We start from the raw sequence: 57,671 nt of genomic DNA, 5'->3' as shown, positions 1-57,671 counted from the left end.
GCGGTCCCGCACCCACTGTGCCAAATCGCCCAGGGTGAGCGTGCCGACGTCGTTCCCGTCTTCCTCCTGGACGTCCAAGTGGATGTCCTCTGCGATGCGCACGCCGTGGCCCAGGCGCAGGGCACGGCCATGAACAAGTGCGTCCTGGATGCTCTCAAGCCCGGCAGCCTCGCCGGCGTGAACGGTGACGGGGAAGTTATTTTCGGCAAGGTAGGTGAAGGCCTCGCTGAAGCGGGAGGGCAGAAAACCATCTTCGGCGCCGGCAATATCAAACCCGACAACACCGTTGTCCCGGTGGCGCACAGCAAGTTGGGCGATCTCGGAGCCGCGATCAGCATGACGCATGGCCGTGATGATCTGGCCAACTTCAATGTATCCGCCAGCTTCATCAACGGTGTCCATGCCCTCCTCAAGGCCCTCTTGGACCGCTTCAACGGCCTCATCAAGACTCAGCCCGGCTGTGAGGTGCTGCTCAGGCGCCCAGCGAACTTCGCCGTAAACCACCCCGTCCTCGGCCAGGTCTTCGACGAACTCACGGGCCACCCGGACAAGCGCATCGTGCGTTTGCATGACGGCAACAGTGTGTTCAAACGTTTCAAGATAGCGTTCAAGCGAACCTGAATCCGCCGACTGCACAAACCATTCACGCAGCTTTTCCGGATCGGTGGAGGGCAGTAAATGACCTGTTGCACCCGCCAACTCAATGATGGTTTCAGGACGTAAACCGCCGTCCAAGTGGTCGTGCAGGGATACCTTTGGCAACGATTTCAGGTCCACAACGGGGGCGGACGTGGCAGCGTGCTCTGAAGTTGGGTTAGTCACAATCCCCACTCTAGGGTTGTGTTCGTCGCTGCGCTAGTTGGGCACGCTACAGGGCCTGGCCGGTGGACTCCCCCGAGTGCGCAGTGATGGGAACCCGGCGCTGCCCGGCAAGGTGCTTGGGCGGCTCCGTTGCCGGGTTTGCAGGGGAGGCATTTGCAGGGGAGTCAAAGAAACGTTCGACGCCGGCGCCTCCCCCACCCGCGTTTGTTCCGTTCGCCACGGGCGCAGTTTTTGCCCCATTCCGGGCGGCAGCGTCCGGGCGGATGGCTCCGGTCACGCTGTCGCTGCCGTCGCTGCCCGTGGTTGCGTCTTGGGTTGCGTCTTGGGTTGCGTCCTGGGTTGGGTCTTGAGTCGTGTCAACGACGGCTGGGGCGTTTCCGGCTTCCAACTGCGCTCTTGCTATGCGCTCCGCCGCCTCAGCGTGGACACGGGCTGCGTGCTGGGCTGCCATGAGCCCGGGCTCGGGGCGTGGCGCCACCCTGCCACGCTTCTCCAGAATATGATGCAGGTATTTGATGGCGTGATCCACTATGAAGCCAATGGCAATGGCAAAGACAATAGCAATTCCCACACCCAACAGCGGGTTGTCATGGACCCAGCGGCCGGCAAAAGTTCCCACGGCCACTGAATAGCAGGCCCACGTCACCACAGCGATGCCATCGAGCACAACAAAACGACGCCAAGGAAAATAGGTGGCCCCTGCTGTGAAGTTCACAGCAATTCTGCCCACAGGAATATACCGGGCCGTGAAAATCAGGATGGCCCCGCGTTTTTCCAGTTCTCTGCCGGCCCAGGCGAAGGCTTTCGCTCCCCGAGGTTTCCGCATCCACTTAAACCGTGTGGTGCCCAGGGTTCTGCCCAAGAGGTAGGCAATGTTATCCCCGATCATGGCCCCCATGGAGGCGCCGATGATCAGCAGCCAAATATTCGGCTGGCCGGTGCGTGCGGAGATGGAGGCCAAAGCAACAATGGCTGTCTCGCTGGGTAAGAACAAGAAGAAGCCATCAATCAGGCAAAAAAGGCTGACGATGGGGATCACCCACCATTGTGAGGCGGAATGCTCGATCAGAACATTAATCTGATCGACTATGTGCAAAAAGTCCACCTGGGACGGTTCCTCTCCAATGGGATTATCAGCTCTAAGCTTCCCACCACATTGTCCGGCTTGGTATCCATCCGAAGGAGGAGATTCCACCGTTTTTCTCAGCCTATGGGATTACTTAGGATGAATAACCCCTAGCTGCAGCAATTCTCGCTATTTCACTGAACGTTCACCCACCTGCGTCGAGGTTGGAGATGATGACACCCCGGATGGGGTGTCATCATCTCCAACCTCGACGCAGGGCCGGTTAAGCGATACGGCCGATGATAAGTTTCGACGCTGGGCGAGAGCCCTCAGGTGCAATAGTCACGGCACCTTCGAGTGCTTCTTTGGCCCGGTCAAATTTCTCCGGAGTATCCGTCAGTAGCGTCATGAGTGGTTCGCCGGCGCGAACCATGGCGCCGGGTTTGGCATGCATCCGCACCCCGGCTCCTGCCTGGACAATATCTTCTCGCCGGGCCCGTCCGGCGCCCAGGCGCCATGCAGCGACTCCCACCGCCATGGCATCAAGGCCAACCAATACGCCGTCGGCCGGGGCATAGACAACCTCAGATTCACGAGCCACTGGCAGTGCCGCGTCAGGGTCTCCACCTTGGGCAGAAATCATGCGCCGCCACACATCCATGGCACGTCCGTCCTTCAGCGCAGCAGCGGGATCAGCGTCGCGGATGCCGGCAGCTTCCAGCATTTCCTGCGCCAACCTCACGGTGAGTTCAACGACGTCCTCCGGTCCGCCACCGGCCAGCACCTCCACGGATTCCTGGACCTCAATGGCGTTTCCTGCCGTAAGTCCCAGCGGAGTGGACATGTCGGTCAGCAGCGCCACGGTGTTCACCCCTGCGTCCTTGCCCAAGGCAACCATTGTTTGCGCCAGCTCCCGTGCCATGTCCACGCTCTTCATGAACGCCCCGGACCCAACCTTCACATCAAGCACAAGCGCACCCGTACCTTCGGCAATCTTCTTGCTCATGATGGAGGAGGCGATCAGTGGAATCGCTTCAACCGTCCCGGTGACATCCCGGAGGGCATACAACTTCTTATCGGCAGGCGCCAGACCGGCCCCAGCGGCGCAAATGACCGCGCCCACATCGGCTAGCTGACGCATCATCTGATCATTGGTGAGATCCGCTCGCCAGCCCGGGATCGCCTCCAGCTTGTCCAATGTGCCCCCGGTGTGGCCCAGTCCCCGACCCGAAAGCTGTGGCACAGCTGCGCCAAATACTGCGACAAGGGGAGCAAGTGGCAACGTGATCTTATCGCCCACCCCACCCGTGGAGTGCTTGTCAGCCGTTGGCATCACCGCACCCTTTGCATTGCGCAGCGAAGAGAAATCAAGCGTATCTCCGGAGGCAATCATGGCGGCCGTCCACTGGGATATTTCCTGCCGGTTCATCCCGTTGAGCAAAATAGCCATGTTCAGTGCGGCCATTTGTTCCTCGGCGATGGTGCCTCGAGTGTAAGCATCAATGGTCCACTTGATTTGATCAGCGCTCAATATGCCCTTGTCACGCTTGGTCCGGATGATGTCAACAGCGTCAAACGCGGGGCCTGCATAAGATTCAGGGTTCATAGTGTGTCCATCCAATTCTCAGTATTGAGTGTCTCTGCTGCGCTGACTGTCTGCGATGACTGTCTCTTAGTTAAGCCTTGGCAGGGCGCTAATCTGCCGACGCACCCGCTGCTCGTTCCAAGTCCCTCGGGCCAAAGGCGTCGGGCAGGATTTGGGCCATGGTTTTTACCCCGGAGGAGGTCATCAGCCGCGTCTGCGCCGTGCTGAACTCGAACAGGATCTGCCGGCAGCGCCCGCACGGCATCAGAATTGCCCCGTCTCCGTCTACACAGTAGAACTCCGTGATGAGCCCTCCGCCGTTCATCTGTGCAGCGCCAATCATGGTGCACTCTGCACATAAAGTCAGTCCGTAGCTGGCATTCTCTACGTTGCATCCGGAGACAATGCTGCCATCAGCTAGTCTGGCCGCGGCCCCTACAGGGAACTTCGAATAAGGCACATAGGCGCGCCTCAGTGCTGCCGTCGCGGCCAGGCGGAGGGGTTCCCACTGCGCCTCGGACATGGTTGTGTTCACCGCTTACTCCTTAATATATGGTTCGCCGTCGGCGGCTGGAGCCAGTGCTTTGCCAACAAAGCCGGACACAGCCAAAATTGTCAGGGCATAGGGCAACATGGCCAGGAACTGCCCGTCAATGGGAGTACCAGCGAGGGAAAGAATGCTTTGTAAATTCCCTGCCACGCCAAACAACAAGGCGGCAAGGGCAGCACCAATCGGGTTCCACCGGCCAAAAATCAATGCGGCCAGAGCAATAAACCCAAGGCCACCGGTCATGTCCTTGCTGAAGCTGCTGACAGCCACAAGTGTGAAGTAGGCACCGCCTACCCCAGCCACTGCCCCACCGGCCAGCACGTTTAGCACACGGGTGCGGTTGACGTTGATGCCCACAGTATCTGCTGCTTTGGGGTGCTCCCCCACTGCACGCACACGCAGTCCCCAGCGGGTGCGGAAAAGCCCAAACCAGAGTGCCACTACAAGCACCAGCATGAAGTAACCAATGATCGACTGCCGGAACAGCGTGGGGCCGATGATCGGAATCTCAGACAGCAGCGGAATGGGGATGTTAGGCAGGTGTGCGGGCTGGTTGAAGATGGTCTCGCCGTTAACCTTTGTCTTCATGATCTTTTCAAACAGGAAACCCGTCAGACCCGAAACAAGCACGTTGAGCACCACACCAACAATGATCTGGTTGACCACGTACTTAATGCTGAAAACTGCCAAGAGAACAGAGACAAGCACCCCTGCCACAGCAGCCGCAAAGAGACCCGCGAACGCGTTATGCGTAATCGAGGCCACCAACGCGGCTGTGAACGCGCCCGCCAGCAACTGCCCCTCGATGGCGATGTTAACAACACCGGCGCGTTCCGAAAGTACTCCTGACAAGGAACCAAACACCAAAGGCGTGGTTATGAGCATGGCTCCGGTGAACAGTCCAACGAGCGTGATGTTCTGGGTGGTGGTGCCACCGATCATCCACACCATCAGACCAATAACAAAGACCACGGCAAAGGTCATAACAACCCATTTAGCGATTTTTCCGGTCACCTTGGTCTGGCTGTATGCCAGATAGGCTAGACCAACACAGAGCACCGAGACAATGATGCCCATAATCTTCGCTGGTAGGACCAAGTTGGGAACCTGCCAGGCATCGTTCTCTTGGGAGATGCGGAAGGTGGCTGTGCCGTCAGGGCCCAACACAATGAAGACGGCGACGGCGAACAGCGCCAATACGCCCAGGAGGATCGGAATTTTCCAGCTGCGAATGGCGACAGCGTCAACCACTTGACTTGTTTTGCTCTTGGCGGTGATGCTCATGCTGCAACTCCTTCATGGCGCACTGCCTTGATCCGGAACATGGAACGCACCAAGGGTGGCGCGGCAATGAACAGCACAATCAGGGACTGCACCACGGCAACAATGTCAATGGAAACGTCGGCGTTGATGGCCATTGAGGTGCCACCTGCCTTGAACGCGCCAAAGAGGATCGCGGCAAAGAACGTCCCCCAGGGTTTGGATCGGCCCAAAAGTGCCACTGTAATAGCATCAAATCCGATACTGCCGGCAATGTCAGAATCGAGAATTTTCTCTGTTCCGGCCAGCTGGGTGACGCCCGCAAGTCCGGCCAGGGCGCCGGAGATCAACATGACGGTGATGTAGCCGCGGGAGACCAGCATGCCAGCGGTCCGTGCTGCCCGCGGATTAGCACCTATTGCGCGGTATTCGAACCCCAGCGTGGAGCGGTTTAGCAGCCAAGAGACAACAAAGACTGCCAGCACGGCCACGATCAGCCCTGCATGCACACGGTAATTGGGGCCCAGCAGCAGCGGGAACATGGCACTCTCGTGCATGCGGGGGCTGATGGGGTTGCTGCTATTGGGATCGCGCAGTTGGTTTTTGAGCAGGTACAGCACCAGCGAGACGGCGATGTAGTTGAGCATAATGGTCACGATCACTTCGTGAGCACCCGTGCGAGCCTTTAAGAACCCAGCAATGCCGCCCCACAGCGCACCACCAATGGCACCAGCGAGCACCACGGCTACCAAGTGGATGCCCGGAGGCAGCTCAATCATGAAACCAACGACGCCGGCAAAAGTGGCGCCGATGATCAGCTGACCCTTGGCACCAATGTTGAACAGCCCCACCCGAAACGCCAGTGTCACGGCGAGTCCTGAAAGGATCAACGGTGTTGCGAAGGTCAGAGTTTCGAAAATACCCAATCTTCCCTGCCAGGTACGGGAACCTGGGTCATAGGTTGCACCGCGCCACAGGGCACCATAGGCTTCCGAAATGGCAGCCCAGATGGCTTTGAACGTGGCACTTGGATCACCAAAGAAGTAGCCCAGTGCACTGGTTACCCGCGTATCGGTGAAAGCAATGAGTATCCCACCAATGACAAGTGCCACCAGCACCGCCAGAACGGAGATCATCGCGTTGCCGCTGACGATTTCACGCATCAATTGGCTGCTGTTGCTTTCTTTCTGCGCTACAACTGGCGTCTTTGGGGACTCCGGTGCAGGCTTATTCACATCCACCCCACTCATTGCTGTTCACCTTCGTTGGTGGTGCTTTCTGTATTTTGTGTACTCATTTGTTCCTGTGCTTCTTCTGCGCTGAGGCCTGCCATCATCAAACCCAGCAATGCTCGGCTTGATTTTCCGGGGACAATACCCATGAGCCGGCCGGCAAAAAGTACTGCAATCCTGTCGGCAAGTTCCAGTACTTCATCTAGTTCCGTCGAGACGATGACTACGGGGGTACCGGCGTCCCGTTCGGCGACGATCCGTTTGTGTAAGAATTCGATCGAGCCAACATCCACCCCTCGGGTGGGTTGAGATGCCATAAAAAGTTTCAACGGCCTGGAAAGCTCTCGGGCCAGCACCACTTTCTGCTGGTTTCCCCCGGATAGCGTGTCTGCCTCATCCTGTGCAGACTGTGCCCGAACATCGAATTCGGCCACCTTTTCCACGCCGTTCTGGGCAATAACGGACCGATTCAAGGTACCCCGACGGGAAAAGGGTGCGTTCTTGTACAGATCCAAGATCAGGTTTTCGGCAATGGACATCTCGCCCACCAGCCCATCGTCTTGTCTGTCCTCGGGGACAAAGCCAACTCCGGCATCAAGAATCTGGCGGACACTGCTTCCCAACAGCTCTTTGCCCTCCAAGGTGATGGAACCACTGACATGCTTGCGCAAACCCAGGACAGCCTCAGTAAGTTCCGTCTGCCCATTGCCCTGCACCCCAGCAATAGCCAGAATTTCTCCTTGGGCAACATCCAGGCTGACGTTATCTAAAAGTCTGAGTCCGGCGTCGTTGAAGACTGTCAGCTTGGAGATTTTCAAGGTGACCTCGCCGGGTTGCGCATCAGCCTTATCCAGGTTCAGGTTCACGGCGCGTCCCACCATCATGGCGGCCAATTCGGTGGTGGATGCTGATGGGAGTGCCGAGCCCACCACCTTGCCGCGGCGGATCACCGTGATGGTGTCCGCGACGGCTTTGATCTCGCGCAACTTGTGAGTGATGAACACGATCGAGGTGCCACCCTCTCTCAGCTGACCCATGATCTCCATAAGCTCATCGGTTTCCTGAGGTGTGAGCACGGCGGTGGGCTCATCAAGGATCAGGATTTTAGAGTTCCTCACCAGCGCTTTGATGATTTCCACTCGCTGCTGCACACCCACGGGCAGATCTTCTACCAACGCGTCCGGATCAACATCGAACCCGAATTTATCCGATATCTCGCGGATCTTCTTTCGCGTTTCTTCAAGGTTCAACACGCCGCCGAAGCTGGTGGCTTCAGCACCGAGTGCCACATTTTCCGCGACAGTAAAAACGGGAACCAGCATAAAGTGCTGGTGTACCATCCCTATTCCTGCAGCCATGGCATCTGAGGGCCCCGCAAACTTCACCGGTTTGTTATCGACAAGAATTTCGCCGGAGGTGGGCTCATAGAGGCCGTAAAGGACATTCATGAGAGTGGATTTTCCGGCGCCATTTTCACCGAGCAGGCCGTGAATCTCACCGGATTCCACCACCAGATCAATGTGGTCGTTCGCCACCAAGGCACCAAAGCTCTTAGTGATGCCCCGAAGTTCTAATTTCAACGTTTTAACCCGTCTGCGGATAATTTTCTTCTAATAGGTGCGTGTTGCTCGGCGACTCTTGGGTGCCATCGCCACCGCTGCCACATCACCAAGCTGATGCTGGTGATGTGGCAGCGGCGGCATTTCCGGCTTGCTCAGGGCAAGCCCGGATGGCGTCTACTTCGGGCTGGACTTCGACGCTACCTTGATGGATCCGTCGATGATGCCCTTCTTGATCTCATCCAGCTGAGTCTTGGTATCGGCATCAACAGCAGATTCCAGATCGTGGAACGGGGCAAGGGACACACCGTCGTTCTCAAGGGTGCCAATGTAGGGAGCAGGATCAAACTTTCCACCCAGATCGTCCTTGACAATGGTTTCCACTGCCTCGCCCATGGTCTTGACAACCGAGGTCAACAGAATGGACTTGTAAGTAGGCGCCGTCAAGTAGCCGTCGGAGTCAACCCAAACAAGCTTGGCATCCTTGCCGCCCTTGTTTGCTGCCAAAATGGCGTCACCTGCACCCTTACCCAACGGGCCGGCAACGGGCATGATCACGTCTGCGCCTTCAGAGAGCAGGTTGTTCGTGATCTTTGTACCTTCCTGAATGATTTCGAAGGTGTTGGCAAAGGAGCCCTGCTGGGTTTCAGAATCCCAGCCCAAGAGCTGCACGGTTTTACCCTGCTTCTCGTTGAAGTACTTCACGCCTTCGGCAAAGCCATCCATGAAGATTGTCACCGTAGGGATGTTGATTCCACCGAACGTACCGACTTTGCCGGTTTTAGATACTGCTGCTGCGGCATAGCCGGCCATGAATGCGGCCTGAGCGGTGTCATACACAACAGGCTTGACGTTATCTGCCTTGATGCTGTTGTCATCGATGATGGCGTAATGCAGATCCGGGTTGTCCTTGGCTGCTGTCGCTGTGGCTTCTGCAAGCAGGAAGCCAACGGTGACGGTCAGGTTACATCCGGCGCTGGCCATTGTGGCCAGGTTCGGGGCAAAGTCAGCAGTACTTGAGGACTGCGCTTCCTTCATTTTGATGCCGAGGTCCTTCTCAGCCTTCTTCATACCCTCATATGAGGACTGGTTGAAGGACTGGTCATCGAATCCACCGGAGTCCGAGACAATGCAGCCCAAGTAGTCGGCTGCGCCGGCATTTGCTGAGCCGCTCGCGTCTCCGCCGGGAGCAGGCGGTGCTTCTCCACAGCCCGTGAGCAACAGCGCCACGGCGCTAACAGCTACGGTTCCAACAATGGCTCCACGTTTGACTTTATTGATGAGCAGGTTTTTCAAGGTTCCTCCATAAGGTGTGTGTACGCAGTGGAGGAGTGAGCCTCAAATGTGGTGACGGGTCAGCCTGATACAAAAGGAACAACATTGTCCCGTTGTGAGAAGCAAACTCGACTACTTTGATGCACCCCCGCAATGCGGCGCTAACCAACACCATAGTGTCACTTTGCCGTGCGCAGGTAGGGAGTCAGGGGATGTGAGGTTCATCGTTGGGGAACCGTTACACAACGGTTGCAAGTAGCAGATAAAGTTTGCAAAAAAGTGCGCGCGTTAAGCGCTTCAAGCCACTGTTTGCGCTACACTCCAGCTCTTGCCACCTGCCGCTGAGAAGCTACTCCCAAGTGCTAGTACGCAGGGTGCGCAATGCGGCCGCGCAAAGCACTCTGATACCCACGGCCAACGCGCGTTCATCCACAATGTAATCACCACGGTGCAAATCATATTCTTCCCCGCCAGGAACATGGGTTCCCAGGCGCATCAACGACCCGGGGATGCCTTGTAAAAACCAGGCGAAATCCTCAGCCCCCATGGACTGAGGCGCCAACACCACGGACTCTTCACCCAATTCAGCTCTGGCGGCGGCTTCAATGACAGCAGTTTCATGTTCTGAGTTCACCACTGGGGGCACGCCTCGGGTGTGTTCCAGATGCACATCCACACCGAAAGGTGCCGCAACTTGCTGCACAACCGCGTCAAGGAGCTCTCCTGCCGCATGCCATGCTTCGCGATCAAGGCAACGCATGGTGCCACCCATGACACCGTGCCCAGGAATTGCATTCGGCGCAGAGCCGGCATGAATTTGCCCCCACACCACTGACACGCCGCTGCGGACGTCCACTCTGCGGGAGAGAACCGCAGGAACACTGATGGCAATCTCCGCCAAAGCGAAAACCAAATCCTCGGTCAGGTGAGGCCGGGAAGTGTGCCCTCCACGGCCCGAGAGCTCAATTTTAATGGTGTCCGAGGCGCTGGTGATGGGACCGATCCGAGTCCCAATTTTGCCGACGTCAATGCGTGGATCACAGTGCAAGGCCATGATGCGTGGCACACCGTCAAGTGCGCCCTGGTCAATGCATGACAGGGCGCCACCTGGCATGGTTTCCTCTGCGGGCTGGAAAATGATTCTGATGGTCCCACCCAGCGTGGTGTGCTGATGCATCTTTGCCAGCACTAAGGCAATGCCAAGCATGCACGCCGTATGAAAGTCGTGGCCGCAGCCGTGGGTGACCCCGTGGTTGCGGGAGGCAAAGGCCAGCCCAGTCTCTTCCACGATGGGCAAGGCGTCAATGTCCCCACGCAACGCCGTCGTAATAGGACCTTCGCCTACATCAACTATGACCCCTGTACCGTCCAGTCGGCGAGGCGAAAGACCGGCTTCAAGCAGGCGATCATAGATCTTTGCCGTGGTCCTGAACTCTTGGAACGACAACTCCGGGTGGGCGTGAAGGTCACGGCGGAAGTCAAGGACCTCTCCCAGCAAGGGTTCAAGCCAGGGGCCTACGAGCTCAGTCGGTTCTGTTTCCAGGGAGTAATTGCGCACACAAGAAACTCTAGCCTCGTCCGTGCGTCGTGGCTGTATTCGCTTCTCTGCGTTACTTTGCCGCAGCCAACCATTTGCACTCGGACAGTTTCCGGGGCTAAGGGCTCCTTAGGCAAAGAGCTACAGGACGTCTATGTCGCCGTTGGCCTTGAGCCCATCAACAGCTCTCTTTACGAGCTGCGAATGAGCTCGCGTTGTCACAAGCAGCGCATCAGGAGTGTCAACCACCACCACATCTTGGATGCCAATCAAGGCAATCACGCGCTTGGTGTCGGTAACAACAATGCCTGTGCTGTCCTCTGTGAAGACTCGTGCGCCTTCACCAATAACCTTGACGTTGTTGTTTTCTTTGGCGCTGCTAAGTCGCGCGATGGCCGCGAAGTCACCAACATCGTCCCAGCTAAAGTCCCCTGGAATGACTGCCACATCCCCAGCGTCTGCTGCAGGCTCGGCCACTGCATAGTCAATGGCAATTTTCGGCAGTGTGGGCCACACCCGATTTTTGACGATGACTCGTTCGGGGGTGTCCCAGGCACGCGCAATCTCCATCAAACCCTCATAAAGAAGAGGTTCATTAGCTTTGAGGTGGTGGAGCATCAAAGACACCGGCGCAACGAACATACCGGCGTTCCAGTTGTACTCTCCACTGGCGAGGTATTCTTCCGCGACAGCTTGGCTGGGTTTCTCAACAAACTTCACCACCGCGTGGGCGCTGGGCGCACCAGCAATGTTCAGCGGCTCCCCCGTGAGGATGTAGCCAAAACCTGTGGAGGCGTGAGTTGGCTTGATGCCAATGGTGACGATCTTCCCGGTAGCCGCTGTGTAGATTGCCTCGCGCACAGCATCCTGGAACTTACCTACCGGGCTGATGACCTGATCGGCTGCGAAGGAACCCATGATGGTGTCTGGATCGCGGGTGAACAAGATGGCGGCAGCCAAACCGATGGCGGCCCCTGAATCTTTTGGTTCCGTTTCAAGAACAAGATTCTCATCAGCAATCTCGGGCAACTGGCGGCATACCGCTTCACGGTGGGCATCCCCGGTCACCAAGAGGACCCGCTCCCCGCTGAGTGGGACAAGCCGGTCATAAGTGGCGCGGATCAACGTACTTCCACTGCCTGTTAGGTCGTGGAGAAATTTTGGTGCCGCCGCTCGGGACAACGGCCACAGCCTTGTGCCAACACCGCCTGCAGGGATAACGGCGAAGAATTTATCTAAGGGCTCCGTTGCAGGGGGAACGTTCTCAACCAAATTTTTCGTATTCATCAACACAACCATAAGCGATGTCCGCACATCCAACGGTGCTAACTGCGGTCAGTGGCGTGAAACTTCCACCCAGGGTCGTAGGTCAGGGATACCGGCGTCGACCTTTAGGACAGGCAAGTGCGCCAACAGGCGAAAGAGCTGTAACTGCCGGGACACGGCCCTACAAAGCACCGATTTGAGACTGACTTGTGATTTGCTGCATAGAGCAAGGAGTGCCTAAGTTGAATATGCTGTTAGCTAAGCCTAAATTTAGGCTCAAGTATGAGTGCTCACGCCGTGTGCGTTTCCCCGCGTGGAACCACGCCAGCGCAACGGTGACGCAGGAAGGTTTATTCAGTGCCGACAAAACCAGCTGGCACTCTGTATCGCGGCCGAGAAGGCATGTGGTCCTGGGTGGGACACCGTATTACCGGTGTAGTTATTTTTATTTTCTTGTTGGTGCACGTTTTGGACACCTCTTTGGTGCGAGTGTCCCCAGAGGCGTACACAGCAGTCATCGGGGCGTACAAAAACCCCATCATGGGACTGGGCGAGGCCGGCCTCGTTGCAGCAATCGTGTTCCACGCTTTTAACGGCCTGCGCATCATTGCCATTGACTTTTGGAAAAAGGGTCCCAAGTACCAGCGTCAATTACTCTGGGGTGTTCTTGCCTTGTGGGCTGTGACAATGATTCCGTTCCTGATCCGTCACCTCACCATTGTCTTCTCCAATTTCTTCGGAGGGAACTAACATGAGCTCCAACTCCATCGCAGCTCCGCGCTCCAACAGTGCACAGTCACCTCAGTACAAGCGCAACAAAGCATCACACTCAAGTTTTGAGATGATCGCCTGGTTGTTCATGCGTCTCTCCGGCGTGGTTTTACTTGTGCTGATCTTTGGCCACTTATTCGTGAACCTGATGGTTGGCGAAGGTATCCACGCCATCGACTTTGGTTTTGTTGCTGGTAAATGGTCAGACCCGTTCTGGCAGATCTGGGATCTGGCTATGCTGTGGCTCGCTATGCTCCACGGCAGCAACGGTGTCCGCACCATCATCAACGACTATGCCGAGCGGGACCGTACACGCATGACCCTTAAAGCGGTCCTCTACGTTTCTTCCGCTGTCATCATTGTGCTGGGTACCTTGGTCATCTTCACCTTTGACCCTTGCCCCGCCGGTGCTGTTATTGATCTTCCGTCCTTCTGCTCCGTTCCTTAACTTTTAGTAGGGAACACCCCGTGCTTTTCACGCCGGGGGTTGTAAGAAGTGAACACCAGCTTTTAGCGCAGTAAAGAGAGAAAGAGCATCCAGTATGCAGGTCCATAAATACGACGTCGTAATCGTCGGGGCCGGTGGCGCAGGAATGCGTGCCGCCATTGAATCCGGTCAGCGTGCTCACACCGCCGTTCTGACCAAGTTGTACCCAACCCGTTCACACACCGGTGCCGCTCAGGGCGGCATGTGTGCAGCCCTTGCCAACGTCGAAGAAGACAACTGGGAGTGGCACACCTTTGACACCGTCAAGGGTGGCGATTATCTGGTGGATCAGGACGCCGCCGAAGTTATGGCCAAAGAGGCCATCGAAGCCGTTATTGATCTGGAAAAGATGGGCCTGCCGTTTAACCGCACGCCCGAGGGCCGTATTGATCAGCGCCGCTTTGGTGGTCACACTCGTGACCACGGCAAGGCGCCCGTCCGCCGTTCTTGTTACGCGGCTGACCGAACCGGGCACATGATTTTGCAGACGTTGTACCAAAACTGCGTCAAGCACAACGTTGAGTTCTACAACGAGTACTACGTGCTTGATCTGCTCACGGTTGATGAGGAAGCCACCCGCGAGGACGGCACCATCTACCTGCAGAAGAAGATTGCCGGTGTTGTCTCCTACGATCTAGCCACTGGGGAACTGCACATCTTCCAGGCAAAATCCGTGATCTTGGCTACCGGCGGTGCCGGCAAGGTCTTCAAGACAACCTCAAACGCACATACCTTAACCGGTGATGGCATGGGCATCGCATTCCGCAAGGGCATCCCCCTGGAGGATATGGAGTTCTTCCAGTTCCATCCAACGGGTCTTGCAGGCCTGGGCATCCTCCTCTCCGAGGCCGCCCGCGGTGAAGGTGCAATCCTGCGTAACTCCGAAGGTGAGCGCTTCATGGAGCGCTATGCACCCACCATCAAGGACCTGGCCCCACGCGATATCGTGGCCCGCTCCATGGCCAACGAGGTGCGTGAGGGCCGCGGTTGTGGTCCAAACAAGGACTACGTCCTCCTTGACCTCACCCACTTGGAGCCGGCTCACATCGACGCCAAGCTCCCGGATATCACCGAGTTTGCCCGCACCTACCTAGGTGTTGAACCGTATACCGAGCCAGTGCCGGTCTTCCCCACGGCGCACTACGCCATGGGCGGTGTTCCCACGAACATCACCACCGAGGTTCTGCAGGACAATGACACCATCATCCCGGGCCTGTATGCAGCAGGTGAAGTGGCGTGTGTATCCGTGCATGGTTCAAACCGTCTGGGCACCAACTCGCTGCTGGACATCAACGTGTTCGGCAAGCGCGCCGGTGTAGCCGCAGCAGAATACGCAAACGGCGCCGATTTCGTTGACTTGCCGGAGAACCCGGAAGCTGACACAGTTGCTTTGCTTGAGCATGTACGTGTGTCCGACGGCGGCGAAAAAGTTGCCATGATCCGCAAGGAACTCCAGGACACCATGGATGCGAATATGCAGGTGTTCCGCACAGCCGAGTCAATTGACAAGGTGCTTGCAGACATTGCTACCTTCGAAGAGCGATACTCGCGCATCACAGTTCAGGACAAGGGCAAGCGTTTCAACCTGGATCTTCTTGAGGCTGTTGAGCTTGGTTTCTTGCTTGAACTGGCCAAGGTCATGACGGTTGCTGCATTGCACCGCCAGGAGTCGCGCGGCGGCCACTACCGCGAAGACTTCCCGGACCGCGATGACGAGAATTTCATGAAGCACTCCATGGCTTACCTTGATGCAAACGTCACGGTGGAAAGTTCCGCAGAATCCATCGCCGGCATCCGGCTGGAAACTAAGCCTGTTGTTATCACGCGTTACCAGCCGATGGTGAGGAAGTACTAATGAGCACCGTAGAAGCTGAACTGCCGGAGCCGGCATCGAAGATTGAGCTGCCCGCACACCTTGGTGGCGGCGGTGAAATCCCCACATTCGACGTTACCTTGAAGGTGCGCCGCTACGACCCCGAATTCTCGGAAGAGTCCAAGTGGGAAGAATTCACCATGACCATGTACGGCACCGACCGCGTGCTGGATGCCCTGCACAAGGTCAAGTGGGAGCAGGACGGTTCGCTGTCTTTCCGCCGTTCGTGTGCGCACGGCGTATGCGGTTCCGATGCTATGCGCATCAACGGCCGCAACCGCCTGGCCTGCAAGACCCTGTTGAAGGACCTGGATACTTCCAAGCCCATCACGGTTGAACCCATCAAGGGCCTGCCAGTGGAGAAAGACCTCATTGTGGACATGGAGCCGTTCTTCCAGTCCTTCCGCGAGGTCATGCCTTTTCTGATCAACCGCGACCACGCCCCCACCAAGGAGCGTCTGCAGTCTGCCGAGGAACGCGAGCGTTTCGACGACACCACCAAGTGCATCCTCTGCGCCGCTTGCACGTCTTCATGCCCCGTATTCTGGACCGATGGCCAGTACTTTGGCCCGGCGGCCATTGTCAACGCACACCGCTTCATCTTTGATTCACGCGATGATGCCGGTGATATGCGGTTGGAAATCCTCAACGACAAGGAAGGCGTGTGGCGTTGCCGCACCACCTTCAACTGCACCGAAGCATGCCCCCGCGGCATTCAGATCACGCAGGCAATCGCAGAGGTCAAACAGGCTATTCTGTCCCGTCAGATTTAAGCTATTTGCCCCAAACTAAAGCGCCGCTCCCCGTTCGTGGGTGCGGCGCTTTAGTTATGTGCGGGGTTCCTTGCGGCCGGTAGAGGTGTCATTATCTCCAACCTCAGCGGGGTAGAGGTGTCATTATCTCCAACCTCAGCGGGGCGGGCTCAGTGGCGGGCTGTGTGGGACCTGTGAGGTCTTATGTCAGCCGCATGGACTGCCGCGATGGCTGCCGAGATTAAGTACACCTGACTCAGGAGGAAGAACCAGACAAAAAGGCCCAAAATAACGGCAAAGGGGGCTAGCAGTGCATTGTTGGTGACGCCGCTGAGCAGCATGGCGCTAAAGAACCGTAGGACGGTTGCGCCGGCACCGGAGAATAATGCGGCAAGGAGGAACACCCGGCGCGGCATGCGCACACGTGAGGCAATGCTGAACATGATCATGGCAACGGAGACGTCCAAAACAAACATCAAAACAACTGAACCTAGTTGAGCTGCCGCACCCGAGAGGAAGCTCCCCCAGCCCAGTGCATCACTGATGGTGTCAACGGCGGCTGTGCTGACCACCCCGAGCCCACTTGTCAGTACTAGCGCCACAGCCAGCACAATCAGGGTCACACCGTCTCGGACCTTGGAAAGCACAGGGTTGGTTCTATCCCGGGCGAGCCCCAAAATGGAGCGGATACCCTCCCGTAAGCCATTGATCCAGCTCATGGCAGTCACCGCCAAGGCCGCCAGAGAGATAATAAGGGTCTTCCCGAACGCGCCCGAGCCAAGGAGTTGTTCCGGTGTGAACAATCCGTTATTGCCTGTGTCAATCAATCCCGGGGTGGTGTCGGCAATGAGTTTAATGACTGCGTCTCGCAGCACATCGTTGCCGGCGGCGACAATACCAAAGATGGCGAACCCGGCGACAAGCATGGCACCAACAGAGAAAAACATGAGATAGGCGTTGCCTGCTGCCAGTAGCGGACCGCGACGTCGCGTGTAAAGGTACCAAACACGGGCCGGAAACTTTCCGCCCGCCCACGCAGTAAGCCAATGCATGAACGTGGACGCCTGCAAAAAGAAACTGCCAGTCTTTCGCGCCTCCACGTAGGCGCCGCGCTTCGACTCAACCCAGGTCGATAGGCCCTGGCGGTTCAGCGGGCTCGGCGGCGGTTTAGCCGGAGCGGCCATCGGATTCTTCGCACTCACCCCCGGAGCGGCACTACCAGGGAAATAGGCCGGTTCGCGCTGAGTCTTAGGGTTTTGTTCCTCCGCCAAGACTCAACTCCTCGCGCAAAAACCAACCACCGGCAAGATAGTCAAAAAGACCAATACTTGTGACCTCAAAATCCGCACAAAAATCGCTCATGTCAGACTTCGCCCGGGCCAGCGTGGCCTGGTCCAAATCGTGAGCGATCGTCAAATGCGGGTGGAACCCAAATTTCAGCAGGTGCTCCACCGGACCGGCCACCAATTGCTCGTGCAAGGCGGCACATTCCTGTGCCCCTTCCGCCACATTGAGGAACACAACAGGTGAGATCGGCTCAAAAGTGCCGGTACCGCGAAGCGAAAGCATAAACGGCGCCCCGTCCGCAGCAATCTTGCGCACGTGGGCTGCGGCGTCATCCCAAGAATCTGCGGCTTGCCCGGAAACCAGGGTTATATGAGCAGGAACGACTGCGGCATCCGCACCGGCGTAGAAAGCCCGCTTTTCGCCGAGCTCGGCCGCCAACGCCGGTGGCAGGGAGATGATTACTCCCAGACTATTGGCGGGCGGGGCCGGGCTTTCCTCGTCCTTACCAATGCCAGTCACAGTTATCCCACCGAGCCAACAGGGGGCAGAAATCCAACCTTGGCATACACATCGGCCAGTGTCACGGAGGCGATTTCCCGGGCTTTAGCCGCACCAACTGCCAGTAGCGCATCAAGTTCGCCTGGGTCATCCAGGAGTTCAAGAGTGCGCGTCCGGATGGGCTCAAGCCGGGCCACTACCGCCTCCGCTACATCACCTTTCAGGTGCCCGTACATCTTGCCTTCATACTCGTTCACAAGAGTGTCTATGGGTTTTTGCGTCAGCGTGGAAAGGATCTCCAACAGGTTCGTGACACCCGGTTTACTCTCACGGTCATGAGCAACAACCGTGTCATCATCTGTCACAGCTGACTTGATGCGTTTGGCCGTAACTTTAGGATCATCAAGAATATTGATCAGTCCATTGGGGCCGGAGGCGGACTTGGACATTTTCGAGGTCGGATTTTGCAAGTCATAAATCCTTGCACCCTCTTTTTGAATAAAGGCTTCGGGGACTACGAACGTCTCACCAAATCGGTGATTGAAACGTTTGGCCAAGTCGCGCGCCAATTCAACGTGCTGACGCTGATCGTCCCCCACGGGAACGCCAGCTGGGCGGTACAACAGGATGTCTGCCGCCATCAGCACCGGATACGTAAACAAGCCAACGCTGGCCATCTCTGCCCCGCTCTTGGCAGACTTGTCCTTAAACTGGGTCATCCGTGACGCTTCACCGAAGCCGGTAATGCAATTCAGAACCCATGCAAGCTGGGCGTGCTCAGGGACATGGGACTGGACAAAGAGCGTTGATTTCTCAACGTCAATGCCACCGGCGATGTACTGGGCAGCAGTCTTGCGGGTCCGGGCACGCAACTCGCCAGGATCCTGCGTCACCGTAATGGCATGCATATCCGGGATGAAGAACAACGTTTGGTAGTCATCTTGGCTTTTAACCCAGTTGACAAGAGCTCCCAGGTAATTGCCCAGGTGCAATGAGTCACCGGAGGGCTGCATGCCTGAGAGTACGCGTGGGCGGACGGAAATTTCACTCATGGTTCCGGGTTCCTTTAGAACTTGTAGTCAACGACCAGTGGGGCATGGTCTGAGAAACGGTTTTCGTAGGAATCTGCCCTGTCAACCACTGATGTCAGAGCCTTTTCCGCCAGGCCGGGTGTGGCCATCTGGTAGTCGATGCGCCAGCCGGTGTCGTTAGTGAAGGCCTGTCCCCGGTTTGACCACCACGTGTACGGGCCGTCAACTTCTCCGGCAAGTTCGCGAGCCACATCTTTCCAGCCGATTTCTTCGCCAAGGAACCTGTCAAAGTAAGCACGTTCTTCGGGCAGGAACCCTGATTTTTTGACGTTGCCTTTCCAGTTCTTAATATCTAAAGTCTTGTGCCCAACGTTCAGATCTCCCACCACCAGTGCATGGTCGCTGGTTGCGGCTAGCTGGGGCAGACGACCAATCATGGTGTGCAGGAAGCGGTATTTATCTACCTGCTTAGGCGTATCGACGGCGCCTGAGTGCACGTAGGCGCTGACAACGCTCAGCGTTGTGGGCGTGCCATCGGCACCCGTCAGAACGTAATCGGCCTCAACCCAACGTCCTGAGGTGGCGAAGTAGTCATCGCCAATGCCGATTCTTGTGGCTACTGGCTCGAGCACGTCTTTCCGGGTGGCGATCAAAACACCCGCCCGGCCCTTGGCTTCTGCTTCTGCGTGCAGCACGTGCCAATCTTCGCTAAGGAACTCGTCAACGATGGCGTCAGGGGCGCGTACTTCCTGCAGGCATAGGATGTCCACATCGCGTGCTGCCAGCCAGGGGCCCATGCCGTTCCTGTAGGCGGCACGGATGCCATTGACGTTTACACTTGCGATCCGCAATCGACCGTTTTCAATACCGTTGCTCACTTGTTCCACCTTACCTGCTTGGAACCCTGAATTCTTGGGCCCCTCATCCGTGTACATAGGTTGTGTTTTGCCTGCTTCATAACCGGCCCTGTGCTGGTTTAGCGCTGGGCTGGCTTGGCCCTGGGCTGGCTTAGCGCTGGGCACCGCGCTCAAAGGCGGACGGTCCGGGGTTAATCAATAATCACACCGCTGACGGGGTCCTCACCATCAGTGCCACCTTGGGCGGTTGCGGCCCGTTCGGCGTTCTTCTTGTGCATGGCCGCATCCATCTTCGCTTCCTGGGCTTCCCAGTGTGGGTTGATCATGCCACGGGCATTGGTGGCTGTGATCTCGATTGTTTCCAACGCCCGGGCCACCATCGCCGAGTCCTTACCAAGGTATTCGTTGACCACACCGATCTGGACGTTGATGATCTTAAAGGAGTGATCCAGCTTGAGTTCACGCGCCTTCTCGGCCGAGCGTGAACCAGCCTCTTGGGACACAAGCCGGGTGCCGCCGTCGGACTGGGCACTTTCACTGTTGTGCTGGGCCATCTGCGCCTGAGCCAATGCCACCTGTCGGGCACCAAAGGAGGCGGCTTTGTGCACACCAATGTAGACCACAGTGGACAAGGCTAGCCAGCCAAACGCGATGGCGGCGATGACCCAACCCAACACGGTGCTGTTGTTGGCGGCGAAGATAAGTGCCACCAAAAAAACGATCGCCAACACAATGGTGCCAACGCCAGTGAATTTGCCAGGTTTGGACATTTTGCCGGTTCCAAGAGAAGTCATGCATCCATTCTCTCAAATACCGGCGTGCCCGTGGACCGCCTTCCACCAGCGGCGAACGTGCCAGGTGAGCACCGGGCGCCAACTCCCCTATTTGAAGGGATTCCAGCTGGCCATCGGAGCCAATTCGGCCAGCCCAGCACGCAGTAGCAAGAACCCCACAATGCCCACCACCCACACAAGAGTTTCACTGGCGAACTTGCCCAGTTTGGGGCTGAGACGGCGAAGTCCCGCATCCATATGGGAGCCAAGTGCCACCCGTAATGCCACTAACACCAGCGCCGGAATGAGCATGAGCACACAATAAATGCCAAGCACACCGAGCTCCGTGGGAAGCGGCAAATCAGAATTGGTGAGTAGTCCAATCGCCGCCAGGTAGGGCAACATAGTGGGCAGTTCAAGCAACCCTGCAATCAACGCCAGGGTCACCAACCCCCCTGGGCTCCGCAACGCTGTTGCTATTCGGCTCGCCCATTTGGTCTGGGCCACCGCTTCCTGAGAATTACTGCCCGTGCTTTTACTACCCGTGCTCTTACTGCCCAGGTCTGAGAACAGCGCATAGGCCAGCATGGCGCCGCCACCTAGTGTGAGGGTCCACAAGATGGGTGGGATCGCCAGCAACGAATCGACATCCAACCCCTTGGCGAGCCAGCCTGCCCCAGCAAGCACGCCAATACCCACCAGCAAATAAAAGCCGGCCAAGGCACCAAGATATAGCAAGATCCGCGGGGCCATCCGGCGCGCATCCGGGCGCAGGAGTAGCCAGAATGGAATTAATAAGGTGCCAATGCTTGTGCTGTCAATGAGAGCCAAAACGGCGAGTTGGGCGAATAGTGCAATGGTCATAGTTCCAGCGTGCCAAGTGAACCAGCTTCCGGAGTCCGCCATCGGATGCACTACGGCGTCATCCCTTCGTATCATCATGGCGTGCCTGCCTTGCCCGGGCGGCGGGCTACGGACAGGATGGAAGTATGAGCCAGCTTCCGCCCAAGTCCGCAACCCGCGTGTGGTTCAACACCCGCGTTCAGCCTTGGGCTTCGGGCATCCGCAGGGAAGATCTCGGGCTTGCCATCAGCTATTTCCTCGTGTTTTGGATTTTGAATGCTGTGAGCGGGGGTGGCGGGTTCAATTTCAATTTTCCGTGGTTGTCCCAGAACTGGGTGTTCTTTGCTGCCGTGGGATGTGCGGCAGTGGTGTTGCGCCGGAGCGCCACACCCTTGATGGCCATTCTTTGCGGATCTGCTGCCGTGATGCTGTTGCTGAGCAACCAGCCAACAGCCCTGATACTGGTGTTTGAACTGTTTTTTTCGCTGGTGTTGTTCGGCTCCCCCAAGGTTTCCGCGGCAGCCAGTAAAAGTGCTGTGGCTCTGTCAGTGCTGGTGACCCTGCTGGTCCTGGCCCTGACCGGTGAGGCAGAAGCCACGGTAGTGGCAGCGGTTGCAGCTGTCATGACGCTGCTTATGCCGATGGAATGGGCTGGAAATCTTCGCAAAGCTCAGCATCTAACAGAAAGTGAGTCCGCCCGGGCGGAGGCTGTCCGGGCGTCAGCGGAGCATCGCTTTCTTGCTGACAGGACCACCCATGAACTGATCCTTGAGCGCGAGCGCCAACACATGGCACGCGAGCTCCACGATGTTCTTTCCGCGCGGCTCTCAGCCATTGCCCTCCAATCCGGTGCGGCATTGCACACAGGATTACTGCAGGAAAAGTGGCAGGCAACGAAAATCCTCTCCCAAATTCGCTCCGAAAGCGTGGCGGCTCTGGATGAACTCAATGGGATGATCCGGCTCCTGCATACAGGCGCACTGGATGAGACGGCCGGACGCGCAGCTGACGTGATTTCCCTGGTGGAGCAGCATCATTTATCCGGGACCATGATTTCCTATGAAAATTCCCTGCCCGACGGCGGAGATCACCTACCCCTGCAGCTTCAGACCATTCTCTACCGCGTGTGCGCCGAATCCCTGCGCAACGCCGCCCTGCACGCGCCCGGTACACCCGTCACGATCACATTGGCGTGCTCCACAGGGACAGCAGCGGAGGTAGGGGTTGTTTTGCTTGTGTCTAACCCTTTGCCACGCTGCCCTGTCCCTCCGGCGCAAACAGGTTCTGCAGAGGTGGAGTCTTCACATGCTGGAACAGGTACGGGTATTCCCAGCATGCATTTCCGAGCCGCGCACGCTGGGGGAACCATCTCAACAGGTTTGCGTGCTGGGCATTGGGTGGTGGAACTGCGGTTGCCGATCGCAAGCTCCGCATCCGCAGAAGCCCACCTGTCATCGGGGGCCGCAGTATGAGCCCGGCTCAGCCAGTCACTGTCCTCTTGGCGGATGACCATGCCGCCATCAGGTTGGGCATGCGCATGGTGGTGGACACCGCAACCGATATGGAAGTGGTGGGTGAAGCCGGCGACGGTGCCCTCACTGTGAGTATGGCGCGGGCGCTGCGACCCGACGTTATCCTGATGGACTTGCGTATGCCGGTCATGGACGGTGTGGAAGCGACCCGGCACATTTGTGCCGAAGGTGTGTCCAAGGTGTTGGTGCTGACAACTTTTGACCATGATTCTTACCTCTTTGGTGCGCTCGCCGCCGGTGCTTCGGGTTTTCTGCTCAAGACGGCCGAACCTGCAACTATCACCGAAGCGATTCGCCGTGTTCATGAGGGTGATCAGGTCATAGCCCCGGAAGTGACGGCACGAATTGTTGCTGCCGCCCTGTCTGCGAATAGTGGGCCCGTGCTTGCCTCAACCGAGCCTCCGGCCTTGGATTTACTCACGGGACGGGAGCGAGAGGTCTTTGACTGCTTGGGCAGCGGACTAACAAATTATTGTATAGGCCGTCAGCTGGGCATCTCGGAAGCCACGGTGAAGACCCACGTTTCGCGCGTGCTGGCAAAGCTGGGCTTGGCGTCCCGGGTTCAGGCAGCACTGTTCCGACGAACCTGAACTGTGCCACCCCCGCTGCCACGCCCCGCAGTCCTCGCACTCCCTCGTTGAAGCCCTGACCACCGAGCCCACCGTCCTTCCTCCTTTTCTCGCTACCTCCTTACCTCCTTACCTCCTTACCTCCTTGAGGTTGGAGATGATGACACCCCGGAGGACGATGGGGAGTCATCATCTCCAACCTCAACCGTGGGATATGTACGTGCCCTACCCTTGCCCCGCTTGATGATCGGGAGCATCATGGTTGAACGGTGTTAAGAAGGGATATCAACATGTCAGGACTTCGTTTCAGAGCCCACTGCAGCATTGCTCCACCCGATATGTTGGGGAGGTTGGCGGTTGATGGGGATCCCGAACAACGAGAAGCTGCTGTCCGGGCGCTGGCCACCTCAGCTGCCATCCGTTCCCAGCGCGCCGTTATGGGGCGGCTGAACCGCCAGCTCAATCTAAACATTGGGCAGATGGTGGGCTTTGGCGTAATTCCCGAGCGCCGTTTGACCGTTTATGACAACAAAACGCTGGGCCGCACGTATCTACCCGGTGTCCGGGCGCGAGACTGGGGCCAGCCGCCCGTGGAGGATGCCGCTGTCAACCAGGCGTACGACGGCAGTAGCGCCACCTACGAATTTTACCGAGACGTTTTCCAGCGCAACTCCCTGGATGGTGCAGGCCTGGAACTCATCTCATCCGTCCACTATGGAGTGGCGTTTGATAACGCTTTCTGGGACGGCGCCCAGATGGTTTACGGTGACGGGAGCGGACGGATTTTCCAGATTGGTGGATTGACCCGGTCCCTGGATGTGATTGCCCATGAACTGACCCACGGGATCACAGAGCTGACTGCGGGGCTGGTTTACAGCGAACAATCCGGTGCGTTGAACGAATCTTTCTCCGACGTTTTTGGTTCGCTCGTTAAGCAATACAGCCTCAAGCAAACAGCCGCCGAAGCCGACTGGCTCATTGGCGAAGGTATTTTGGTCCCCGGGCTCGGAAAAGCCCTGCGTTCCATGATGCACCCCGGCACCGCGTACAAAGGAGATCGCCAACCCGGTCATATGGATGATTACGTTGTACTGCCGGATAATAACGACCCCCGCAATGACAACGGTGGCGTCCATATTAATTCTGGTATCCCTAACCACGCCTTTGCGTTGGCCGCCACGGCAATGGGTGGCCATGCGTGGGAGAAGGCAGGGAAGATCTGGTACGCCGTGCTGACCACCCGGCTGCGCGCCAATTCCCAGTTCACAGAGGCAGCCCAAGCCACTGTTGACGTTGCAGGGGCATTGTTTAGTTCAACGGAGCGGGATGCTGTCCATGACGCATGGAAAGAAGTCGGTGTTTTGACGTGAAAGTTCTAACATGAAACTGACAATCCGCAGGGGTGGGGGTATTGCCGGCATCGTGGCCCAGACCGAGTTGGACGCCCAAGTGTTGCCTGAACCAGCAGCGCAGGCCTTCGCTGGGGAGATTGCACGCGCCAATTTGCACGATCAGGTCGCCAAACCACCAGCCACGCAATGGCCAGATGGGCAGCTCTATGAAATCTCCTTGAAGGAGGCTGGACCGCCAGTAACGTGCTTTTACACCGATGAATCTCTACCGGAAAATGTCCGGCTGCTGTTGGCGTGGGTGGATGGACGTCCCGAACGCATCGAGTCAATTGAATAACTCCCAAGCCAGCCCACGCAAAAGGAGGACGACGCGCGGAACCTGAGTTCCGCGCGTCGTCCTCCTCAGGCTTTAGCCACCCAGACAAGCCCACGATCAGACTCGCGGTGGATGAGCCCAACGAAGCTTAGGACCGCTCCGCTGCCTCAACCACATTGGCCAAGAGCATGGCACGAGTCATGGGGCCTACACCACCTGGGTTCGGGGAGATCCAGCTCGCCACTTCCGCGGCTGCAGGCTCCACATCCCCCGTGACCACGGCCTTGCCATTGCCATCATCGACGCGGCTAACACCTACATCCAGAACAATGGCACCGGGCTTCAAATCGGCGGCCTTGATCATGTGCGGGACACCGGCGGCGGCAACCACCACGTCGGCGTCGCGCAGCTCGGCCGCCAGATCCTTGGTGCCAGTGTGCGCCAAAACCACTGTGGCGTTAATGTCCCGGCGGGTCAGCAGCAGACCCATGGGCCTGCCAATCGTCACGCCGCGACCAACCACCAACACGCGCTTGCCACCGAGTGAAATACCGTGGCGTTCCAACAGCACAATGCAGCCCTTGGGCGTGCAAGGCAGCGGAGACGTCATGGGCCGGTTCACGTTCGCCACCAAACGGCCCAGGTTCATCGGATGCAAACCGTCCGCATCTTTGGCCGGGTCAATGGCTTCGAGCACCACGTCCTGGTCAATGTGCGTTGGCAGTGGAAGCTGGACAATATAGCCGGTGCACGTAGGGTCCTCGTTCAGCTGGTGGACAGCGGCGAGGACTTCTTCCTGCGTGGCCGATTCCGGCAAGTCGATGCGGATGGACTTGATGCCAACCTGGGCACAGTCCTTGTGTTTTCCACCCACATACCATTGGGAGCCCGGATCCGAGCCAACTAAAATGGTGCCTAGGCCCGGGATGACGCCGCGGGCAGCCAGGGCTGCCACGCGTTCGGTCAACTCGGCTTTGATGGCAGCGGCGGTGGCCTTGCCGTCAAGGATTTGGGCAGTGGACATTCTTACCATTCTTCCTGACCGGGGTAGAGCGGGAAGTTGGCAGTCAGTGCCTTTACGCGGACCTTGAGTCCGTCAACATCTGCGCCACCCTTCAGCGCTGCCGCAATGATCTCGGCCACCTCGGTGAATTCCGGGGCGCCGAAGCCGCGTGTGGCCAAGGCCGGGGTGCCGATGCGCAGACCCGAAGTGACCATCGGGGGGCGGGGGTCGAACGGGACGGCGTTGCGGTTCACAGTGATGCCCACGCTGTCCAGAAGATCTTCGGCCTGCTGGCCATCCAGCACTGAGTTGCGCAGATCAACCAGGACCAAGTGCACATCGGTGCCACCGGTCAGTACGGACACGCCGGCTTCGGCGACGTCTGCGGCATTGAGGCGCTCGGCAATGATCTTTGCACCTTCCAAGACACGTGCCTGGCGCTCCTTGAACTCCTCGCCCGCTGCAACCTTGAAGGCCACAGCCTTGGCAGCGATGACGTGCATGAGCGGGCCGCCCTGCTGACCCGGGAACACGGCGGAGTTCAGTTTCTTGGCCCATTCCTTCTTGGCCAGGATCACCCCTGATCGCGGGCCGGAGAGGGTCTTGTGAACTGTGGAGGTGACCACGTCGGAGTACGGCACCGGAGACGGGTGCAGACCTGCGGCCACCAAGCCTGCGAAGTGCGCCATGTCCGTCCAGAGCAGGGCTCCCACTTCATCGGCGATGGATCGGAATGCGGCAAAGTCCAGCTGGCGCGGGTATGCGGACCAGCCGGCGATGATGACCTGAGGCTTCTCCACGATGGCCTGGGCGCGCAGCTTATCCATGTCGATGCGGAAGGTATCAGGCTCAACTTCGTAGGCTGCGACCTCGTACAGTTTGCCGGAAAAGTTCAGCTTCATACCGTGGGTCAGGTGGCCACCATGGGCCAGGGACAGGCCCATGATCTTATCGCCGGGTTTGATCATGGCTGCGAGCGCGGCCGCATTGGCCTGGGCACCCGAGTGCGGTTGGACGTTGGCGTACTCGGCACCAAAAAGGTCCTTTACACGCTCAATAGCCAGGGTTTCTGCCACATCAACATATTCACAACCACCGTAGTAGCGGCGGCCCGGGTAACCTTCAGCGTATTTGTTGGTCAGCACTGAGCCCTGAGCTTCAAGGACGGCTCGGGGCGCGAAGTTTTCGGAGGCGATCATTTCCAACGTGTCCCGTTGACGGCCAAGCTCATCCTTCAGGACGGCGGCAATTTCCGGGTCAAGCTCGGAGAGCGGGGCGTTGGTCACGGACTGGGTGGGGGTAAAAGACACTACGGACTCCTGGTGGCAGCACGGAAAAAAACTCTTCTAGAAAAAGATTATCGCCAATCCGTTCATGGCCGCATTTGAAGACATTAGTACGCAACATGGTCTGGAGTTTGCTCCGGGCGCCATGTCTGGCTTCAGGGTTTATTCACGGCCAATGCGCGCATTGGCAAACGTGACCTCTCGTCCCAGGCGTACGATCGTGAGGTCTTCGCTAGTGCTGCTCCCCGGTGGTGTCCCACCTCATCGCCAGTTGCAACTCCTCAATTGTAGTACAGAGCCTGAATTCGACGGTAACGTTGAGTGGGTGAATGATCTGAATTCCGCCGCCGTGATCACCCCGGCAGCCATGCACGGATACGTCCTAACTCTCTCCTGCTCCGACCAGCCCGGCATTGTTCACGCCGTTTCCGGTTCGCTGCTTGAGGCTGGCTGCAACATCACTGACTCCCAGCAATACGGCAACCCGGACACTGGCACTTTCTTCATGCGCGTTGCTGTGGAAACTACGACGTCGTTCAGCCGCCTCCGCGAGCACCTTGAGTTAATCGCGGGGAAGTTCTCCTTCAACTGGGCCTTGCACCGCGTGGGTGCGCCAGTACGCACGCTGATCATGGCGTCTAAGGCCGCCCATTGCCTGAACGACATTTTGTTCCTGCAGCGCTCAGGGACCTTGCCAGTAGACATCCCGGCGATCGTCTCCAACCATCGCGATCTTGAGCCCCTGGCCGAGTTCTACGGCATCCCCTTCTACTACATCCCCGTCACCGCCGAGACTAAGGCCAACGCCGAGCGCCAGCTCGTTGAGCTGGTTGCCGAGCTCGACGTTGAACTTGTTGTTCTAGCCCGCTACATGCAGGTACTTTCTGACGAGCTGTGCAACCACTTGGCTGGTAAAGCCATCAACATTCATCACTCGTTCCTGCCCTCGTTCAAGGGCGCCAAGCCGTACCACCAGGCTCATGCGCGCGGGGTGAAGATCATTGGCGCCACGGCCCACTACGTGACAGCCGCACTGGATGAGGGGCCCATCATTGAACAGGAAGTCATCCGGGTGGATCACGGCCATTCGGTGGAAAAATTTGTGTCAATGGGCCGCGCAGTTGAGGCACGCACCCTAGCCCAAGCGGTGCAGTGGCATGCAGAGCATCGCGTGCTGCTCGACGGACACCGCACAGTGGTCTTTGACTAGTCCCCACGTCCTCCCCCTGCTCGCAAGCTCACAGCGGGGCCCTCGGACGCGTGGGCCCAACCAAGACCACCCTTTGCCCGCAAGCTCACAGCGGGGCCCTCGGACGCGTGGGCCCAACCACGACCACCCTCCACTCGCACGCTCACCTCTAGCAAGCTGAGCTATTTTAGATAGGCTGAGGGAATGCCAGCTAACCTCTTGGGAAAAACAATCCTCACGGGTTGAGAAGCGCTGAGCTATCCAACGGCCAAAAAACTCACTAAAGTACTTCCGCAACCACCCGTCCCACGATTGGATCCGCCATGAATTCGCTAATCACTTTTGACGGCAATACCCCTACGGTTCACAAGAGCGCATTCGTGGCCCACACCGCAGTGATCATCGGCAAGGCAAGTCTTGGCACTGATTCCAGCGCCTTCTACGGTGTTGTAATGCGTGCTGACACAAATTCGATCACTGTGGGCGACGGTAGCAATTTACAAGACAATGTTGTGTTGCACGCTGATCCAGGTTTCCCCACCCGAGTGGGCAGCGGCGTCAGCGTTGGCCACAGTGCAGTTATTCACGGCTGCACCATTGAAGATGACTGCTTAATTGGCATGAGTGCCACCATCATGAACGGTGCCGTGATTGGCGCTGGCTCCTTAATAGCTGGCGGAGCAGTTGTCCTAGAAGGTGCCATCATTCCTCCCGGTTCACTGGTCGCCGGGGTGCCAGCGAAGGTGCGACGTGAACTCAACGCTGAAGAGTTGGAGAGTGTCCGCGTCAACGCCACAAACTATGTGGCGTTGGCTCGTAAACATAAAGGCCTCCAGTCTTAGCCTGCAATAGCGACTGCGGGATTGCCGCAGCAACAATCGGCAGTGGGGGCTGATATTTCGGCGCTTTAGGCCCGGTCATGGAGGGTGATGTGGTAGCCATCAGGGTCGGCGAAAGTGAATGTGCAACCGAATGGGCCCTCGATCGGTGCTGAGACTATTGTGTGACCGCCGGCTACAAGAACATCGTGAATGCCCTGGGCACCGGTGGCATGGAGCCAGATAGCGGCGTCTATGCCGGGTTGGGCAGCCGAAGCAGGATCGGTACCGGGAACTATTTCCCGCAGAGAGACGACGATCGGCGTGCTCTCAAAACGAAAGCATGATGCGGGACTACCAAGGTTTCCAATGGGAGCATTGGCCTGCCGCGGACACGATCGATGGCAAGGATCGCCCCACGGTCAGCGCTATCGGCGGCTCTGACCTCGGATTGGACGTGCATCTTCTTGACAGGCTCACCTCCTGTGAACTGCCCCGTCTCCCCCCTTGCCATGCAGGCAGTCAAACTGGCGCTTCTTGGATGCGAGATCCGTCCCTTGTTGGCCACTTACTCATCTTCTAGTGTTCCTAGATCGGGAACACTAGAAATTATCAGAGATTTAACGTGGCCCTCGCTGTTGCCACAGCGTTCATTTTAGTCATGATGACTTCGCCGCGAACGCTAGCGGGGATGCTCAAAAGAATGAAGACTGGCGGCTCTACCTTGGCGGCTTCCGGATCAAGGAACCACAATGAGTTCCACTCGTCATAACCACAGACCAAGAGAGCAAAACAATCTACATTCCCATTGGGAAAACTTGCCAGCGATACGCACAATCAGCCACGGGGCTCAGGTCAGCTACTCATGAGGAGAGCACCTAGCGTTCAACTGTTCATCAAGGCGCAAACCTGCACTTAGATATTTCTATAGCGGCGCAAGACAACGATTAAAACAATTCCGGCCACCAATGAAATCACACCGGGTACCACCTGAGAGAACGCCATCGCAACTACTGGCAAGAGGATGGCCAACCATATACCGATTAATATAAGAACCGAGGCTGCTAACCACGTAACTGCACGAAGTGTATTGTTGCTGACTTTTAGTGTTTCCGACATTTTTATCCCCAATATATTAGCTTGATCCTAGAGCTCAGCCAGATTCCTAGGCCCCAGAGCATGTCAGCTCATCGTCCCTAGCAGTAGGAGTCAAAGTCAAGCGATGCAGAGCAGAATCGGGGAGGTACTTTGATTCAGTCCATCTACATCAAACACCAGAAGCAGCTACCAGCCGAGGCTGGAACATCTTGGTTCTTGAGTACCTCGACGGGCTACTGGTTGAAGGCACCGAAGAAGAGCTCGCCGATTACCGACCGAACCAATCGCTGTTGTTCCAACTCACGGGGATTGGCAGCCGCGGAACTGGCTCAGTGACCATAGTGGGCTCAAGGACACCACCTGCTGAGCTAATGCCTTCAGCGCTTCTGAACGAGAGCATGCACGCCCGGGCTCCGGTCCTAGGTGATAATTGCAGTATCGGAAGCGGCGGGGCGAAAGAAATCAATGACTGGTTCTCCTTCGTGCTCGCCCATGGCAGGATTCATCAGGTGAACAAGATTGTTTTGACTGGGCAATTGGTCTGCCAAAGTGACGATGAAATTGCAGTCGTTATCGAATTTCTACCACAACACATTGAACTGACCCTTGCAGAATCAGGGTGCATCTCCTTCAAGGTGGAACAAAGTGAGAATCCATGGGTGTGGGATGTTTCCGAACGTTTCACGGATGCTGATTCTTTTAGGCTGCACCAGGAGCGTGTCAGGGACAGCCAGTGGGGACACGTAACGGCCAATATCAAGCGCAGTTATTCCGTGTCCGGCCTGTAAAAAACGAAGCGTCGTGCGTGCTCCAGGATCCCAATGCAACCTTGAGTTGTGTTGATCATCCTAGAATTACTGGGCGCGAAGACACTCCAACAATGAAGGAGAGCTAATGCCATCGGTAGAACCCTACGAATCTGCTCCTGCTGAAACAGAATTCGGTTTAGGACTTCACCATGTTCAGCTAGCCCTGCCATTGGGAGGGGAGGATGCCTGCAGGGAATTCTATGTAGGAGTTCTTGGGCTTACAGAGGTCCAGAAACCTCTAGCCTTAGCAGCCCGCGGAGGTCTCTGGGTCCGGGCCGATAATCTAGAAATCCATCTGGGTGTAGAAGAAGATTTTCGCCCACAAAAGAAAGCGCACCCCGGTATTCTGGTCGCTAACATCGACGCTCTCTCTCATCGGCTCGAGGCTCACGGGCACGCTCTCGAATGGGACGCTAATTTCCCTGGCATGCGTCGGTTCTATGTTTGGGATAACAACGGCAACAGGCTTGAATTCTTATCCCCACAAGCCCGCAACTAAAAGTCATCTCTAGCGGGTGGGGCCGGGCCGGCTGGTCCTCCCCACGGCGAACATGACGAGCGTACAGCCCTGCTTACCCATCCCAGCAGCGCCAGACTTCGACATCAGTCTCTGGCTCCAGGCTGGCCAATCCCAATGACGTCCATCTTTCTTGCGTCCAAGCCGTGAACTTCACGGCCTATGCATGGCAGCTTCTCCACCCGCAGTGCCAGGCAGCATAAAAACGCACAATAAACTAACAAATTCAACAAATAATTGACATATTTGACGTCCACATACTCCGCGCTGTGCCAAAAATTGAGATTGCAGACTCACTAACGAATCGACAATCATGCGTTTTTAGCTATTTGCGTTAACCCAAAAAACGAAGAAAAGCGGTTTTTGTGTTCATATCTTGACGGCAAGGCTCCTTGTGATGCACGCTACTAGGTATGCCCGAAAACGTCTCCCCACTTGCAGCCCATGGCCCCAAGCCAGGTTCACAGTCAGCGCTTCGCCAACGCAATGAACAGCTCATCGTCGCAACGTTGCGGGAACAAGGAGCCTTGCCTCAGGCAGCGCTGGCCCGTTCCACCGGACTGTCCACAGCCACGATCTCCAACATCGTCAAAGCCATGTGCGCCAGCGGATTAGCCGCAACCCATCCCACTACCAGCTCTGGGCGCCGCGCACTGGCAGTGTCCTTACTCGAAACCACAGATGTTGCAGCTGGAATCGATTTTGGCCGCAGCCACGTCCGCATGGTGCTGGCCAGCCCCGGCTTCAAGGTCAGGGCAGAAAAGTTCGCCCCGCTTCCTGTTGGCCACCTGGCAGCAGAGAGCATCACTGCTGCGGCCGCCATGATGAACGAACTACTGAAAGAATCGGGCATAGACCGCAGTCAGATCATTGGCGCTGGAGTGGGTGTTCCCGGCCCCATAGACCATGGCACTGGCACCGTAATCCGTGGCGCCATCCTGCCAGAATGGGTGGGAGTCAATATTGTTTCGCAGCTGGAAGAAGCACTTAGGATGCCCATCTTTGCTGACAATGACGCCAACCTTGGCGCGCTGGCGCAGGTAACGTGGGGCGAGCACCGGGGGGTGAAAGACCTGGTATTTCTAAAGATAGGCAGCGGCATCGGCGCTGGCCTGATTTTGAATGGTTCGCCATACTACGGACACACCGGTGTCACGGGTGAAATTGGCCATGCAACCATTTTTGATCAAGGTCTTGTATGCCGGTGCGGAAATCGCGGTTGCCTGGAAACCGTGGCCTCAACAGCTGTAATGATCGAACTTCTTAGCCGCGGCGAGTCTTACACCCTTACCGTTCCGGAAATCATCAAAAAAGCCAATGCGGGCGATGCTGCCACACTGCGTGTTATTGACGACGCCGGCATGGCCGTTGGCAAGGCGATGGCCAATGTTGTCAATATGATCAACCCTGAAATCATCGTGGTGGGCGGCCCGCTCGCTCCGCTGGGGGACACGTTGCTGAATCCCATTCGACGCGGCCTGATCCGGCATGCGGTCCCCGCCATAGGTGAGGGCACTACGGTTGTCATGTCCTCGCTGGGCGACAGGGCCGAGGCGCTGGGGGCCATTGCACTTGCCTTGAGCCACAGTCATCACCAGTAGGACTGGGGCCCCGCCACCGAGGCCCTGCCACCGCGACACTGCCACAGTGCCCCTTGCCGCAGCCCTGCGCAACTCCGCGTCAACTGAGTTAAGTCCAGGTAAGCCCGGGTCAGCCCATGAAATTCCGGCCATAATCCGGACTGTTACCATTCTGTTGCGTTAAATAGTTGACTGCAAGTAGTGATAAAGGTAACTTTTGGGGAGAGAGTAATTCATACGCTTTCCGAGATCATCATTTTCGAACATTTATTCATGGAGGAAACACATGCGACGTCGTCTATCGTTGCTTGCCGGAGTTGCAGCGCTGGGTCTGACCCTGGCGGCCTGTGGCGGCGGCGGCGACACACCCACCGACAGCTCCAACGCCAAAGATGCCACCGGAAAAGTTGGTGTATTTACTTGGTGGGCCGACGGTTCCGAAAAGGCTGGTCTTGACGCACTCGTCAAGGTATTTGGCACGGATTACCCGAACGTCACCTTTGACAACCTTGCCGTCGCCGGCGGGGCAGGTTCACAGGCCAAGAGCGTCCTGGCTGCCCAGCTGAAAGCTGGCAACCCGCCTGATTCTTTCCAGGCCCATGCAGGAGCTGAGCTGCAGGATTACATCGATGCTGACCAGCTTGAAGATCTGAGCGGCTTCTACAAGGACAACGACCTCGCCGCACAGTTCCCCAAGGATCTGGTTGACCGCCTGACGGTTGATGGCAAGATCTACTCCGTCCCCTCCAACATCCACCGTGCCAACGTGGTCTGGGCCAACGTTGAGGTCTTGAAGAAAGCCGGCGTGGATCCGGAAAAGCCTGCTGCCGATCTTGATGGTTGGTTCGCTGATATGGACAAGATCAAGGCTTCAGGAACCATCCCCTTGGCAGTGGCAGGTTCCTGGACACAGGTCCAGCTGTTCGAGAACATTCTCCTCTCAAGCTTGGGCACCGACGGTTACAACGGTCTCTGGGATGGCAAGACTGACTGGAAGAGCGCCGAAGTTTCCACAGCTATCAAGGCTTACGAGAAGGCTCTCACCTACACCAACACCGACCGCGACTCCCTCAGCGACTGGGCTCCGGCCACACAGCTGGTTCAGGATGGTGCAGCTGCCTACAACGTCATGGGCGACTGGGCTGAAGCTAAGTTTGCACAGGACGGCGACAAGCCTGGCGTTGACTACGTCTACTTCCCCACACCGGGAACAGCAGGAGTCTTCGACTTCCTAGCGGACTCCTTCACCCTCCCCAAGGGTGCTCCGAACCCCGCCGGCGCCAAGGCTTGGTTGAGCACCATTGGCTCGGCCGAGGGCCAGACCGCTTTCAACAAGGTCAAGGGTTCCATCCCGGCCAACACCACGGCAAAGACCGATGACTTCTCTGAATACCAGAAGAGCGCCATTAAGGACTTTAGCCAGGACAAGATCGTTTCATCCCTGGCCCACGGCGCAGCAGTGCCGGTTGCCTGGTTGAACGATCTGAGCACCGCCGTCAGCAAATTCGGTGGCGATAAGAACGTTGAAGGACTTCAGAACTCCGCTGCGTCCATCGCAGAGAAGTTCGCCAAGTAACAACCGCAATTAGGTCGGGGGCGGCTGCGACAAACATGTCGTGCCGCCCCCAACCCATGCGGTACCGATTTTCTTCGGAAGGAGGCAAATTATGTTAAAACGTGCAAAAACATGGGGCCCAGGCGTATTGCTACTCGCCCCCACCCTGATACTGGTTGGCGTATTCGTCTATTGGCTTATTATTGAGAATTTCCGTGTCAGCCTGACTAACCAGCACACGGCGAAGCCCAGCAGCAAATATGTTGGTTTTCAGAACTACACCAATCTTTTGGCAGACCCGAACTTCCAGCACTCATTGTGGAATCTGCTGATCCTGACCATCGTCTTCCTTGGTGGCACACTAATCTTCGGCTTCCTCTGGGCCTGGATTTTGGAACAACCAGCCAAGGGTGAAGGCTTCTTCCGCTCGGTTTACCTCTTCCCCATGTCAGTGTCTTTCATCGCCTCCGGTGTTGTTTGGCGTTGGCTGCTTTCGAGTTTGCAAACCTCCCAGCCCGGTGGTGAACGCACCACTGGTTTGAACCGGCTACTTGATAGCGTTGGCTTGGGTGCCTTGCAAAACGACTGGTGGTCCAATCCGACGTGGGGTATTGCCGCCATCGCCGTCCCTGCCATCTGGCAGCTTTCCGGCTACGTCATGGCCCTGTTCCTTGCTGGTTTCCGCGGTATCCCCGATGAGCTGCGCGAAGCGGCCCGGATTGACGGTTGCACCGAATGGAAGCTGTACCGGCACGTGATTTTCCCGCAGCTGAGCCCGGTCATGCTCTCAGCGGTGATCATCATCGGTCACATGTCCTTGAAGCTCTTCGACCTCATCCGAGCGATAGTCCCCGACGCCAATACTTATGACGTCCAGGTTCCTGCCACGATGATGTGGGTCAAGTACATCGGCAGTGACTACGCCGATGCTGCTGCGATCGGAACTATCTTGCTGGTTCTGGTGGCACTGGTTGTCATCCCCTACCTCTGGTACACCTCACGAGCGGAGAAGCGCTAATGTCCACCGCCACAGTGAACAACAAGAACCGTCTGCGTTCGGCGCAGGACATGAAGTCTGACTCTAAGCGCAATACCAAGCGCCGCATTAACCGCACGTTGAAGTACGCTCTGCTGCTTTTCTTCGTCGTGATGGTTATGTTGCCGGCCTACGTTTTGTTCATTACCAGCTTCAAGGGAACGGCCGACGCCGACCCCTCCCGCGCATGGTACCTCCCCCAGGTTTGGGAAACCGGCGGCTGGGTGAAAGCCTGGACTACGCTGGCTCCCTCCCTGGGACGCACCGTCATGTTGGTGGTCCCCTCCGCACTGGTTTCCGCATTCCTGGGCTCCATCAATGGCTACGTGCTTTCAAAGTGGAAGTTCCCCGGCTCGAATATTGTATTCACGTTGATCTTGTTCGGTATGTTCATCCCTTACCAGGCCGTGATGATCCCGCTGACGCAGCTAGTTAGCGATTTGGGCGTACCTCAGGGTGTCCCCTCTTTGATGCTGCTGCACATTGTTTATGGCCTGCCGATCTGTACGCTGATCTTCCGCAACTACTACACCTCCATACCCGATGAACTCATCGAGGCAGCACGAATGGATGGTGCAGGAATCCTGCGCACTTACGGCTCCGTCATCCTGCCAGTGTCAGCACCTGGCTTCGTCGTGGTGTTGATCTGGCAGTTCACTTCAGCATGGAACGATTACCTCTTTGCCGCGTTCTTCTCCTCAGGCCGCAACGGCCCTGTGACGATCGCGCTCTCGTTCCTCGCTGGTGGCCAGCTCACCGATTACGCCGCCTCGATGGCAGGGGCACTGATCGCTTCTGTGCCAACACTCATTGTCTACATTTTGTTGGGCAAGTACTTTGTGGGCGGTTTGATGAGTGGATCAGTGAAGGGCTAAACCCCGCTCCTGAGAACCTCCTGCTGCAAAGTAGCACAAATCCAAAGGCCCCATCCGCCGTCGAATTTATTGACGGATGGGGCCTTTGTCATGTTCACTCCCCTTTGGTGCGTAGCTGGGAGAATATCTTCATGAGCAACCCACGATTCGTCGGCCGTCCCGACTGGTACACCACGTTCAATCCCGAAACGCTTGCGGCCACTGGCAGGGCCCTGCGCTGGGGCGTGATTGCTACGGGAAATATCGCCAAGACCGTCACAGCCGATCTTGTGCTTCTGGAGGACGCGGTGCTGCAAGCTGTCAGTTCGCGCAACGAAGGCAGTGCAACTCAGTTTGCAACGAGGTTTGGCTTTACCTCCCACTACTACGACGGCGGACCTGACGGCTTAGGTGCTGCCGGTCATCTTCAATTGGTGGCGGATCCCGACGTTGATGTTGTCTACATTGCCACTCCGCACGGCCAACATTACGATGTAGCCAAGTCAGCACTTGAGCATGGCAAGCATGTTCTGTGTGAGAAGGCGTTGGCCATCACAGCAGCCGAGGCGCGGAACTTGATCGCACTGGCACGGGCCAAGGGCTTGTTCCTCATGGAAGCGGTCTGGGCCCGCTTTGTGCCAGGCTTTCAGAGGGCGTTGGAGATCATTGCCGCAGGAGAAATCGGTGAGGTTAAATGGGTTCAAGCCAATCTGGGTTTCGTGGCCCCAGTCGATGAATCACTACGGATTTGGGCTCCGGCCGACGGCGGCGGGGCGCTTCTGGATCTGACCGTTTACCCCCTGCTGTGGGCATGGGCCACGCTTGGCCGCCCGGAGGCTGTGGCCGCCTCGGGCGAGCTCACAGCGTTGGGCGTTGACAGCCAGAACACCATTTCACTGAGCTTTCCCAGTGGGGCTCAAGCCCAGCTGCTCAGTTATCTCACCTCGCAGGGGCCCAGCCGGGCGACAATTTCTGGCACTTTGGGCTATTTGGAAACGGTGGACTCGCTTAACAACCCCACGCAGATCCTTATTTCAGGGCCCGGGAGTGCTAAGCGAACCGAAAAATTTGAGCACCCGGGCCGGGGCTACACGTACCAGCTGCGCGAGGTGACACGCTGCATACAGGCAGGATTGACGGAGAGCACCACCATGCCGCTGGATGATTCGCTGGCCATCATGGAGCTATTTGATGAGGTAAGACGCCAATTGGGTGTCAGCTACCCGAACGATGACAGAACCGATCTCTAACCCCCACCCGACGCTCGCTCACTCCACGTCGAGAAATGAAGATCGCTCCTTCACTAGGTGAAGGAGCGATCTTCGATATACAACATCAAGTGAGCGAGCGTTGGGGTAGGGGTTAGCCGACGCCCAGGTATGCTTCCTTGATGGCCGGGTTGGCCAGGAGCTCCTTACCCGTACCACTGTGGGTGATCTCCCCCGTCTCCAGCACAAACGCCCGATGCGCCCGGGCCAGAGCCTGGTTGGCGTTTTGTTCCACCAGCAGCACGGTGGTGCCCTGGCTGTTGATCTCCGTGATGATCTTGAAGATCTGGCGGATGAACTGTGGCGCAAGACCCATCGAAGGCTCATCCAGCAGCAGCAGTTTGGGCCGGGACATCAACGCCCTGCCAATGGCGAGCATCTGCTGCTCACCACCACTCATGGTTCCACCAAACTGCTTCTGCCGTTCCTGCAACCGTGGAAACAACGTAAAGACCCGCTCAAGGTCCTTGCTCACACCGCTTCTGTCCTTGCGGCCAAAGGTACCCATATCAAGATTTTCAAGCACAGTCATGGCCGGGAAAATACCCCTGCCTTCGGGTGCTTGGGAAATACCCTGGACCACCCTGATGTGCGCTTTCATCTTGGTGATGTCCTCGCCCATGAACTTAATGGAGCCACCGGATGGATTCAGCAGCCCTGAAATAGTCTTCATGGTGGTTGTTTTTCCGGCACCATTGGCACCGATCAACGAGACAATCTCGCCCTCATCAACTGTGAAAGACATGTTGTGGATTGCCTGAATCCGTCCATAGTGGACTGAGACGTCGTTCAGCTCAAGCAAAGTCATCTTCAGGCTCCCCTAGGTAGGCGGAAATAACACGTGGGTCTTCGCGGATGTCATGCGGTTTGCCGTCGGCAATCTTCTTGCCAAATTCCAAAACAACAATCCTGTCCGTGACACCCATGACCAGTTTCATATCATGCTCAATCAGAAGTACCGTGTAGCCATCATCGCGGATGGTGCGGATGAGGGCCATCAGCTCTTCTTTTTCAGCAGGGTTGAAGCCGGCTGCTGGTTCATCCAAACACAACACTTTGGGGTCCGTGGCCAGTGCCCTAGCAATTTCTAGGCGACGCTGGCTGCCATAGGGCAAGTGCTTGGACAGTGTGGCGGCTTGGTGTTCGATACCAACAAATGCCAACAGGGCCAGGCCGCGCTCTATGGCGCTTTTTTCCTCGCGGATGTGCCTTGGTAAACGCAATAGCGCCCCAACAACGCTTGTTTTGTGCCGGGCGTCCAAACCCACCACAACGTTCTCCAGAGCTGTCATCTCACCAAAAAGGCGAATGTTCTGGAAGGTACGAGCCAAGCCGGCCCGGGTGATTTTATGCTGCTTCATGCCGTTGAGCATCTTGCCTTCAAGCAGTACTTGCCCACTTGTGGGTTTATACACCCCTGTCATGGCATTGAAGCACGTGGTCTTACCGGCACCATTGGGGCCGATCAAACCAAGGATTTCACCACGTTTGATGGTGAAACTGACATCATCCATGGCCACCAGGCCACCAAATTTCATTGTCAGGTTCTTTACTTCCACCAGGTCTTCACCGATGGCAACATCAAAGCTTCGATCAGGAGCAATGGCAGCCGCAACATCGAGGTCAACTCCTCCTGCTCCTACATCTGCTGCAGAGTCACCGGTTGATTCTTGCGCCGCATGGCTCATGGTGTCATCCCTTCAGCATTGGGTTGGGCTGTGGCCGGAGGTGTGCCTACTATGCCTGTGCCACCTGGACCGCCATTTTTCTTTGTCGGTTTGGCATACCGCTCCCTGACGGAAGCGTACGCTTTGGTGCCATAGGCCAACAGCCTCTGACGAGCCGGGATAAGGCCCTGCGAGCGGTAAATCATGATCAGTACCAGCGCCAAGCCGAAGATCAGGAACTTGTATTCGGCAATAGCTGTGAACCTCAGTGGAATATACGCAACCAGCGCACCGCCAAGGATGGCCCCGACCTTGTTTCCTGATCCACCCAAGACTACTGCCGCGACAAACAAAATTGACGTCACGACGTCGAACTTCTGGTTATTCACAAAGCCAACCTGGCCGCCCATCAGCGCACCTGCAAGGCCGCCAACACCGGCACCCAGTGCAAACGCCCACACCTTGTACTTGAACGTTGGTACGCCCATGGTCTCTGCGGCATCCTCATCTTCACGGATGGCGATCCATGCCCGGCCCACGCGGCTACGCTCCATATTGCCCACAAGGAAGAGAATTATTATCAGGATGACAAGCGTCATCCAATACCACGGCGTGCCGTTCGAGTTGGCGAAAATTGGGATTCCGTCATCACCAACACCCGGCGGGTGACCTACGTTCTGGAAACCGGGCTGGCCCTTCATGGCAGGAATGATGGTGGCCAAAATTCGGACAATCTCGCCAAATCCAAGCGTCACAATAGCCAAATAATCGCCACGCAGGCGCAGGGTGGGCAAGCCCAACAGGACACCCACAAACATGGAAACGGCAATGGCAACCGGGATGGTCCACAGGTAGGGAATCTTAATGAATGCGGAATCGGGGCTTGTCAGCATTGCTGCCGTATAGGAACCAACAGCGAAGAAAGCAATGTAGCCCAGATCAAGTAAACCTGCGTAACCAATGACAATGTTTAGCCCTACGGCCACCAGCGCATAAATAGCCATAAGCTGGCAGGCTAGTGGCCAGTCGTTGCCTGGTTCGGTAGTTATGAACGGTGGGTTTAACACTGGAAGAGCAAAGGCTAGGAGCACCACAGGGATCAAGATGAGCCATTGTTTTTGACGAGGCATTTCTCGCCATCTATCGCTCCATGAACCAAATTTACGGTTCGGACGTGGCACAGCGGCACTGGATCCTGGAGGTACCCCCGCAGACTCCATATCGGCAGTGCTTTGGCCGGACTTAGCGGTTTTTAGCGGCTTGGGACCGTCAACCATACTCATGCTTTGCTCCTTCCCAACGATGTGCCGAGGATGCCTTCTGGGCGGAACAGCAGCACCAGAACCAGCACCAAGAACGCCACGACATCTGTCCATTGCGAGTTGCCCAACAGGATCTGGCCGTAGTTACCGATCAAGCCAAGGAGAAGCCCGCCAAGCAGGGCCCCCCGGACGTTGCCGATACCACCGAGAACGGCCGCGGCAAAAGCCTTGATGCCCAAAATAAAGCCACCGTTGTAAACAACTCCGGAGGGGATCTTCATGACATAGAACAGTGCGGCAGCACCGGCCAAAATACCGCCGATAATGAACGTAGTAATGATGATCTTTTCTTTGTTCACTCCCATCAGCGTGGCAGTGTCCGGATCCTGGGCTACGGCACGAATACCACGCCCTGTCCGTGACTTACTGATGAAGCGCTCGGTGACAACCATCATGATGACGGCAGCCGTGACAATCAAAATCTGATCCGAGTAGATGATAGTTCCAAAGACTTCGAAAATCGGTTTGGTCTGGAACATAGTCAAAGCCTGCTCAGGAACCGGGCCACGCCACAGGAAGATCAGGTACTGGATGGTGAATGAAGCACCGATGGCTGTGATCAAAAAAACCAGACGTGGCGCATTGCGTTTCCGCAACGGTCTGTACGCGAGCCGTTCAAGCAGAAACGCTGTAAGCGCCGAGGCCACAATGGCGGCTATTAGCGCCAGCAATAGGTTCAAGACAATCTGTCCAATGCCCAGATTGGGTGCAGAGGGGCCAAATCCTAAGAAACTTAGGGTGAAGAAGACTGCATAGCAGCCCATGATGAATACTTCAGAGTGAGCAAAGTTAATCAGGTTCAACACGCCGTAAACAAGCGTGTAACCAAGTGCCACGAGGGCATAAATGGAACCAAATGTCAGGCCGTCAAAAGTGGCTGACCAAAAGTTTTGTCCCAGGGAAACAAAGTCGAGTGTAATCCAGTCGTTGGCCACTGGTGCGGCCATAAGGATGGTTGGAAGCATAGGAATGTCCGTTTCTTGCGGGGCGCCGGGGCAGGTTATGTCCGTGGCCGCTAAGATCCTGCGGAATGGGCTAGGAGGTCTGTGCATGGAAACGCTGTGGGACGGGTTCTCCCCACCCCACAGCGTGACCACAAGCGGGATTACTCCCCGATGGCACCGATGGGAACAATCTTGCCGTTCTCAACCTTGTAGCCGTAAACAGTCGGGGCCTGCAGTTCACCCTTGTCATTCCATTTGTAGTGCTTGCTCAAGCCGTCGGCGTCGTAGTTCTTGACCCACTCCATCAGCTTTGCGCGGTCCTGGTTGCCTGCGTCAATACCAGCCAAGAGAACCGTTGCCGCGTCATATCCTTCGATGGAGTATGTGCCTGGATCCATATTTGCCAATGCCTTGTAGGCCTTAGCGAAGTCAGGAATCAATTCACCGGGGATGCAGGGACAGGTGAAGTATGAGTTCTTCGAAGCATCGCCTGCCTGCTTGATGAACTGGTCATCCTTCAAGCCATCCGGGCCAATGAACGTTCCGGTGTAACCCTTGGCTACGAGCTGCTGGTCAAATGGTGCACCTTCAGCGTAGTAACCGGAGTAGAACACCGCGTCAGCTTTGGAGTTCATGATCTTGGAGATCGTCGCTGAGAAGTCCTTCTGGCCTTGAGTAACCTTGTCGGTGCCGATCAGGGCATCTCCCAAGCCCTCAGTTGTGGTTTGTGCCAAACCGATTCCGTATTCGGAGTCGTCCTGGACGATGTAGACCTTCTTGGCGCCAAGCTTGCCCGTCATGAACTTAGCCGCGGCCGGACCCTGAACTGCGTCATTACCCAGTCCGCGGAAGAACGTCTTCCAGCCATTTTCCGTCAACCCGGGGTTGGTGGCAGCTGGGGTGATGTGCACCATCTTCACCTGTTCGAAGATGTTGCCGGTTGCTTTGGACTCACCGGAGAACGGCAGCCCGACAACACCAATAATATTCTCTTCTTTAGTTGCCTGGGTGACGGGACCAGTTGCCTTGTTGGGGTCACCTTCCGTATCAAACTTCTTGAATGCCACCTGGCATTCGGCGTTCGCCGCATTGTGCTCATTAATGGCTAGCTGAATACCTTGGAAAATATTGATACCCAGCTGAGCATTGGCACCAGTTTGTGCACCAATGTAAGCCAACGTGGTGGTATCAGGGCAGACTGCTTTGCCATCGCCTGCAGGCAGAACAGCATCCTTTGGCGTTTCAATGGATGTCAAAGCTGGGATGTCTACAGCCGATTGGCTGCCACCAGCGGCGGAAGAGCTTCCACCCTCGGGGGCTGCTTGGTTTGCACAGCCTCCCAGCAGCATCCCAAAAGTGGCCGCAGCAGCCAGCGTGGTCATAACTCTCTTGCGGTTCATAAATGCGCCTTCCGAAGTTAGCATCAAGGCCCGTGGAACGTCGTCGTTCTACGTAACCGTTGGCTTCACGTGACTTGACCTTACACTCGAGAATGTGAAGTACAGCACACTATTGCGTAAAGATCTGATAACAGATGATGTACAACTGGGTACCTCGGCATAAATAAGGCATTGCGTGGCTGGCATTGAGCGCAAAAACGCCCGCCCCAGAGTGGGACGGGCGTTTTTGTTACTTGTACTCGCCGGAGGGCTTCCAAGAAGCCTGGCGGGTCTTAGGCGAGAGTGTCGATGGCCTTGTTCAGCAGTGCTGAGGGGCGCATGATCGCTGCAACCTTTTTTGCGTCCGGGCGGTAGTAGCCACCCAGGTCAACTGGCGAACCCTGAACGTGCGCGAGCTCGGCGATGATCGCATCTTCATTCTCGCTCAGATCGGCAGCGACTGCCGCAAAAGCAGCCGCCAGTTCAGCGTCAACACTCTGTGCTGCCAATTCTTGTGCCCAGAACTTGGCCAAGTGGAAGTGGCTGCCACGGTTGTCAATTTCGCCAACCTTGCGCTTCGGGGACTTGTTTTCCAACAGGAACGTTCCCGTTGCTCGGTCCAGAGTGTCAGCCAAAATCTGAGCACGGGCATTGCCTTCATTGACGGCAAGGTGTTCAAAGCTCACAGCCAAGGCCAGGAACTCACCCAATGAGTCCCACCGCAGGTGATTTTCCTTGATCAGCTGTTGGACGTGCTTGGGAGCAGAACCACCGGCACCGGTTTCAAAGAGGCCACCACCTGCAATGAGCGGGACAATGGAGAGCATTTTGGCGCTCGTGCCCAGCTCCAAAATCGGGAACAGGTCTGTGAGGTAGTCACGGAGCACGTTGCCTGTGACGGAGATGGTGTCTTCGCCTCGACGGATTCGCTCCAGGGTGAACTTTGTTGCATCCGCTGGTGAGAGGATCTGGATATCCAGATCCGTGGTGTCGTATTCCTTAAGGTATTCATTGACCTTGACGATCAGCTTGGCATCGTGTGCGCGCTTCTCATCCAGCCAGAACACCGCGGGGGTTTCTGATGCGCGGGCCCGAGTTACGGCAAGCTTGACCCAGTCACGAACAGGGATGTCCTTGACCTGGCAGGCGCGCCAGATGTCCCCGGCCTCAACGTGGTGTTCAATAAGGACGGTGCCTGCAGAGTTGAGGATCTGCACGGTTCCGGCTTCGCGCAGCTCAAAGGTTTTGTCATGGCTGCCGTACTCTTCTGCCGCTTGTGCCATGAGGCCAACGTTGGGGACGGTGCCCATGGTGGTTGGATCAAAGGCGCCATGCGCCCGGCAGTCATCAATGGTGGCCTGGTAGATACCGGCATAGCTGCTATCAGGCAGCACTGCCAACGTGTCGTGTTCCTGGCCATCCGCACCCCACATGTGCCCGGAGGTGCGGATCATTGCCGGCATGGACGCGTCAACGATCACATCGGAAGGGGTGTGAAGGTTGGTGATGCCGTTGTCGGAGTCCACCATGGCCAGTGCCGGGCCGTCTTCGTAGCCTTTCTTGATGGCCGCTTCAACCCCTGTGCGCACATCCTCGGGCAGATTGCCCAACCCGTTAATGATGGAGGCCAAGCCGTTGGCGGGACTCAGCCCTGCCGCATCCAGTGCTTCACCATAGTTGGCGAAGAGTTCCGGGAAGTAGGCCTTCACCACGTGGCCGAAAATGATGGGGTCCGAAACCTTCATCATGGTGGCCTTCAGGTGGGCAGAGAGCAGGACACCCTCTTTCTTGGCCCGCGCAACCTGTGCGCTCAAGAACGTATCGAGCTCGGCAGCACGCATAACTGTGCCGTCTATGATCTCATCCTTGAGAACCGGGAAGGCCTCCTTGAGCACGCTGGTGGTGCCGTCCGTTGCCACGAACTGTATTTTAATCTTGTCATTGGCTTCAATGACAACCGACTTCTCATTGTCAAAGAAGTCTCCACCGTCCATGGTGGCCACGTTGGTTTTGGAATCTGCGCTCCAGGCACCCATGCTGTGCGGGTTCGCCTTTGCGTAGTTCTTTACGGACTGGGGTGCGCGCCGGTCAGAGTTTCCTTCACGCAAAACCGGGTTCACTGCGCTGCCCTTGATCTTGTCGTAGCGGGCGCGAACGTCTTTTTCCTCATCAGTGGAGGGATCATCCGGGTAGTCCGGAAGAGCAAAGCCCTGGCCCTGAAGCTCGGCAACAGCAGCCTTGAGCTGTGGAATGGAAGCGCTGATGTTGGGGAGTTTGATGATGTTGGCATCCGGGCTCTTAGCCAGTGCACCCAATTCGGCCAGGGAGTCAACCACTCGCTGATCTTCCGTGAGGTAGTCACCAAAGACGGCGAGGATGCGCGCAGATACGGAGATGTCCCGGGTTTCCACGTCCACTCCGGCCGTGGAGGCAAATGCCTCAACAATCGGCAAGAAGGAGTACGTGGCCAACATGGGCGCTTCGTCTGTCAGGGTATAAATAATCTTGGCCATATGCGAGGTGTCTCCTGCGAAAATTCAATGGATTATTGAGAATCTGGTGAGATTTCTTTCCACTCCAATCTACCCGAGATAGGACGTTTGCCCGCTATCGGCAGTCAAAAGTGACATGTTCCACGGGTGAACTTAGCCTTACTTAGCATGCGCGGGAACTATTTTCCCAATAGCTTGGAGGTATGGAACTTAAAGGAAAGCTCGCAGAAGCCATTAACGATCAAATTACGTTGGAGATTCAGGCCGCGATAGTTTATCGCCAGCTGGCCATTGAAATGGATGTCCAGGACCTGCCCGGGATCTCCGGATGGTTCCTGGCCCAGTCTGACGAGGAACTGGTGCACGCACAGAAGTTCACGGATCATATGACAGACCGCAATGCCTCGCCCAAGATCGGCACCATCACGGCCCCGAACGTCACAATCACCACGGTTCTTGAGGCTTTCGAGGCCTCCCTGGCGCACGAGCAGAAGGTCTCGGAGTCCATCCGTAACCTCTACCGCATGGCCCAGCAGGAGGGCGATATTGACTCCATCCCGCTGCTGAACTGGTTTGTGGAGGAGCAGCTGGAAGAGGAAGCCACAGTAGGGGAAATCATTGGCCGCGTGCGCCTCATTGGCGCCGACGGCAATGGTCTGCTGCGTTTGGATGCTGAGCTGGGCTCCCGCAAGGAATCAGGACAGTAAAGCGCGCGGCCGCGAGTTCACTCATGGCCGGCTAAGCCCGTGCCATGAGCGGTGGCGGCGCTGATGTCGGAGCAGATGGACAAGGTGCCCATCTGATCTGGCATCTAGCGCCATCAAGAAGGCGGGATGGCTTCAGCGTGCGTAGGAGCAACCGGCTTCTCACATGGCGTCTCCAGCTCCTTCATTCTGGCTGTTAAAGTACGACGCCGGGGTGTCACCTTTCGCACGAAAGGTGACACCCCGGCGTCGTACTTTTTTATGCTCAGATCTTCGTTTTCAGCGCTTGCGCATCTGCACCACAATGCCCACCAACAGCGCCACAAACGCTGTGACCACGACGCTCGTGACGAGTGTGGCCGCAACATAAGGTGCCAGCAACCACTCAAACAAATCAGTCACACTGCACGCTCACCTAAGGAGGAAGTGGGTGGGCCCACAGTCGAAACTATGGGGCCCCCGCTTCCGAGGGGCCCCAATTTCAGGTCGCTTGCGACCTGAAATTGGGGAGGAAGTGGGGACTAGTGGAAGAAGTGGCGGGCACCGGTGAAGTACATGGTGATCCCGGCAGCATTGGCCGCTGCAATCACTTCTTCATCGCGTACTGAGCCACCCGGCTGAACAACTGCGCGCACTCCGGCGTCGAGCAGGATCTGCAGACCGTCGGCAAAGGGGAAAAACGCGTCGGAGGAAGCCACGGCTCCGATTGAGCGCTGCTCGGAAGCGGCCTCGGAGGACGCCGAGGCACCACCGGCACCGTCAACGTCGGAGGAGACAAGCACACCTAGGGTGTTGGCCCGTTCAACGGCCAGTTTGCAGGAGTCCACCCGGTTGACCTGCCCCATGCCGATCCCTACCGCTGCACCATTGTTGGCGAGCAGGATGGCGTTGGATTTAGCAGCGCGGACTGCGGTCCAGGCGAAGGCCAGGTCAGCCAACGTGGCGTCATCGGCCGGCGCTCCTGCGGCGAGGGTCCAGTTGGCGGGGTTGTCGCCGTCGGCGTCGACCCTATCGCTCATCTGCACCAGCATGCCGCCGGAAACCTGGCGTACTTCCGCGGGGTAGCGGCCGTAGCCTTCCGGCAGCGCAAGCAGCCGGATGTTCTTCTTTTTGGAGAGGATTTCAACCGCTTCGGGCTCAAAGTCCGGTGCTATGACTACTTCGGTGAAGATCCGCGCCACAGTGCGGGCCATGCCAGCGGTGACGGTGCGGTTCGCGGCAATGACGCCACCAAAGGCGGAGAGTGGATCGCAGGCGTGAGCCTTAACGTGGGCGTCGGCAATGGGGTCCGCTGCGTCCACGGAGGCCACGGCTACACCACACGGGTTGGCGTGTTTGATGACGGCCACTGCCGGGACGTCAAAGTCGAATGCTGCACGTAAGGCAGCATCGGCATCGACGAAGTTGTTGTAGCTCATGGCCTTGCCGTGGAGCTGGTCTGCTTGGGCGATCCCCGAAGGTGCACCCTTGTCCACGTAAAGCGCTGCCTGCTGGTGCGGGTTTTCCCCGTAACGCAGTACTTCGGAGCGTTCAAGGGAGTAGCCGGCGTAGGAGGGCCAGTCGATGATGCCGTCGCCGTCTTCGTCCAGGAACTGGGCTGAGGTCCAGGCGGCTACGGCGTTGTCATAGGCGGCCGTGTGCGCGAATGCTGCGGCGGCCAGGCGCTGCCGGGCAATGAGTTCAAAGCCGCCGGACTGGGCCGCTGACAGTACTTCGCCGTATTTGGTGGGGTCAACAACAACGGCTACTGAGGGGTGGTTCTTGGCTGCGGCGCGGACCATGGAGGGACCGCCAATGTCGATCTGTTCTACAACTGCGTCCTGCCCGGCCCCTGATTTTACTGTGTCAACAAACGGGTACAGGTTAACCACAACAAGGTCGAACGGCTGAACGTTCATGTCTTCAAGCTGACGGACGTGATCCGGGAGGCGGCGGTCGGCGAGGATTCCGGCGTGAACCAACGGGTGCAGGGTTTTGACCCGGCCGTCCAAGGCTTCGGGGAAGCCTGTCACTTCGGATACTTCGGTCACGGGAATTCCGGCGGCAGCAATCTTGGCTGCCGTTGAACCGGTGGAAACAATCGCAACTCCGGCAGCGTGGAGGCCGGCGGCTAGTTCCTCAAGCCCGGTTTTGTCGTAGACCGAGATCAATGCCCGGCGGATAGGAACACGGTTATGCACAACGCTGGTCACAGGTAATCTCCAGAGGTTCATTGATGATGGCGACACATAAAGTTTAGGCCACTTCGGCGCCGGTAGGATTTGCGGTATGACTTCACGTGAGCTCAACCACACGCCGTCCTCCATAGACTCTGCATCCGCTGACCTCCCAGCAGATTTGTTCCGCCTGATTAACTCGGTGATTCTCCCCGGTTTTGTTGGCACCACTGCACCAGGCTGGTTGGTGACTGCTCTTGAAAACGGGCTGGCCGGCGTCGTATATTTCAGCCAAAATATTGATCCCGACGCCCCTGGACAGGTGGCAGCTCTCTCTGCTTCTATCCGGGCCGCCAACCCGCAAGCTGTGATCGGTGTTGACGAAGAGGGCGGAAACGTCACCCGTTTACAGTCCCGTGACGGCTCGGCCATTCCGGGCGCGGCAGTGCTGGGTGCGGTAAATGAGCCGGCCCTGACGGAAGCTGCGGGGCGCGCAATCGCCCGGCTGTGCCGCAATGCCGGCATCAACTTGGCGATCGCCCCGGTGGCTGATGTCAATACCAACCCGCGCAATCCCGTCATTGGTGTGCGCGCGTTTGGTTCGGATACTGCATTGGTGGGCGTCCATACTGCGGCTGCCGTCTCTGGCATTCAAAGTCTGCGCGTTGCCGCCTGCGCCAAGCACTTCCCCGGGCATGGTGACACTGTGGCTGATTCACACATGGACACGGCCCGCGTTGAGCTGACCTTGGCCCAGATGACGGCATCCCATCTGCCCCCGTTCAAGGCCGCCACGGATGCCGGGGTTGCTGCGATGATGAGCGCACACATCATCATCCCCGAGCTGGGTGAGGCCCCGGCCACCCTGAACCCGGCGGCGAGCGCACTGCTGCGCACGATGGGCTTTGAGGGGGTGCTGATTACTGATGCGTTGGACATGGCCGCCGTTCGAGCAACCGTTGGCCCCGGGGAGGGTGGCGTGCTGGCATTGCTGGCGGGCAACGACCTGTTGTGTGTGGGCAACCCGATGAACGCCTACACCACAGGCCGTGATGACGAGTCCTGCTACACCGAGGTTTACGACGCCCTGTTTGCTGCGGCTTCCTCCGGGCGGTTGCCTGTGGAAACCTTGCGCCGGGCTGCTGCCCGTGTGCAGGGGCTGGCGCAGTGGTCTGCCGCGGAGGTTTCCCTTGAAGCGGACGACGACGTCGATTGGGTTTCCGTTGCTGCCCGCGCCTGCCGTGTTGACTCGCCAGGTACACCAGCACTGGCAGGCTCCGGTGCGGTGACGCTGTTGGATGCGCGCACCGGGCACAATATGGCCGCAGGTCCCACCGCGAATTTCATGGCAACAGCCTTGAGTGATTATGCGGTGACTGCCATCAGCGTGGCAGGGCTCTCCACAGCGGAACTGGACACTGCCTTGGGCCAAACACCTTCCGGTACAGGGGACACGATGCAAGGAACCGTCCTTGTCATGGTTGACTCGTTGGAGTCTCCGGCGCAGCAAGAAACTCTGCAACTGGTTCTCGCCCGGGCACCCCGGGCAATCTGCATCAATGTGGGTCTCACTACTTCGGAACCAACAAGTTTTATGACAATCCATACCTATGGTTTCAGCCGAGTCAGTGCTCTTGGCGTGGTCAGCATATTAGAATCCCTCTCCTCCGTGACGTCCTCCCGTTCCCTCTCCCCCTCTCCCACCCTCTCCCCCTCAACGAGAACCCACGAAAAGTCGATCCACAGTGAAACAGTTCGATCCGAGATTGGAACGCTGACAACAGAAGCTTCCAATCCCCGCTACCCGGATCTAGCCACACTTTCAACAGCAGAGCTTGTTGCTGGAATGAACAGTGAGGATGCTCTAGTCCCTAAGGCCATTGAGAAGCAGCTTCCCGTACTTGCCACAATCATCGATGAGGTTGCAGCTCGCATGGGCCGGGGCGGCAGATTAATTTATGTGGGGGCCGGAACGCCAGGTCGCATGGGGATCCTGGACGCTAGTGAATGCCCGCCTACCTTCGGGACTGATCCGGAGCTGGTGGTGGGCATCATCGCCGGGGGCCAGGCGGCCGTTAAACAGGCCGTTGAAAATGCCGAGGACAGCGCCGAAGCGGGGACTGCTGACATGGCGGCATTGCAACTGGGCCCCCACGATTCAGTGGTGGGGATAGCCGCATCCGGACGTACTCCTTATGTCATTGCCGCCATTGAAGCCGCCCGGACGCAGGGTTGCTATACAGTCGGATTTGCCTGCAACAATAACTCTCCGCTGGGAGCTGCGGCCCAGAGTGCTCTGGAAATTGAAGTGGGCCCAGAGTTCCTGACTGGTTCCACCCGGCTGAAATCCGGTACCTGTCAAAAGATGGTGTTGAACATGATCAGCACCATCACCATGGTGCGACTGGGGAAAACCTACAAAAACGTCATGGTTGATCTTCGCGCCACGAACGCCAAACTCCATGCCCGCAGCGAACGTACTCTCATGCAGGTCACCGGGTGCGACGCCGAAGCAGCGACGGCAGCCTTGGCCGCAACCAATGGCCACGTGAAAGCGGCGATCCTCTCGATCATGACAGGTTTCTCTGCAGCACAGGCGGTAACGCTATTGGCTCAAAAGGATGGGTTCCTGCCGGCCGCGATCGACGCCGGGAGGCACTAATGCCTGCCACTCACCGAATACTTGAAACCAAAATACAAAAACTGCTGAATCAGTGCGTGCAGGACCGAATAGCACCAGCGGCGAGCTGCGCCGTTGTGCTGCACCATGATTGGCTACCGGAACTCACCGCCGGAGAAGCGTCACCACAGACATTTTTTGACTTAGCTTCCGTGACAAAACTATTCACCACCGTCACAGCACTTTCGCTAGTTGACAGTAAGGCTCTGGAACTCGATGCACCCATCGGGCGAATCTTGCCCACCTACCGGCAAGGCCAGAAAGCTACAGTGACGTTGCGGCAGCTGCTGACGCACACCTCGGGGCTCCCATCACAGTGGCGGGGATGGGAGCGCTCCCTGAATGAGGGGCGGGGATTTGAACGTGCGCGGCTAGTTCAAGACTTGTTGGACACTGCCCTGGAAGCACCTCCAGGAACACGTTTTGAGTACTCCTGCGCAGGATTTAACACCATCATGGTTTTGGCTGAACATGCGACGGGGCAACCGTGGGCCGCCCTTGTCCATGACAGGGTTTTGGCGAAGCTTCCCACTTCAGGCCTCACCGGTACCCCCCGGGTGGAGCACTGTGCACCCACGGAATACCAGCACGCATTGGGCCGTGGACTTATTCAAGGCATAGTCCACGATGAGGCGGCTTGGTCCCTGGGCGGACTCAGCGGCAATGCCGGTATGTTCGCCACGTCGGGTGGACTTGTAGCATTTGGCGAGTCCCTGGGCCGAGGGCTGCCCGGCATCCTCTCCCCCGGACTCGCTGAGGAAATGTGGCGCAGCCAGCTGCCCGAGATATTGGGTAACAATTTCAATCCAGAGGATCCCGCCTTCGGGCACAGTCTAGGCATGCGCATCAATGCGCAGACGTGGATGGGCTCACACGCCCAAGAAGCCCGAGGACACGGTGGATTTACCGGCACCTCACTGCTGATCGATCGCGAGCACAGTCTCTCGATCGCATAGCTGACCAACCGTGTAAGCCCCAGCCGGGACGGGGATGACGCAACCAACCTGCGCAAGGCTGTGTCCGACGTCGTCTATTCTGGTGAAAATAACCCTCGCTGATCAGGACACAGGAACATGAGCAACCCAACGCCCCTACTCACCGGCGACCGCGTAGTGCAGGAACTCCCTTGGCGTTGGCGCGTGCAAGGCAGTATCTTCCTGATCGGCGGGCTCGGCTTCATGTTCGATGCCTGGGATGTCACCCTCAATGGCTTCCTGATTCCGCTGCTGTCCAAAGAGTGGGGGCTCAGCACCGGGCAAGCGGCATGGATCGGCACAGCCAACCTGATTGGCATGGCAGTTGGTGCTTTCGCTTGGGGATCCATCGCGGACATTATTGGGCGCAAAAAGGCGTTCACACTCACCCTGCTCATTTTCTCCATTTTCACGGTTCTTGGTGCCGTCTCCAACGAGATCGTTCTCTTTTGTGTGTTCCGTTTTCTGGCAGGTTTTGGTCTGGGCGGGTGCATTCCCGTGGACTATGCGTTGGTGGGTGAGTTCACTCCCCGCAAACTCCGCGGCAGGGTATTGACGGCCATGGATGCGTGGTGGCCAATCGGGGCGTCCCTGTGTGGGGTGGTTTCAGCTGTGCTGATGGCATCATTTGGGAACTGGCGGTACCTGATGCTGGTTATGGTGCTCCCGGCTCTGCTCGTTTTTTGGGTTCGTGTGGGTGTGCCAGAATCACCACTGTATTTGGTGCGGGCCGGCCGTCCAGCGGAGGCTAAAGCTGTCATTGAACGCCTCATTGAAAGAACCGGGGCCACAGTGGGTCCCTGGACACTGCCAGACGCGGCAACTGCACCAAAACTATCTCTGGGCAAGATCACCGACCAGTTGGCGGGACTGTGGCGTTTCAACTGGCGTGTCACAGGGGTGGCCTGGTCACTGTTTCTAACAATTTTGCTGGTGTACTACGGCGCTCTGACGTGGATGCCCTCCATTTTGGTCGCCACTGGCTACGCCGAAAATAAAGCGTTCATGGCCACCGCGTCAATGACAGCCATTGGATTACTGGGGGTGGTTGCTGCTGCACTGCTTGTAGAGCGGCTGGGACGCAAATGGATTCTGGCCGTTACCGGTCCCTTGGCAGCGTTGTCATTGGTGATTTTTGCGCTGGTGTTGGATGCCCCTGTGGCCGCTCAAATCTGGTTGCTCGTGTTTGGTTTTGTCATACAAGTTGCCATTCCTGTGCTCTACACCTATGTGTCAGAGCTTTATCCCACGCACCTGCGCGCCACCGGTTTTGGCTGGGCTTCTACTGTTTCGCGGGTGGGTGCCGGGCTGGTTCCACTAATTTTCGGCTCCCTCCTATGGCCCGTATTGGGCTTACCTCTCACCTTCGCACTGACCGGTGGGCTTGTGGTGGCGGCAGTTATCTGGATGGCGATCTCCGCCCCGGAAACCAAGGGCACCGTCCTGGACTGAGCGCACTGCCGATATTCCACCCAACCGCATCCACCATCTCTCATCCCCGCCCGAACCACGGTCCTGGCCCACGTCCACGCCCCGACCCACGCCCCGACCCACGCCCCGGTGAGATTGGAGATCATGACACCCCGGCCGACGGACGGGGTGTCATGATCTCCAATCTCACCGGGGTAGTCTGTTGCAGACCTTGAATTCTCCACACCTAAGGATCTTCCATGAGCGTTCTACTTCCCACCGTCTCTTCCACCGTCGGTTTGCTTGGCGGATACCAAACGGCCCGGGTCACCAAGAACCGCCAGTTAGGTGGTGCCGTGTTGGCCGCCGCAGGCACCGCCGCATTTTGGGGCTGGAAGAAGAACGCCGGAGCCGGAGTTGCAACCGCATTGACCGCCACCTATGTACTGGCATTTGGCGCCTCACATCCCTTGGCTAAGAAGATGGGTGCTTGGCCTGCCGTCTACACAGTGACAGCCGCCACCGCCGTTGCTTCGCTCATTTTTGGCCGCACCAGGAAATAGCACCACTAAACTAGTAGTGCATCAGCACTGCTTCAGCACGGCCGGGCCAACATCCAAAACAAGCACCAAAGAAAAGGGCAATATGGATCTCGCAGCCGACACCACCGGCTTCCTTGCGAGCATTTGGATCTACCTGATTGGTGGGTTTTTTGTGATGGTCTCCGCCATCCTGCCGCCAGTTCCTAGCACTACCGTGTTCGTGGGCCTGGGCGCTTTGGCGGGGCTCGACGGCGGACCGAAAGCCCTGCCTCTTGTCTTAGCCATGATGGTAGGCGCCGTGGCCGGGGATCTTTTGACGTATTGGATCATCAAATTGTTTGGCCATACCCGGTGGGGTGCTACCCGCGGCCCTCGTCGCCAACGCGCGGTTGATGCCGCCACACGCAGGCTGAAGCAGCGACCCTACATGTTCATGCTGACCTCGAGATTCATCCCAATGGGCCGGCTGTCCTCCAATATTGCGGCCACAATGGCAGGGTATCCGCTGCGGGCATTTAGTGTGTTTTCCCTTGTATCCGCTAGCGTTTGGTCCATCTACGCCGTTGGCATCGGAATTTTGACGAGGTATTGGCCCGGTATCTCAACACAGGTTGCTGTCATTATTGCCATTGTCTTTTCCATCATCCTGGGCTGGCTCGTTGGGAGAGTCTCAGCCTGGGTACTTGACCGGAAGAACTCTAAGCCAAGCTCCGGCGTCGCACCTTAGATTTTGTCTTGAGAATTCCAGGCCGAAGCTAGGTCACCCAACACTTTGATCAGGAGTGCACGCTCTGCCACTTTGATGCGTTCGTGCAAGGATTCCTCGGTGTCTTCGGGCAACACTGTCACAGGTGTTTGGGCAATGATGGGCCCTGTGTCAACACCTGCATCTGCAAAATGCACTGTGCAGCCGGTGACTTTCACCCCGTATGCCATCGCGTCGCGGACACCGTGCGCACCAGGGAACGACGGCAAGAGCGCCGGATGAGTATTGACGTACCGACCCTCAAAAGCATCAATGAATGCTGGCGCTACAATCCGCATGAAACCACTTGAAAGAACGTAGTCCGGTTTGTACGCGGCAACTGCTTCCAGGAGCGCCGCATCCCAGTCGGTACGCGTTGTGTAATCCTTGAAATTGACCACGAAGGTTTCCAGTCCGGCCGCGGCAGAACGTTCAATACCGAACGTACCAGCTCGGTCCGCCCCGACGGCAACAATTTCAAGGGGCAGACTGTCGGCGGCATCAATCACGGCCTGCAGATTTGAACCGGTTCCGGAGACTAAAACAACTATGCGCATGCCCACAATTTTAGGGGCAAGGGGCGCCCTTGCCCTATTCGACTACTTCTTCATTGCGTCGCATCAGGGGTAAGCCATTGTGTTCGCCTTCAAGCCACGGTGCCAGCAGCGAACCAAGCATGACTCCTAGTGCCACTTCGGCTCCAATCCATAGTGCTGCCGTGAGCGGATCGGGTCCCAAATGGGTGAGTCTGCCAATACCCAGAGAGCCCTGCGAAAGCCAGAACAGCACCCAGCTCATGGCCATGGCGGAGACGCCGATGACGGTACCCAGAAAAAGCGTTGATCCAGGTAGTGAGAGCCAGCGTTGGCGCACCTTAAGTGAAAGCCACTCGTCAAAGTGATTCTCGCCAGCCCGAACAAACCACCAACCGGCCAAAAGGCCAGCTATAACGGGGATTAAGAGTGCTGCAAATCCCCACGTCATAGCCCCTGTGGGCAATGCAGCAAGGAGCGGGATGGGTGGCACGGGAGCCACAGCAGTTCCCAAGGGTGAGACCGTGGAACCGACACCAAGATCAAAGCCTGCACCGCCAGCCCATGCCAACGACCAGATGGCCAGATTCGGCATGAACGCCATCTGCGCAAGTGTCAGCGTTGCCCCACCCACTGCTCCTGGCCGCAACGCTTGGTAAACGGCAGCGATGTCTGACCAACGCCCCGCCAAGTTAACCGCCAGCAGTAATGCTGAAAGCGAGAGTGCGCTCATGAGCGCAATAAACCCTGAGCGCAATACCGTCCAAACATAGGAACCAGCCCAACGCTGATCCTGACTGGTTTTAGCGATCCAATCGGCAGCATTCATTCCAATCAGTCGGCTCCACGAGCCAGCTTCCAAACGAGAGCCAATGATCAGTCCTACACCGGCAGGAATCACCGGAATCAGTGTGCTGGCAAGCAGAGGAGCCGAGATACTGGGGATGCTGCACACAAAACCAGTTGCAAGACCGGCCGCCGCATAGACAGCAACAGCACTCAAGAGGGGCTGCCACAGCTGGTCGGTATAGGAGGCCCGTGCCAATCGCCGGCCAGCACGCCACGAGAGAAGAAAGGGAATCAGCGCCAAGCCTATCGGCAGCAAACTAAGTGTTCCCATTTGCAGGGATGCCGAACTGGGCCCGCTGCCAACTGTCACGTTCAGCGGAACACCATGGCCAAGTAACCAAATATGGCCGGCCAATCTGGCAACAATCGAGGCATCTTTCTCAGCAAAGCCGCCTGTAAACCAAGTAGCCGTCAACGGTATCGCCACGACCAAAGCCGAAATGACGAACATTTGAGCAGCCTCAAAGGCCCCCTGCAGCCACAGCGGCATGGGGATCCCGTCGCGTGCCCGCTTGGAGTTATTGGTGTTCATCGTTTCCAATGGTGCCACATGGCGGGCTTCACTGCCGTGAACAGCGCCGTTAGACATTGCCGTTTTATTGCTCACTGATGCTCTGCAAGTTTCGGTAATCCATCTCACAACGCGTTTGCGCCCGGCAAGCGAGTAATTCACGCACAGCCTGTCCGTTCTCGCCAGCCTGGAAGGGAACATCTAGCTGGCAACATAAAGGTGGATTAAACACAAATAAGGCCCGGGAAAACCCGGACCTTATTTGTTCAAGCCCTAAGGACTAAAGAATGCGCGGTTACCCGCACGTTTTCTTTAGAATTAGATAGCCTGGATGTTGACTGCCTGAGGACCCTTGGGACCCTGCTCAACATCAAAGGAAACCTTCTGGTTCTCTTCGAGGGAGCGGTAGCCGGAGGAGTTGATCGCGGAGTAGTGCGCGAAAACATCCTGGCTCTGATCATCGGGTGAGATGAAGCCGAAGCCTTTTTCAGCGTTGAACCACTTGACGGTACCTGTTGCCATTATTTCTATTTCCTTCTGAAGTTGGAGATTCCGCCCGACCTTCGGGCCTCCGTATACGGTGTAAGTCCGCTTCTCCAGAAAAGCGACGTCTCCCTAACGGGCGGCATCGCTTCAACTACAAAAAACGCAACACTA

52 protein-coding genes and 1 pseudogene (1 of these 53 running past the window's edge) are annotated in these 57,671 nt (G+C 57.2%); 23 read left to right on the top strand and 30 right to left on the bottom strand.

What is annotated here, in order from left to right; all coding sequences use genetic code 11:
• The 10 genes from AAFM46_RS04105 to AAFM46_RS04060 all read right to left on the bottom strand — a co-directional run.
• A protein-coding gene (locus tag AAFM46_RS04105; protein ID WP_343319713.1) for an adenosine deaminase crosses the window boundary here: on the bottom strand, window positions 1-822 show its 5' portion. 417 nt of this gene lie to the left of the window's left edge; the window shows 822 of its 1,239 coding nt (coding positions 1-822); the start codon lies at window positions 820-822; its stop codon lies beyond the left edge, outside the window.
• Window positions 823-868: 46 nt separating this feature from the next.
• On the bottom strand, window positions 869-1,927 hold the full coding sequence (locus AAFM46_RS04100; protein ID WP_343319711.1) for a DedA family protein: 1,059 nt from the start codon (window positions 1,925-1,927) through the stop codon (window positions 869-871).
• 244 nt (window positions 1,928-2,171) lie between these two features.
• Entirely contained in the window at window positions 2,172-3,494 is a 1,323-nt protein-coding gene (locus AAFM46_RS04095) for a thymidine phosphorylase (RefSeq protein WP_343319710.1), read from the bottom strand.
• A gap of 88 nt (window positions 3,495-3,582) precedes the next feature.
• On the bottom strand, window positions 3,583-3,996 hold the full coding sequence (locus AAFM46_RS04090; protein ID WP_283530865.1) for a cytidine deaminase: 414 nt from the start codon (window positions 3,994-3,996) through the stop codon (window positions 3,583-3,585).
• 15 nt (window positions 3,997-4,011) lie between these two features.
• Window positions 4,012-5,307, bottom strand: a complete 1,296-nt coding sequence (locus tag AAFM46_RS04085; RefSeq protein ID WP_343319708.1) for an ABC transporter permease — start codon at window positions 5,305-5,307, stop codon at window positions 4,012-4,014.
• Window positions 5,304-6,533, bottom strand: a complete 1,230-nt coding sequence (locus tag AAFM46_RS04080) for an ABC transporter permease (RefSeq protein ID WP_343319706.1) — start codon at window positions 6,531-6,533, stop codon at window positions 5,304-5,306. Before AAFM46_RS04080 ends, AAFM46_RS04085 begins: the two co-directional genes overlap by 4 nt.
• Window positions 6,530-8,095, bottom strand: a complete 1,566-nt coding sequence (locus AAFM46_RS04075) for an ABC transporter ATP-binding protein (protein WP_283530540.1) — start codon at window positions 8,093-8,095, stop codon at window positions 6,530-6,532. Before AAFM46_RS04075 ends, AAFM46_RS04080 begins: the two co-directional genes overlap by 4 nt.
• 156 nt (window positions 8,096-8,251) lie before the next feature.
• The gene (locus AAFM46_RS04070) at window positions 8,252-9,361 is read right to left on the bottom strand and encodes a BMP family ABC transporter substrate-binding protein (RefSeq protein WP_283530867.1); all 1,110 of its coding nucleotides are present in this window, start codon (window positions 9,359-9,361) and stop codon (window positions 8,252-8,254) included.
• 337 nt (window positions 9,362-9,698) lie between these two features.
• Window positions 9,699-10,907: an amidohydrolase gene (locus AAFM46_RS04065; RefSeq protein WP_343319705.1), complete on the bottom strand. Its 1,209-nt coding sequence runs from the start codon at window positions 10,905-10,907 to the stop codon at window positions 9,699-9,701.
• Between the two features lie 120 nt (window positions 10,908-11,027).
• Window positions 11,028-12,173: a mannose-1-phosphate guanylyltransferase gene (locus AAFM46_RS04060; protein ID WP_343319703.1), complete on the bottom strand. Its 1,146-nt coding sequence runs from the start codon at window positions 12,171-12,173 to the stop codon at window positions 11,028-11,030.
• A gap of 336 nt (window positions 12,174-12,509) precedes the next feature.
• On the opposite strand from AAFM46_RS04060, the gene sdhC reads away from it, so the two are divergent.
• From sdhC to AAFM46_RS04040, 4 genes are all read left to right on the top strand, one after another.
• Entirely contained in the window at window positions 12,510-12,902 is a 393-nt protein-coding gene (gene sdhC / locus AAFM46_RS04055) for a succinate dehydrogenase, cytochrome b556 subunit (RefSeq protein ID WP_283530546.1), read from the top strand.
• Window position 12,903: 1 nt separating this feature from the next.
• Window positions 12,904-13,371, top strand: coding sequence for a succinate dehydrogenase hydrophobic membrane anchor subunit (locus tag AAFM46_RS04050; protein WP_283530548.1), 468 nt, complete (start codon window positions 12,904-12,906; stop codon window positions 13,369-13,371).
• A 94-nt stretch (window positions 13,372-13,465) separates the two neighbouring features.
• Window positions 13,466-15,265, top strand: coding sequence for a succinate dehydrogenase flavoprotein subunit (sdhA, locus tag AAFM46_RS04045; protein WP_283530550.1), 1,800 nt, complete (start codon window positions 13,466-13,468; stop codon window positions 15,263-15,265).
• Complete coding sequence (locus AAFM46_RS04040; RefSeq protein ID WP_283530552.1) at window positions 15,265-16,056, top strand: succinate dehydrogenase iron-sulfur subunit; 792 nt, start codon at window positions 15,265-15,267, stop codon at window positions 16,054-16,056. The genes sdhA and AAFM46_RS04040 overlap by 1 nt, the downstream gene beginning before the upstream one ends.
• Before the next feature lie 149 nt (window positions 16,057-16,205).
• Here the strand turns inward: AAFM46_RS04040 and AAFM46_RS04035 are convergent, their stop codons facing one another.
• The 6 genes from AAFM46_RS04035 to AAFM46_RS04010 form a co-directional block, all read right to left on the bottom strand.
• A complete protein-coding gene (locus AAFM46_RS04035; RefSeq protein ID WP_343319701.1) occupies window positions 16,206-17,306 on the bottom strand; it encodes a YihY/virulence factor BrkB family protein in 1,101 nt (366 codons plus the stop codon).
• Window positions 17,284-17,841, bottom strand: coding sequence for a 2'-5' RNA ligase family protein (locus tag AAFM46_RS04030; protein ID WP_283530556.1), 558 nt, complete (start codon window positions 17,839-17,841; stop codon window positions 17,284-17,286). Before AAFM46_RS04030 ends, AAFM46_RS04035 begins: the two co-directional genes overlap by 23 nt.
• A 2-nt stretch (window positions 17,842-17,843) precedes the next feature.
• Window positions 17,844-18,872, bottom strand: a complete 1,029-nt coding sequence (trpS, locus tag AAFM46_RS04025) for a tryptophan--tRNA ligase (RefSeq protein WP_343319699.1) — start codon at window positions 18,870-18,872, stop codon at window positions 17,844-17,846.
• Between the two features lie 14 nt (window positions 18,873-18,886).
• Entirely contained in the window at window positions 18,887-19,717 is an 831-nt protein-coding gene (locus tag AAFM46_RS04020) for an exodeoxyribonuclease III (RefSeq protein WP_343320348.1), read from the bottom strand.
• Between the two features lie 182 nt (window positions 19,718-19,899).
• A complete protein-coding gene (locus AAFM46_RS04015; RefSeq protein ID WP_283530560.1) occupies window positions 19,900-20,502 on the bottom strand; it encodes a hypothetical protein in 603 nt (200 codons plus the stop codon).
• Between the two features lie 87 nt (window positions 20,503-20,589).
• Complete coding sequence (locus AAFM46_RS04010) at window positions 20,590-21,345, bottom strand: GAP family protein (protein ID WP_343319697.1); 756 nt, start codon at window positions 21,343-21,345, stop codon at window positions 20,590-20,592.
• Window positions 21,346-21,470: 125 nt separating this feature from the next.
• Between AAFM46_RS04010 and AAFM46_RS04005 the strand changes: the two genes are divergently transcribed.
• The 4 genes from AAFM46_RS04005 (at window position 21,471) to AAFM46_RS03990 (ending at window position 25,114) form a co-directional block, all read left to right on the top strand.
• Complete coding sequence (locus AAFM46_RS04005; protein ID WP_343319696.1) at window positions 21,471-22,796, top strand: histidine kinase; 1,326 nt, start codon at window positions 21,471-21,473, stop codon at window positions 22,794-22,796.
• The gene (locus AAFM46_RS04000; protein ID WP_283530566.1) at window positions 22,793-23,446 is read left to right on the top strand and encodes a response regulator transcription factor; all 654 of its coding nucleotides are present in this window, start codon (window positions 22,793-22,795) and stop codon (window positions 23,444-23,446) included. The genes AAFM46_RS04005 and AAFM46_RS04000 overlap by 4 nt, the downstream gene beginning before the upstream one ends.
• A gap of 269 nt (window positions 23,447-23,715) precedes the next feature.
• The gene (locus AAFM46_RS03995) at window positions 23,716-24,795 is read left to right on the top strand and encodes a M4 family metallopeptidase (RefSeq protein WP_343319695.1); all 1,080 of its coding nucleotides are present in this window, start codon (window positions 23,716-23,718) and stop codon (window positions 24,793-24,795) included.
• Window positions 24,796-24,805: 10 nt separating this feature from the next.
• Window positions 24,806-25,114: a protealysin inhibitor emfourin gene (locus tag AAFM46_RS03990; protein ID WP_283530571.1), complete on the top strand. Its 309-nt coding sequence runs from the start codon at window positions 24,806-24,808 to the stop codon at window positions 25,112-25,114.
• Window positions 25,115-25,241: 127 nt separating this feature from the next.
• Here the strand turns inward: AAFM46_RS03990 and AAFM46_RS03985 are convergent, their stop codons facing one another.
• Together AAFM46_RS03985 and glyA are read right to left on the bottom strand one after the other, a co-directional pair.
• A complete protein-coding gene (locus tag AAFM46_RS03985; protein ID WP_283530574.1) occupies window positions 25,242-26,126 on the bottom strand; it encodes a bifunctional methylenetetrahydrofolate dehydrogenase/methenyltetrahydrofolate cyclohydrolase in 885 nt (294 codons plus the stop codon).
• Window positions 26,120-27,406, bottom strand: a complete 1,287-nt coding sequence (gene glyA / locus AAFM46_RS03980; protein WP_343319692.1) for a serine hydroxymethyltransferase — start codon at window positions 27,404-27,406, stop codon at window positions 26,120-26,122. Before glyA ends, AAFM46_RS03985 begins: the two co-directional genes overlap by 7 nt.
• A gap of 343 nt (window positions 27,407-27,749) precedes the next feature.
• On the opposite strand from glyA, the gene purU reads away from it, so the two are divergent.
• Together purU and AAFM46_RS03970 are read left to right on the top strand one after the other, a co-directional pair.
• Window positions 27,750-28,592, top strand: coding sequence for a formyltetrahydrofolate deformylase (gene purU / locus AAFM46_RS03975; protein WP_283530869.1), 843 nt, complete (start codon window positions 27,750-27,752; stop codon window positions 28,590-28,592).
• A gap of 302 nt (window positions 28,593-28,894) precedes the next feature.
• Window positions 28,895-29,413 carry a gamma carbonic anhydrase family protein gene (locus AAFM46_RS03970; RefSeq protein ID WP_343319691.1) on the top strand — a complete coding sequence of 173 codons (519 nt, stop codon included), beginning with the start codon at window positions 28,895-28,897 and terminating at the stop codon, window positions 29,411-29,413.
• A 65-nt stretch (window positions 29,414-29,478) separates the two neighbouring features.
• On the opposite strand, the pseudogene AAFM46_RS03965 reads toward AAFM46_RS03970, so the two are convergent.
• A pseudogene (locus tag AAFM46_RS03965) lies at window positions 29,479-29,724 on the bottom strand (VOC family protein); the annotation flags it as partial.
• A 972-nt stretch (window positions 29,725-30,696) separates the two neighbouring features.
• Between AAFM46_RS03965 and AAFM46_RS03960 the strand changes: the two are divergent.
• The 7 genes from AAFM46_RS03960 (at window position 30,697) to AAFM46_RS03930 (ending at window position 38,088) form a co-directional block, all read left to right on the top strand.
• A complete protein-coding gene (locus tag AAFM46_RS03960) occupies window positions 30,697-31,275 on the top strand; it encodes a hypothetical protein (RefSeq protein ID WP_343319689.1) in 579 nt (192 codons plus the stop codon).
• Window positions 31,276-31,381: 106 nt separating this feature from the next.
• Complete coding sequence (locus AAFM46_RS03955; protein ID WP_343319688.1) at window positions 31,382-31,795, top strand: glyoxalase; 414 nt, start codon at window positions 31,382-31,384, stop codon at window positions 31,793-31,795.
• Window positions 31,796-32,226: 431 nt separating this feature from the next.
• Window positions 32,227-33,414: an ROK family transcriptional regulator gene (locus tag AAFM46_RS03950; protein WP_343319686.1), complete on the top strand. Its 1,188-nt coding sequence runs from the start codon at window positions 32,227-32,229 to the stop codon at window positions 33,412-33,414.
• A gap of 265 nt (window positions 33,415-33,679) precedes the next feature.
• The gene (locus AAFM46_RS03945; protein ID WP_283530587.1) at window positions 33,680-34,969 is read left to right on the top strand and encodes an ABC transporter substrate-binding protein; all 1,290 of its coding nucleotides are present in this window, start codon (window positions 33,680-33,682) and stop codon (window positions 34,967-34,969) included.
• A gap of 91 nt (window positions 34,970-35,060) precedes the next feature.
• Window positions 35,061-35,966 (top strand): sugar ABC transporter permease, encoded by a 906-nt coding sequence (locus tag AAFM46_RS03940; RefSeq protein WP_283530589.1) that lies wholly within the window; start codon window positions 35,061-35,063, stop codon window positions 35,964-35,966.
• A 50-nt stretch (window positions 35,967-36,016) separates the two neighbouring features.
• A complete protein-coding gene (locus tag AAFM46_RS03935; RefSeq protein WP_283530870.1) occupies window positions 36,017-36,859 on the top strand; it encodes a carbohydrate ABC transporter permease in 843 nt (280 codons plus the stop codon).
• A gap of 131 nt (window positions 36,860-36,990) precedes the next feature.
• On the top strand, window positions 36,991-38,088 hold the full coding sequence (locus tag AAFM46_RS03930) for a Gfo/Idh/MocA family oxidoreductase (protein WP_343319684.1): 1,098 nt from the start codon (window positions 36,991-36,993) through the stop codon (window positions 38,086-38,088).
• A gap of 112 nt (window positions 38,089-38,200) precedes the next feature.
• Here the strand turns inward: AAFM46_RS03930 and AAFM46_RS03925 are convergent, their stop codons facing one another.
• The 6 genes from AAFM46_RS03925 to AAFM46_RS03900 all read right to left on the bottom strand — a co-directional run bounded on the left by AAFM46_RS03925 (window position 38,201) and on the right by AAFM46_RS03900 (window position 45,931).
• Window positions 38,201-38,914 carry an ABC transporter ATP-binding protein gene (locus AAFM46_RS03925; protein WP_283530593.1) on the bottom strand — a complete coding sequence of 238 codons (714 nt, stop codon included), beginning with the start codon at window positions 38,912-38,914 and terminating at the stop codon, window positions 38,201-38,203.
• Complete coding sequence (locus AAFM46_RS03920) at window positions 38,901-39,794, bottom strand: ABC transporter ATP-binding protein (protein WP_283530596.1); 894 nt, start codon at window positions 39,792-39,794, stop codon at window positions 38,901-38,903. The genes AAFM46_RS03925 and AAFM46_RS03920 overlap by 14 nt, the downstream gene beginning before the upstream one ends.
• Window positions 39,791-41,056 (bottom strand): branched-chain amino acid ABC transporter permease, encoded by a 1,266-nt coding sequence (locus AAFM46_RS03915; protein WP_283530598.1) that lies wholly within the window; start codon window positions 41,054-41,056, stop codon window positions 39,791-39,793. The genes AAFM46_RS03920 and AAFM46_RS03915 overlap by 4 nt, the downstream gene beginning before the upstream one ends.
• On the bottom strand, window positions 41,053-42,060 hold the full coding sequence (locus AAFM46_RS03910; protein WP_283530599.1) for a branched-chain amino acid ABC transporter permease: 1,008 nt from the start codon (window positions 42,058-42,060) through the stop codon (window positions 41,053-41,055). Before AAFM46_RS03910 ends, AAFM46_RS03915 begins: the two co-directional genes overlap by 4 nt.
• A gap of 140 nt (window positions 42,061-42,200) precedes the next feature.
• Complete coding sequence (locus tag AAFM46_RS03905) at window positions 42,201-43,439, bottom strand: branched-chain amino acid ABC transporter substrate-binding protein (protein WP_283530601.1); 1,239 nt, start codon at window positions 43,437-43,439, stop codon at window positions 42,201-42,203.
• Window positions 43,440-43,711: 272 nt separating this feature from the next.
• Window positions 43,712-45,931, bottom strand: coding sequence for an NADP-dependent isocitrate dehydrogenase (locus AAFM46_RS03900; protein WP_343319682.1), 2,220 nt, complete (start codon window positions 45,929-45,931; stop codon window positions 43,712-43,714).
• A 182-nt stretch (window positions 45,932-46,113) separates the two neighbouring features.
• Between AAFM46_RS03900 and AAFM46_RS03895 the strand changes: the two genes are divergently transcribed.
• Window positions 46,114-46,617: a ferritin gene (locus AAFM46_RS03895; RefSeq protein ID WP_283530609.1), complete on the top strand. Its 504-nt coding sequence runs from the start codon at window positions 46,114-46,116 to the stop codon at window positions 46,615-46,617.
• A gap of 276 nt (window positions 46,618-46,893) precedes the next feature.
• Here AAFM46_RS03895 and AAFM46_RS03890 read toward each other — a convergent pair whose 3' ends face one another.
• Window positions 46,894-47,016 carry a hypothetical protein gene (locus AAFM46_RS03890; protein ID WP_343319680.1) on the bottom strand — a complete coding sequence of 41 codons (123 nt, stop codon included), beginning with the start codon at window positions 47,014-47,016 and terminating at the stop codon, window positions 46,894-46,896.
• A gap of 119 nt (window positions 47,017-47,135) precedes the next feature.
• On the bottom strand, window positions 47,136-48,827 hold the full coding sequence (gene purH, locus AAFM46_RS03885) for a bifunctional phosphoribosylaminoimidazolecarboxamide formyltransferase/IMP cyclohydrolase (protein ID WP_343319679.1): 1,692 nt from the start codon (window positions 48,825-48,827) through the stop codon (window positions 47,136-47,138).
• A 55-nt stretch (window positions 48,828-48,882) separates the two neighbouring features.
• Between purH and murQ the strand changes: the two genes are divergently transcribed.
• The 5 genes from murQ to AAFM46_RS03860 all read left to right on the top strand — a co-directional run bounded on the left by murQ (window position 48,883) and on the right by AAFM46_RS03860 (window position 55,103).
• A complete protein-coding gene (gene murQ / locus AAFM46_RS03880) occupies window positions 48,883-51,432 on the top strand; it encodes an N-acetylmuramic acid 6-phosphate etherase (RefSeq protein WP_343319678.1) in 2,550 nt (849 codons plus the stop codon).
• The gene (locus AAFM46_RS03875) at window positions 51,432-52,406 is read left to right on the top strand and encodes a serine hydrolase domain-containing protein (RefSeq protein WP_343319676.1); all 975 of its coding nucleotides are present in this window, start codon (window positions 51,432-51,434) and stop codon (window positions 52,404-52,406) included. The genes murQ and AAFM46_RS03875 overlap by 1 nt, the downstream gene beginning before the upstream one ends.
• A gap of 117 nt (window positions 52,407-52,523) precedes the next feature.
• Complete coding sequence (locus AAFM46_RS03870) at window positions 52,524-53,876, top strand: MFS transporter (RefSeq protein ID WP_283530623.1); 1,353 nt, start codon at window positions 52,524-52,526, stop codon at window positions 53,874-53,876.
• A gap of 218 nt (window positions 53,877-54,094) precedes the next feature.
• Window positions 54,095-54,397: a hypothetical protein gene (locus tag AAFM46_RS03865; protein ID WP_343319675.1), complete on the top strand. Its 303-nt coding sequence runs from the start codon at window positions 54,095-54,097 to the stop codon at window positions 54,395-54,397.
• A gap of 82 nt (window positions 54,398-54,479) precedes the next feature.
• On the top strand, window positions 54,480-55,103 hold the full coding sequence (locus tag AAFM46_RS03860) for a VTT domain-containing protein (RefSeq protein WP_343319674.1): 624 nt from the start codon (window positions 54,480-54,482) through the stop codon (window positions 55,101-55,103).
• Here the strand turns inward: AAFM46_RS03860 and purN are convergent.
• From purN to AAFM46_RS03845, 3 genes are all read right to left on the bottom strand, one after another.
• A complete protein-coding gene (gene purN, locus AAFM46_RS03855; protein WP_343319673.1) occupies window positions 55,100-55,678 on the bottom strand; it encodes a phosphoribosylglycinamide formyltransferase in 579 nt (192 codons plus the stop codon). The two genes, AAFM46_RS03860 and purN, sit on opposite strands and share 4 nt — an antisense overlap.
• Before the next feature lie 34 nt (window positions 55,679-55,712).
• Window positions 55,713-57,110 carry a DUF6350 family protein gene (locus AAFM46_RS03850; protein ID WP_343319672.1) on the bottom strand — a complete coding sequence of 466 codons (1,398 nt, stop codon included), beginning with the start codon at window positions 57,108-57,110 and terminating at the stop codon, window positions 55,713-55,715.
• A 222-nt stretch (window positions 57,111-57,332) separates the two neighbouring features.
• The gene (locus AAFM46_RS03845; RefSeq protein ID WP_038467205.1) at window positions 57,333-57,536 is read right to left on the bottom strand and encodes a cold-shock protein; all 204 of its coding nucleotides are present in this window, start codon (window positions 57,534-57,536) and stop codon (window positions 57,333-57,335) included.
• Window positions 57,537-57,671: the final 135 nt, after the last annotated feature.

The organism is Arthrobacter sp. TMP15 (assembly GCF_039529835.1).
Lineage (GTDB): Bacteria > Actinomycetota > Actinomycetes > Actinomycetales > Micrococcaceae > Specibacter.
Note: the sequence above shows the minus strand (reverse complement) of the source record. Positions and strands in the feature narration are given on the sequence as shown.

What these genes read in the sequence shown, in the direction of transcription:
- AAFM46_RS04095 (WP_343319710.1), bottom strand. Translation starts at nt 3,494, where the DNA reads ATGAACCCTGAATCTTATGCAGGCCCCGCGTTTGACGCTGTTGACATC.
- AAFM46_RS04090 (WP_283530865.1), bottom strand. Translation starts at nt 3,996, where the DNA reads ATGTCCGAGGCGCAGTGGGAACCCCTCCGCCTGGCCGCGACGGCAGCA.
- AAFM46_RS04085 (WP_343319708.1), bottom strand. Translation starts at nt 5,307, where the DNA reads ATGAGCATCACCGCCAAGAGCAAAACAAGTCAAGTGGTTGACGCTGTC.
- AAFM46_RS04080 (WP_343319706.1), bottom strand. Translation starts at nt 6,533, where the DNA reads ATGAGTGGGGTGGATGTGAATAAGCCTGCACCGGAGTCCCCAAAGACG.
- AAFM46_RS04060 (WP_343319703.1), bottom strand. Translation starts at nt 12,173, where the DNA reads ATGAATACGAAAAATTTGGTTGAGAACGTTCCCCCTGCAACGGAGCCC.
- AAFM46_RS04050 (WP_283530548.1), top strand. Translation starts at nt 12,904, where the DNA reads ATGAGCTCCAACTCCATCGCAGCTCCGCGCTCCAACAGTGCACAGTCA.
- sdhA (WP_283530550.1), top strand. Translation starts at nt 13,466, where the DNA reads ATGCAGGTCCATAAATACGACGTCGTAATCGTCGGGGCCGGTGGCGCA.
- AAFM46_RS04040 (WP_283530552.1), top strand. Translation starts at nt 15,265, where the DNA reads ATGAGCACCGTAGAAGCTGAACTGCCGGAGCCGGCATCGAAGATTGAG.
- trpS (WP_343319699.1), bottom strand. Translation starts at nt 18,872, where the DNA reads ATGAGTGAAATTTCCGTCCGCCCACGCGTACTCTCAGGCATGCAGCCC.
- AAFM46_RS04015 (WP_283530560.1), bottom strand. Translation starts at nt 20,502, where the DNA reads ATGACTTCTCTTGGAACCGGCAAAATGTCCAAACCTGGCAAATTCACT.
- AAFM46_RS04010 (WP_343319697.1), bottom strand. Translation starts at nt 21,345, where the DNA reads ATGACCATTGCACTATTCGCCCAACTCGCCGTTTTGGCTCTCATTGAC.
- AAFM46_RS04005 (WP_343319696.1), top strand. Translation starts at nt 21,471, where the DNA reads ATGAGCCAGCTTCCGCCCAAGTCCGCAACCCGCGTGTGGTTCAACACC.
- AAFM46_RS04000 (WP_283530566.1), top strand. Translation starts at nt 22,793, where the DNA reads ATGAGCCCGGCTCAGCCAGTCACTGTCCTCTTGGCGGATGACCATGCC.
- AAFM46_RS03995 (WP_343319695.1), top strand. Translation starts at nt 23,716, where the DNA reads ATGTCAGGACTTCGTTTCAGAGCCCACTGCAGCATTGCTCCACCCGAT.
- AAFM46_RS03990 (WP_283530571.1), top strand. Translation starts at nt 24,806, where the DNA reads ATGAAACTGACAATCCGCAGGGGTGGGGGTATTGCCGGCATCGTGGCC.
- AAFM46_RS03985 (WP_283530574.1), bottom strand. Translation starts at nt 26,126, where the DNA reads ATGGTAAGAATGTCCACTGCCCAAATCCTTGACGGCAAGGCCACCGCC.
- purU (WP_283530869.1), top strand. Translation starts at nt 27,750, where the DNA reads ATGCACGGATACGTCCTAACTCTCTCCTGCTCCGACCAGCCCGGCATT.
- AAFM46_RS03970 (WP_343319691.1), top strand. Translation starts at nt 28,895, where the DNA reads ATGAATTCGCTAATCACTTTTGACGGCAATACCCCTACGGTTCACAAG.
- AAFM46_RS03955 (WP_343319688.1), top strand. Translation starts at nt 31,382, where the DNA reads ATGCCATCGGTAGAACCCTACGAATCTGCTCCTGCTGAAACAGAATTC.
- AAFM46_RS03950 (WP_343319686.1), top strand. Translation starts at nt 32,227, where the DNA reads ATGCCCGAAAACGTCTCCCCACTTGCAGCCCATGGCCCCAAGCCAGGT.
- AAFM46_RS03945 (WP_283530587.1), top strand. Translation starts at nt 33,680, where the DNA reads ATGCGACGTCGTCTATCGTTGCTTGCCGGAGTTGCAGCGCTGGGTCTG.
- AAFM46_RS03940 (WP_283530589.1), top strand. Translation starts at nt 35,061, where the DNA reads ATGTTAAAACGTGCAAAAACATGGGGCCCAGGCGTATTGCTACTCGCC.
- AAFM46_RS03935 (WP_283530870.1), top strand. Translation starts at nt 36,017, where the DNA reads ATGAAGTCTGACTCTAAGCGCAATACCAAGCGCCGCATTAACCGCACG.
- AAFM46_RS03930 (WP_343319684.1), top strand. Translation starts at nt 36,991, where the DNA reads ATGAGCAACCCACGATTCGTCGGCCGTCCCGACTGGTACACCACGTTC.
- AAFM46_RS03925 (WP_283530593.1), bottom strand. Translation starts at nt 38,914, where the DNA reads ATGACTTTGCTTGAGCTGAACGACGTCTCAGTCCACTATGGACGGATT.
- AAFM46_RS03920 (WP_283530596.1), bottom strand. Translation starts at nt 39,794, where the DNA reads ATGAGCCATGCGGCGCAAGAATCAACCGGTGACTCTGCAGCAGATGTA.
- AAFM46_RS03915 (WP_283530598.1), bottom strand. Translation starts at nt 41,056, where the DNA reads ATGAGTATGGTTGACGGTCCCAAGCCGCTAAAAACCGCTAAGTCCGGC.
- AAFM46_RS03910 (WP_283530599.1), bottom strand. Translation starts at nt 42,060, where the DNA reads ATGCTTCCAACCATCCTTATGGCCGCACCAGTGGCCAACGACTGGATT.
- AAFM46_RS03905 (WP_283530601.1), bottom strand. Translation starts at nt 43,439, where the DNA reads ATGAACCGCAAGAGAGTTATGACCACGCTGGCTGCTGCGGCCACTTTT.
- AAFM46_RS03900 (WP_343319682.1), bottom strand. Translation starts at nt 45,931, where the DNA reads ATGGCCAAGATTATTTATACCCTGACAGACGAAGCGCCCATGTTGGCC.
- AAFM46_RS03895 (WP_283530609.1), top strand. Translation starts at nt 46,114, where the DNA reads ATGGAACTTAAAGGAAAGCTCGCAGAAGCCATTAACGATCAAATTACG.
- purH (WP_343319679.1), bottom strand. Translation starts at nt 48,827, where the DNA reads ATGAACCTCTGGAGATTACCTGTGACCAGCGTTGTGCATAACCGTGTT.
- murQ (WP_343319678.1), top strand. Translation starts at nt 48,883, where the DNA reads ATGACTTCACGTGAGCTCAACCACACGCCGTCCTCCATAGACTCTGCA.
- AAFM46_RS03875 (WP_343319676.1), top strand. Translation starts at nt 51,432, where the DNA reads ATGCCTGCCACTCACCGAATACTTGAAACCAAAATACAAAAACTGCTG.
- AAFM46_RS03870 (WP_283530623.1), top strand. Translation starts at nt 52,524, where the DNA reads ATGAGCAACCCAACGCCCCTACTCACCGGCGACCGCGTAGTGCAGGAA.
- AAFM46_RS03865 (WP_343319675.1), top strand. Translation starts at nt 54,095, where the DNA reads ATGAGCGTTCTACTTCCCACCGTCTCTTCCACCGTCGGTTTGCTTGGC.
- AAFM46_RS03860 (WP_343319674.1), top strand. Translation starts at nt 54,480, where the DNA reads ATGGATCTCGCAGCCGACACCACCGGCTTCCTTGCGAGCATTTGGATC.
- purN (WP_343319673.1), bottom strand. Translation starts at nt 55,678, where the DNA reads ATGCGCATAGTTGTTTTAGTCTCCGGAACCGGTTCAAATCTGCAGGCC.
- AAFM46_RS03845 (WP_038467205.1), bottom strand. Translation starts at nt 57,536, where the DNA reads ATGGCAACAGGTACCGTCAAGTGGTTCAACGCTGAAAAAGGCTTCGGC.